This window comes from Paenibacillus sp. JQZ6Y-1, assembly GCF_040719145.1.
Classification (GTDB): Bacteria; Bacillota; Bacilli; order Paenibacillales; family Paenibacillaceae; genus Saccharibacillus; species Saccharibacillus kandeliae.
Map to the genome: position 1 here is coordinate 1557129 of NZ_JBFDUZ010000001.1, position 57671 is coordinate 1614799.

Sequence of the window (57671 nt, forward strand, 5' to 3'; positions counted from 1 at the left end):
AGATGGGCGAGAACTTCAATCGGATGATCGATCTGCTGGAAGCTAACTATGATAAGCAAAAGCAATTCGTTTCCAACGCTTCACACGAACTGCGTACCCCGTTAACGATTATCGAAAGCTATGCTAGTCTGTTGAAGCGGAGAGGCTTGGATCGACCAGAGCTGTTTTTGGAGTCGGTCGAGGCGATTCATTCGGAAGCGGTACGCATGAAGGAAATGACCGAGCAGTTATTGCTGCTTGCGCGTCATGAGGAGCAGTGGAATCTGACATTGGAGCCAGTTCATCTGCGTCAACAGGCGGAGCAGTTGGCACGCGAATTTCAGCAGGCGTATAATCGTCAGCTGAATATTGCGGTTGATAAGCAATTGGAGCATGATGAGGCACTGCTCGTTATTCAGACCGATGCAGGTAAGCTGCGCCAGCTGCTATTTATTTTGCTGGATAATGCGCGCAAATATAGTAGTGATTCTATTACGCTCCACCTTTCGCTGGATCATGTTACAGATACAGAACTGCCCAAGTCAAATGAGGCGTCAGCACGTGTGTCCCAGCGTAATCGCTGTATTCGTATTACCGACCGCGGTATCGGTATTCCGCAGCAAGAATTGCCCAAAGTGTTTGATCGCTTTTACCGAGTGGATCAGGCGAGAGTGCGACAAGAAACCGGTGGCTCTGGCTTGGGGTTGACACTGGCACAACGGATTGCAGAAGCGCTGGGCGGCTCGGTACGGCTTGAAAGTGTGGAAAACGAAGGGACAACCGCTATCGTTACATTACCTGCAACCGCTGAACATCTTGCTGTTTTCTCAGCGAATTCTAATTAAATGCCTGTATACTGTTTCATAAGAGACGGTATATAGGCGTTTTGGCGTTATGATATAAAATCCGTTCGGTTTCATAATATAATTATTTCGTGATTGCTATACATTTCTTCATAGTATTAGAAGTATCGAATGACAGAGCCAATAGATCAAGGTGCATCAAAGGGGGAAGATTTAGATGAAACAGACCAACAGACGCTGGTGGCTCACAGGGGCGGCTGTGTTGATTATGATAGCTTGTGTAGGCATACTGACATGGAATACGCTTCGTCAAGCACAGCCACAGCTGACCGCGGCTCAGATCAGTGATCGAGTGCAGAAAGAATACCCAGGGCAGATCACACAGATTATTCAGGAAAATGGGATCTATCAGGTACAATTGAAATCGCAGCAGGGCATGTATCTGCTGACGATGGACGGACGCAGTGGAGAGATGCAAACGATCAAACAAATGGAAGCAACTTCGCCCCTCACTGCTGCCGATTCCAATTCCAACGGAAATGCAAGTGCCGATACAGAGCCATCTGGCAATTCATCGTCCAGTGCATCTTCTAATACGAATAGCAATGAACCCAATGGGAGTACAACGAACCATACTCATTCGTCGGATTCCCAGTCGACAGATAGCCAGAGTTCTCCTTCAGCTGAGGCGGCAACAGAATCAAATGCAAAGCCATCCGAAGCTTCCCATTCGTCCAATAGCGAGCAGACGAACGATACAGATTCAAGTGGTTCATCCAAACCATCTAGCTCAAAGTCACCAACTGCCGTTTCCGTAACTGGCGCACAAGCGGAGCAAATCGCCCGTAGTCAAGTCAAAGGCGAAGTGGATGATGTCAAATATGAACACAATTCCAAAAACGGTCAGCAATACTATCTGGTCGAAATTGATACCCCTGATGATCGCGAAGCTGTCGTGCAGATCAATTCCATTACAGGCGCTGTCATGTCAGTGACTTGGGATGATGAAGAGGACGAGGACGATAAATAACAGACTAGGATGCTCAACAGGATATACTGATGATCGTCACAAAGAGAATCAGAGACTTACTATAAAAACCAACCTATATGACATCATGTCAACAGGTTGGTTTTTTTAGATGAAAGCTTCAATGATGTAATATGATCCATCATTCACCACGTATGTAATCTTTCTCATCAATTTCTAATCTGATTATCAGAGTCATCTCATTTGTGGACGTTATATTTATAGCATAGCCCGGCAGGCACAACCGGAATACACATCCCTTCGGTTGCAGCCAGGCAGGTACAGGCAACAGCTTGCAGCATAAAATGCAGCACAGAAATCGTCCCTTCCGGTTAGCAGAACATATCGGGTTCCATCTCCGGCACAGAAGGACGATCTAACACAGAATGAACTGCCTGGTACAGCCATCAGACCGGCTGGAAACTCAAATCAATCCGAATATTCAGAGGAGGAAACACACAATGATGAACAAATGGATGAACCGCAAAGCAGGAATCGGCGTACTTACCGCAGCGATTACACTTGGTACAGCAGGTACTGTAGTAGCTGCAACAAGCAATAACAATACATCAGGTACTACACCTACGAATAACAGCGTGTCCAGTAACGTGATCGGTATGCAACGTGCCGAATCTATCGCTCTACAACGTGTACCGGGTGGAGTGGTAGATAGTATCGAACTGGAACGCAAAAACGGCAAACTGTATTATGAAGTCGATGTAGATCGTACGAATGCTTCCGACGTGGACGTGCATATTGACGCAGTAACTGGTAGCGTAATCCGTTCGGTCAATGATGATAACGACGATGATGACGCGTATGATCGTAGCAACAATCAATCGTCTTCTGCTACAACCAACAATAGCAATCTGAAGATCAAAACTGCGGAGCAAGCTATCGCTGTAGCGAAAACAGCTGTGAACGGTACTGTAACTGATGTAGAGCGTGATCGTGAAGATGGACGCATTCAGTATGAAGTGGAACTGAAATTCACGGGTGGTGAAGCTACCGTTGAAGTCGATGCTGCTACTGGCAAAGTAGTAACGGTCGATAAAGATTATGATGATCATGACGACGACGATTATGATAATGATTAAGAAAAGGTAAGCGAAATGGAATAAAAGCGAATGAGAGCTACATCTAGCGACTCATCAAGCTAACCCATCAGAGCCGTTAGGGGTAACGGCTCTGATGTGCTGCAAGCAGAACAATACTACAGGGTACACCGAATAAGCAAAAAGCCAACATGTCGCTGGCAATAAAGCAATAAACCCTCGATCCGACTTAGGATGGAGGGTTCTTTTAATATAACATCAACAGATGATTATCGAAGCGAATGGTGTTCCAGCAAATCATAACGATTGCGCAATTCAAGGTGGAAACGAATGCTTTCCAGCAGTACAGGATTGTGTTCCTCCTCTGCTTCAGCCAAACGTTCTTCCTTAATGGAATCGGGGCTGCACAAAAATTGCGTCATCCACAGGGATAAATCAGTATCCTTTCTCATGATGGAGCCCTCCTCGTGATCAAAGTCGCTGCCGAAGACCGGTAAGATAGAAACGACCGGAACGGCTTGTATACAGAGCGGGCATCACCGGTAAGGCTGAGGTGTCTTGCCTGTCTGTATATGTATTGTAGCGCCTGATCTTTAATACAATGTGATGACCTCCTTAAAATTACATTAAAATATACGCATTTCTTTGTAAAAAAGCCTTCTTTTCCATCCTATAGGGTAGAAAAGAAGGCTTTTACTATTAGTAGCTGGTCTTTATTCTAGATATATCCAAAGAGCGTCGATATACAACTAATCTGATTCTTATTAGCAGATGATCTTATTGTTGCGGTGAAGATGACCGCGATTCTGGTGGAGAGTAGATAGAGGATTCGCGCAAAACGAGACGATGCGGCACGATATGACGCTGATACACTGGCTCGATGCTGTCCTTATTCTTGTCCTGAATCGCCTGAATGAGCGCCTGTGAGGCGGTATAGCCGAGATGGTAAATACCGATATCGATACTCGTCAGCGGCGGTGTAGATAGCTCAGACAGCGCGATATTGTTAAAGCTGGCAATTGCAATATCATTCGGTACTTTATAGCCCAGCTCATGCAGTCCGCGCAGAATACCAAAGCTAACCACATCATCGACCACGACAAGCGCTGTCGGACGTTCCGGCAGATTCATGAAAAAGGACATCGCCCGATAACCGCTCTCCTGCAAAAATTCACCTTCCACGATCCAATCCTTGCGGAATTCCAACCCAGCCTCTTGCAATGCTTGCTTGAAGCCCTCCATGCGGTCTAGTGATACAACCAGCTCTGGCGGTCCACTTACAAATCCAATGCGGCGGTGTCCCATTTGTATCAGGTGACGGGTAGCGTCGGCGGCTGCCTGCACATTATCTGTATCAACGGTGATCATATTGCTATGCTGCTCACTGCGTCCAACCAGAACAGCTGGAAATTGATTGCGACTCAGAAAATCGACCACCGGATCGTTTTTACGTGAATAGAGCAAAATCGCGCCATCAATCCGTCCGCCATACACAAGACGCGACACAGCATCCACTTCTTCCTGCTCGCTAGAGCCAGAGCTGAGTACGACATCATAGCCGCTTCGATTCGCTTGCGCAACAATGCCGCGAATCAATTCCATAAAGAATGTATTCAAAAATAACTCTTCTGCTGGCTTGGGCAAAATGACACCTAGGCTATGGGTTGTTTTGGAAACGAGACTCTTAGCCATAATATTGGGGTGATAGCCCATGTCCTCCATGATCGCCTTCACTTTCTCAGACGTGGCATGGCTAATGCGTGGATGATTGGACAGCACGCGCGATACGGTAGAAGGAGATACGCCCGCCCGTTTAGCGACATCTTTGATTGTAACTGACATATGTACCTCCTCGAATGATCATCTATAGTATGTAGAGTATGCAGTAGAGCACAGTCTACATAGACTTCCAATATGCAAAAACAAACATGAGTGTTGCTTTCATTATCTCTATTTGACAGCCATTCTGCAATGAAGAATCAGTCAGACCAATGCAGGATGTGTTTATATGGTAATCGAAGTTCAGCATAGGTGTAAACCTTCCATTCATCATAACCTGAATGTCGTAAAATGAAAATATATTGTATGCGAAGCAGATAGACAGAGCATAATAGGGATTATCTGCCCAAAATGGACATAAATCGCTAGAAATGATTTGTGCAAACGTTTTAACAAAAGTGAATTATGAGTTATGATGAATTTGCTTGATTAAGCGTTTCCAATGCGTCATATACATAATTTAATTGGTGTAAATGGAATTTTGTTGGAGGTCGGAAGAGATTTTTACGCTCAATTGAACAAACGTTTGCGCAAATGCTGACATAAACGGTGCTTATTCTGGTTGTGTTATTTCAGAGTGATACCAGAGTTGGGGCAGACCGCCGTATAGATGTAAGCATAGTGATATACGCGTTGTTTGATGATCGTGATCTTTTTGGGATTGCGAGCATGTACAGGCTTTACGACTGCCTATTTGATACATGTTGCTGCAACATATACCTGCATTCCATCTGCCAATTGGCATCGTGATCGTTGTTCGACTGCATATGTGGAAGCGCTATATTGATTACATAACGGAAGGATGAATGAATATGTTACGTCAAAAGTATGGTGCCCTGTTCAGCGCACTTCTCATTGTGCTGCTGTTATTGTCAGCATGTGGAAATGGAGGGAGTACAGGAAGTACGACAGCTGATCCTGCGGGAACGCCAGCAACTGGTGAAGATATGCAAGAGTTGCTGCCTGAGGATGGAGCCAAGCTGACAGTATGGGATAGCGGCGATCAGAAGTCATTTATCGAAGAAGCGGCAAAAGCATTCAAAGAAAAATACAATGTCGATGTTACCTTCGCCGAGTTGGGTCCAGATAAGTCAATGGGACAAATGGTGACCGACGGTCCGGCAGGTGTAGGTGCTGATGTATTCGCTGGTGTGCATGATCAGATCGGACAGGGAGAAGCGGCAGGGGTTATTTTGCCGAATGACTGGTTTGAGGAAGATACACGTTCTCGCAACAGTGATCTGGCAATTCAAGCGCTAACGTACAACAGTATTCTGTACGGCTATCCAAAGTCGGTTGAGACAACAGCTGTGTTTTATAACAAAGATCTGATCGACAGCGTGCCAGCAGATTGGAATGGTGTGATCCAATTCGCCGACACCTTCAATGATACCAAAGCTAATAAATTTGCGATTATGTGGGAAGTAGGAAACGGATATTATGTCTTCCCATTCCTTGGTGGATACGGTGGTTATGTATTTGGCAGCAACGGTACGGACGCCAATGATATTGGGCTGAACAATGAGCAGGCAGTGGAAGGGGCAACCTTTATCCAAAGTCTGAACAAAATTTTGCCACTCAAAACATCCGACATCAACGCTGACATCAAAAAGTCGCTGTTCACATCGAACAAGCTGGCTATGAATATTAGCGGACCATGGGATACTGGCTCACTCAAGGAAGGCGTGAAAAATCTCGGTGTTGGCATGTATCCGAATCTGCCAAATGGTAAGCCTATGACGCCATTCTCTGGTATTAAAGCGTATTTTGTGAACGCATATACCAAATATCCAAACGCATCCAAACTGTTTGCTGATTTTATTACATCTGAAGAATGGCAGTTGAAAAACTTTGAAATGAACGGCGCACTACCTTCCAACAAGGCAGCCGCTGCCAGCAAAACAGTACAAAGCGATCCGATCGCATCCGTATTCTTGAAGCAATTCGAGAATTCCGTACCGATGCCGTCCATTCCAGCGATGGCGCAATTCTGGTCACCGATGGAAGCAGCCATGTCGTCGATCTGGAATGATAACAAAGATCCGAAGCAGGCATTGGACAATCTCGTCAGTCAGATGAAGAGTAACATTTCGACAGGGCAATAATGATGAACAAGGCAGCCATTCATCCAAAACGAACTGCTGGAATGGGGAGCGCAGCGACAGCCGCTGTGCTCTCCGCTGTCATTATGGGTGCCGGGCAGATGTACAACCGCCAGTGGGTCAAGGGCGGACTGTTTCTGCTCGCTGGTCTGGTCAGTCTATACCTGATTCTGAACGGGCTTGCTACCAATCTGTGGGGGCTGGTTACATTGGGTGAACAGCCTGCCCATTTAGAAAAGGTCGGTCGACTGTATCGTAATGTGCCGGGCGACCATTCGATCTTTATGATGATTTACGGTCTGGTGGCGCTGCTGTATATTGTGCTGCTGGCGTGCTTTTACATTGCCAACATTAAGGACGCTTACCGAATCGGTAAGAAGCATGAGCGCGGGATGCAGGTGAACGGTTTCCGTCAAACATGGCGTCTGTTGGGCGATCAGGGCTTTCCGTATGTACTGCTGGCGCTGCCAACCATCGGGGTGCTTGTATTTACGATTTTGCCGATTATCTTTATGGTATTGATGGCATTTACGAACTATTCGGCACCAGATCATATTCCGCCGAAAAGTCTGGTCGATTGGGTAGGATTCCGCACATTTACCAATCTGGTAACACTAGAGGCGTGGAGCCATACATTTATAGGTGTATTGACATGGACAGTCATCTGGGCTGTTGTAGCGACGATCACGACGTATTTTGGCGGAATTCTGGTAGCGCTGCTGATTGAGCAGCAGGGGATTCGGTTCAAGGGCTTCTGGCGCACACTATTCATTTTGCCGTACGCCATTCCGCAGTTTATCTCGCTGCTTATTATGCGCAATCTGCTCAATTACCAGTTCGGTCCGGTCAATCAGTATTTGCGTATGCTTGGATTGGGTGGTGTACCGTGGCTGAACGATCCGTTCTGGGCAAAGGTAACCGTCATTCTCGTCAATATGTGGATTGGGATTCCGGTATCGATGATCCTAGTGCTGGGTGTGCTAACAGCGATTCCGCGCGATCTGTATGAAGCAGCGGAAGTGGATGGAGCGACAGGATTTCAGAAATTCCGCAATATTACGATGCCGTTTGTGCTGTTCCAGACGGCACCGATTCTGATCATGCAGTTTGCGGGCAATATTAATAACTTTAACGTGATCTTCCTGCTGACCAATGGGTTACCAGCGAATGGAGATTATGCGTATGCGGGTAGTACCGATTTGCTGGTCACGTGGCTGTACAAGCTGACGCTGGACAATCAGCGCTATAACTTCGCTTCCGCAATCGGCATTATTATCTTTATCATTATTGCGGCGTTCTCGCTTTACAATTACCGGCGCAGCCGCTCCTTCAAAGAGGAGGATATGATCCAATGAAACAGAAAAAACGCATCAAGCTGGCATTCAGCTATATATTGCTTGGTCTGATCGCTATCGCCTGTGTATATCCGGCGATGTGGATCATTTTATCCTCGTTCAAGGAAGGCGACTCGCTGTACAGTGAAACGTTGATTCCGCAAAACCTGACGCTACAGCATTATGCCGATCTGTTCCGCACCCAGTCTGATAAGGATTTGCCATATGTGAAGTGGTACTGGAATACGCTGAAAGTAGCGGTTAGCAGTATGGTGCTGGGTACGCTGGTACAAATTTTGACCGCGTATGCGATGTCCCGCTTCCGGTTCAAAGGTAGACAGACGATGATGTCGGTCATTTTGATTCTTGGCATGTTTCCAGGCTTTATGAGTATGATTGCTGTGTATGTGATTCTGCTGCAAATGAATCTGCTCAATTCGCCTTGGGCGCTGGTGCTAGTGTATACATCGGGCGCAGCACTGGGGATGTTTGTCGCTAAGGGCTTCTTTGATACGATTCCGCGTGCATTGGAAGAATCTGCACTGCTGGATGGAGCAAGCCATTTTCAGATTTTTCGGCGTATTATTTTGCCACTATCAACGCCGATTATTACGTATATTGCGATTACGACGTTTACGGGCGCATGGGTCGATTTTATTTTTGCTCGACTAATCTTGCGTTCGCGAGAAAATTGGACGCTGGCGGTAGGGTTGTATGAGCTGGTGAACAGCTATTCCAGTACGGAGTTTACGCTGTTCGCCGCAGGCTCGGTGCTGGTGGCATTGCCGATTACAGTACTGTACATGTTCTTGCAGCGGTTCCTTGTGCATGGACTGACAGCTGGCGCAACGAAGGGATAAGTCAAAACAAAAACAAGCCTGCTCTTAGCATCAGGATTCTCATCCTATAGCTGCTGTAGCAGGCTTGTTTGTGTATTCACACCTGTTGCTTGATTGCCTTGATCCGACACCTCAGCATTTGCTGATGATTTTGTCGACTAGACCGTATTCGACGGCTTCTTCGGCACTAAAATAAAAATCGCGATCAGTGTCTTTTTCGATCTTGGCAATCGGTTGACCAGTGCGATCAGACAGCAGTTCATTCAGCTTTTTTCGGCTGCGCAGCAGACGTTCGGCGTAGATCAGCACATCGGACGCTTGACCCTTGGCGCCGCCGAGCGGCTGGTGAATCATAATCTCACTATTTGGCAATGCTAACCGTTTGCCCTTGGTACCACCGACAAGCAGAATCGTGCCGAAGCTAGCCGCCATCCCGGTGCAAATGGTGGAGATGTCTGGTTTAACGAACTGCATTGTATCGTAAATGGCAAAGCCTGCGCTGACGGAGCCACCCGGACTATTGATGTACATATGAATATCTTTTTTGTCATCCTCGGCTGCTAGATGCAGCAGCTGGGCGACGATCAGATTCGCCATCTGGTCTTCAATTTCGCCATTGATCATAATGATCCGGTCTTTCAGTAGTCGAGAATAAATATCGTAACTGCGTTCACCGCGATCGGTTTGTTCAATCACATAAGGGATAGTTGCCATAGGTTTCAGCTCCTAGTCTGCCTGTAAGTAGGCATGAAATGGGAAATCGACCATCAGGCAGATCAGGCACATTCTTGTCTGTAGCCTTACATATCATCGCGAAGGACGGTGCAGGTTTCTCCTATAAAAGGAAGCATGGTTATAGTACAGTGCATGATCGATATAGTATCCACATAGCATAGGACAGTCTCATCGCATGAACAAGTCTATGCAGAGTATCGATATTGCGAATAAGCATATCGCATCGACTCGAATCTACTCTTCATCGCTTGGGTGCGCATAGACGGAGTGACATTCGCACGCTTGTCAGACGGTGTACGTGTTAGTTGTCCAATCACAACGGGTGCTAATGCTGTTGGATCGGCAGCTGTGTTAAGAATAAGCTGGATCAGCTCATCCGTCTGTCCATTGCGAAAAGCAGCAAGATAATCGCGCAGCAATGAACTGTTTTGCGGATCGGTCTGTATATTTGCAGCAGAGAAGGCAGGTTTTTTGGAAGAGTGCTTGACCGCATCACTAGGATTATACTTCGCTGCATCAGTCGTAGGATGGAGCGCATTGTCTGTTTGCATTTCGGCGTTTTGTCGACACCGATCCAATGCGATACGCGCACGCTTGAGCGCGGATTTGACGGCTCCTTCGCTTGTATGCAGCCGGTGTGCCGTTTCCGCTGCTGTATAATTCAACAGCTCACGTAGCACATAGACAACATGCTGTAGCGGCGATAACACATTCAGCAATTGCTGAATAGCCAGTTCAGCTTCAAGCTGCTGCTGTGCGAGATTCCCCGTTTCCGTCTGCTCTAACGTTCCGCCTAGCCATTGCAATTTATGCTGCAATACCGTCTGCCGACGCCGATTATCCGTCCATAGGTTGCGTGCCATCCGAATGAGATACGCCTCCTGATACTGCGAAATATCGATACCTTCAGACGTTTGACGCTGCCAAGCGCGTAGTAAGGTATCCTGCACTAGATCCTGCGCATCCCATTCGGAACGCGTCAGACTCAGACAATAGCGATATAGCGGCTTGAGAGTACCGATCAGCGCATCATTTGTAGAGAACGATACGCTGGAAGGTATCGCTGCTGTGCTACTTTGATCATCCTTCGTATCGGACAGGCAAGAATGTGTATTCTGCTGATGGTTATAAGGTGAAACATGCTGATCGTGAGTCAAATGGGTGTGCTTCATCATCGAATGATGTTCAAAATCGGAATGTTCATAACATGAAGAAGATGGAAGCTGCTCTTGCGCATGTTGCTGATGCGCCCATCTATCACTGCGATCAATGACTACGGAGTTCACAAAGGCCATATAGGGGGCCCTCCTTTGTTGATTCCGGTTACGGAATAATGAGTTAGTTGCATCATAGCACGTTCAGCCGGCTGATATCCTGTAAACGAATGAACATTAAAAAAGGATACGCCTATTTACCGATTCATACGAAATATTTTCAGCTCGTCTATTTGTAAACCCATTGTTGATCAATTATCGTTCTTCGCGCATATTTCCCTCTCCATACTGGTTCTGGTAGTATGATAACAGATGCGATGACGATCTGTTGATCGTATGTAAGCGGCGAGCTGTTGCATGCTTGCTTCGGACGGGTTAATGATAGAATAAGAACTTTTATTGCAGCACACATATAACTACTACACATGCCTATATCTACCACGATTCGATATGGTGCAGGCGCTACGGACAAACGCGCTGAATGAGGAGGTCGTCGTCATGCCATCGCCCAAAAGAATACATATTGTCGGCGCACCTGGAAGCGGCAAAACGGAGCTGGCGATTCGTTTATCGGATAAGCTGGGAATTCCATTTTACTCGCTGGAATCACTGTTATGGACACGGGACGGCAGGCGTAGACGCCGCAATACCCCAGCAGTGCGTCAGCGGCTATTAATGGACATCATGGCACAGGAAGCATGGATTGTGGAAGGGAATTTGATGGAATGGCTTATTCCGAGCTTTGCTTTGGCAGACCAGATCATTTTCCTCACACCATCTCCATTTGTGCGTGATGGTCGCATGCTGCAACGCTTTTTGAGACAAAAGATTGGAACCGATCCAGATCGGGAACGAATCAATGTGTTGGAATTGATGGATCGGTTGTACTGGAATCATCGATTTGAACGCGAATCCAAGCCAGCTATTTTAAAAGTAGCGGAGCCGTACAAGCATAAGCTGGTCGTTACCCGACAGGTGGATTGATTGCAACCAACTGATATTATCTATCAACTCCATACTATGTATACCTGCAAAAACAAGCGTAACGGTATGAATGGATTCATACCGTCTTTCGCCATGTCTATAGAATTATTGCTCAAATTTTTTGAGCACAATAACAGCATTATGACCGCCAAAGCCGAACGAATTGGATAGTCCAATCTTCAGATCCGCTTGTCTTGCTGTATTCGGCACATAATCAAGATCACATTGTTCATCTGGGTGTTCCAGATTGATGGTTGGCGTAATCAGTCCATGCTGTAGCATCTGCACAAGCGCGATCGCTTCGGCGCCGCCTGCTGCACCGAGCATATGCCCAGTAATCGACTTGTTAGCAGTAACCGGAATAGTATGAGCGCGCTCGCCGAACAGCTCCTTGATCGCCTTTGTTTCCGAAATATCGCCAACAGATGTGCTGGTCGCATGCGCACTAATTACATCCACATCGTCGGTAGTGATACCGGCATTTTTCAATGCTTGCCGCATCGCTTGTACAGCGCCCCGACCTTCTGGATGAGTCGCTACCATATGGTACGCATCCGAGCTAGCACCGTAACCGATCACCTCGGCATAGATATTCGCTTGCCGTGCCTGTGCATGACGAAGCGATTCCAGCACGACAATACCAGCGCCCTCTGCCATGACAAAGCCATCTCGCTCTGCATCAAACGGTCGACTAGCGGCGGCTGGATCATCGTTTCGCTGTGATAAAGCTGTCGCATTGCTAAAGCCAGCAAGCGATACTTCGTTGATCGCTGCTTCCGCGCCACCGGCGATCACCACATCTGCATCACCAGAACGGATCAGTCGCAATCCTTCGCCGATTGCTGTATTGCCGATAGAGCAGGCAGTGACAGGACAGAGCGTTGGTCCCCAGCTGCCTAGCCGAATGCTGATCGTGGCGGCAGCGCTGTTGGCGATCATCACTGGTACAAGCAGCGGACTAATACGCTCCGGTCCACGCTTCAACAGCGTCGTCTGCTGCTCAATCAGCGTATCAATACCGCCGATGCCAGAGCCGACATACACGGCTACCCGCTCACGGTCCACCTGTTCCATATCTAGCCCTGCATCCTGAACAGCCTGTTCAGCTGCTGCGACTGCAAATTTGGCAAACCGATCCATCCGACGTGCTTCCTTACGCCCGAATAATGCCTCTGCGTCAAAGTCCCGTACAATACCTGCAAACTTCGTTTTAAACCGCTCAGTATCAAACGCATCAATGGCAGAGATACCAGATTGTCCGTTACTTAGCGCCTGCCAGAATGTATCTACATCGTTTCCAATCGGAGAAATAACCCCCATGCCTGTAATAACTACCCGTTCCATCCTGCTTCCTCCTTATATATCTGTACATATTGTTGAAAAGTAATAGCGTTAGCTCAACTGCTGCGTTTCTTGCATAGGTATAGCGTGATGAAATGGTAGTGTGTACTGCGTAAGCCGCTTCATTTCATCCTAAACTTGTTCTGTTTATGATATAATCATGCCATCTAACATATCCTAGTACAAGTTATCGTTTATACGGGTATAATTTGTAACAGGCTAACAGGCTAACAGGCTAACAGGCTAACAGGCTAATGGCTGGAAAGGGAGTAGCTATGAATCAGCAGGCAAGACTACATGCGTTATCCGATTTTCTAAAGGCAAGGCGTGCACGAATCACCCCGCAGTCAGTTGGGCTGAATGCGGGCTTACGGCGGCGTACACCCGGATTGCGCAGGGAAGAAGTGGCACAGCTCGCTGGAGTGAGTACAACGTGGTATACATGGCTAGAGCAGGGCAGAGACATTCAGGCATCTGCTTCGGTGCTGGAAAATATAGCGGCGGCACTGCAATTGACCAACGATGAACGCAAATATTTATTTTCACTCGCCATGGATAAAAGCACTAGTATCGTGCCTGCATTGGAAGAGATTCCGCAGATCAGTCCGTCGCTAGCGAAGATTCTAGAGCAGCTGCGATATTGTCCAGCGATCATCTCCGATCGGCATTGCAATATCGTTGGCTGGAACGAAGCGGCACGGCATGTCTTTCTTGATTTTGAACAGGTGCCGGAGGCGCAGCGGAATATGATCAGTCTGTTGTTTGAACGTAAGGAATTTCGCCGTTTGGCGGTCAATTGGAAGGATTTTGCTGGTGATTTTCTGTCCATTTTCCGAGCGTATTATGGGCAGTATGTGGATGATGAATGGTATGAACGCTTTTTGGAAACGATGAAGGAAACGTATCCCGATTTCAATCCACTGTGGGAGGAGAGTAAGGTGAGTTCCGCACCGCAGGTAGTGCTGGAATTTCGTCATGCCCGTGGTGGCAAAATGCTGTTTGAGCTAAGCTCGTTCATCGTGCAGGGCGATAGCGATCTGCGTTGCAGCATCTATACGCCGGTACAAGATTCAGCAACCGAGGTCAAGCTCATGGCGCTAATGGAGCGGGCGAGAGAGTAGATCATCCAGTAGATCATTCGCGATGTAGAAGTGACGTTTGGGTCATCGCTGATCCGTGTAGTACAATAGAGAGATGCAAATGAACATCTTCATGATGGATATGCACGACTATCACAAGCAAGGTGAAGAAATCATGACCGTGTAATCGCTGGTCGATACTCACCGGAACAGGAGCTACAACGTATGCAGATTATGCAGCATCTATCCTCGCATATTCATTATCTTACCCCATATCAGGAAACGGATCGTCCCATTTTGGCGGCGATTACAGGTACCAAATCAACACTGCTGGTGGATGCAGGCAATTCGTCTGCCCATATTCAATATTTTATTGATCAGCTGGTGAAAATGGATGTTTCCCCGCGTTGTCTAGTGCTGACCCACTGGCACTGGGATCATGTCTTTGGCATGAATCAGGCGAATACAACAATCATTGCCCAGACGATGACCACCGCAGAAATTAAAAAGATGCAGCGATTGAAATGGAATGACGAAGCGCTGGATCAGCGGGTAGCAGAGGGAAGCGAGATTGCGTTTTGCGCCGATGCGATCAAGAAGGAACATGTAGAGACGCGTGATATTCTGCTGCCTACACCAGATATTACATTTGAACGCAGACTAGAGATGGATCTCGGTCGTGTGCATTGTATCATTGAGCATGTTGGCGGCGATCATTCCGCTGATTCGACCACCGTTTATGTAAAAGAAGATAAAGTACTATTCCTCGGCGATTGTATCTATCCGAATATTCATGTAACGCCGAACGAATATACAGCAGAACATACCTTGCCGCTCATTCAGGCATTACGTCAGTTTGACGTGGATACTGCGATTCGTTCGCATCACGCTGAAACATGGGATGGCGAGACGTTCCACCAGCAGCTGGATTTGTTAGAAACGATTGCTTTACTCGTGCGAGATGATGATAACGATGAAGCCTTTATTATTCAGCAGCTGCAATCCAAGCTAGAGCGAGAGCTGAATGAAGAAGAATTGGAGACGATTGAGCTATTTATCAACGGACGAAACCGTCAGCAGCAAAACGGCTGATTACGTGCGGCTCATTTGCCTTTTTGCCGCAGAATCTGCCGTCGTACTGCTTCGGCTTCACTATCGCGGAACAGATGCAGCTTGCCATTCTCGACCATGCGCATGCGTGGACCGGTAAAGCCTCGTTTGATCAGCTGCTTGCGCATATACAGCATAAGCGCCCAGTGGCTGACGATTAGAATATGCTCTGCGTTAGAAGCCAGAATCACATCTAGTGCGCGGTCAATACGTGCATTGGCTTCCGCGACCATACGCTTGTACCGTCTGCTCAGTAGCGGCGCAATGCGGGCGAAGGCAGCCCAGCCGATAAAGGGAAAGCGTAGCTCCGTATTAAAGGTGGGTGGGGTAATCTCGCGCAGCTCCGGCATAATCACAATCTCACCGCCATAAATAAACTGCGCCGTCTTGATCGCGCGCGGCAAATCGCTGGCAAAGCAGATTTCCCAGTTTAATCCGCGTAGATCAGTGGTGCCCATTTCGATCTCGGCTACATCATATTCCTCGAGCCATGTTACCAGCTCGCTGACGGTAACCATCTGGCGGATCGGAAACTCCTTATTCACTTTAAAATGTCGGACAAGTCCAATAGTCTTCATCAGGGGTCGTGTGTAACTCCTTATTCGTAATGTGCTACAATAATGATTATACCCATTTCCGATGGGAACCGTATAATTGCTTCAGAAAGGAAGATCATAACATGAGTCAGTGGGAATACAAAACGATAAAATTAGAACCAGGTGGTTTTCTCGGCGGCAAAGTCGATATGGACGAGCTGCAAGGAACGCTGAACGATCTCGGCTTTGACGGCTGGGAGCTGGTATCGTCCTTTGATACCACCATATCGCAGGGCAGTTCGCGCGAGGTCATTCTGATCTTCAAGCGCAGTGCACTGCTAGATTAACTCTCGATAACGGTTACATAACCATATGCAACCTATTGAAACGTTTACGATTGAACTTGAGAACCGCGTTTGGCAATGACAAACGCCATACAGAGGAGGCAATCGCATGATCGGAACATGGATGGAAGAGATCAAGTCCATTTTACGTACCGAATTAAGCAGCCTGGAAGACTTTCTGCTGCCACCTGCCGGTGATGTGGAAATTGCTCAAGTGGAGCAGGCTATGAATCTCTCATTTCCAGAAGAGTTGAAGCAGCTATATCATACCCATAACGGTGAGTCTCGCAACGGTCCGGGCTTGTTTTTTGGACTGCAATTTCTGAGTTTGGACGAGATGCTCAGCGAGTGGAAAATCTGGTCTGATTTGCAGGAAGAATATGCAGATCTGGGCGATCATTACTCTATTCCGTCGGGCTGGGTGAAGGAGCAGTATATTAACCGGAATTGGATTCCTTTTTGTCATGATGGTGGAGGGAATCATCTGGGGATCGATCTGGACCCTGATGAAAATGGAGTTATCGGTCAGGTGATTAACTTCGGACGCGATGAGGAAACGAAGTTTGTCATTGCTCGTCACCTTGGTGAATTTATCCATTTCATGCGGGATACGGTGCGGGAAGGCAATTACACAGTAGAGCAAGAGGAAGGCATGGGCTACTGGATGTACGGTCGTAACGATCAGGCACGATTGCTACGGGACGCCCAGCAGTTTGCGCTCGGTGATGTGTTGTCAGCGTCAAAGATTCCGGCGTCAAACACTGATTTTGCGGCCTGGATGGGACGTCTATCCCAGCCATGGCAAGAATTGATTCGGCAGCAAAATGCTACGCCTGAGGAATTTGTTCGCCAATACCAGATTTTTCTGATCAACGAGAATCTAAGCGATCTAAGCGGCTTGGAACGTTGCAGCGAGGTGCGCGAACTGAGCCTGTCACGCAACCAGATTATGGATGTACAGCCGCTTGTAAATTGTAGCGAATTGAAAAAGCTGTATTTGCTAAACAATCCGATTCACGATCTGACGCCATTATCCAATCTGAAGTATTTGCATAGCTTGAACATTGCGGGCACATCAGTAACCGATCTAACGCCACTTGCCACTCTGTCAAGGCTGACAAAGCTATCTTGTAATGATACGCCGATAGAGGATTATCGTCCGCTATTGAAGATAAAGACATTAACTACGTTGACAATTTCAGCACCTTCACATAAGGCGGCTCAGGTGATTAGCGATATGCAGCAATTGCGTCATCTGACAATTCATGATGCACATACATGGCAGCCTCAGGATTGGGAGATGATTGGCACACTGCCTTTATTATCGTTAACCGTTAATGGCGGAACATGGGACAATGCCGATCATTTACGTGCATTCGAGCAATTGCAGGAATTAACCTTTCAACATTTGTATTTGCAGGATGCTTCTGCACTTGCAGACCTTCGCTCTTTGCAAAAGTTAAGTCTGCTGGATAATAGCGATATTTCTCAGTTAGAATCGATTACGCGGTCAACGACGTTGCGTAGCTTTACAGGCAGCTTTGCACAATTCGATCAGATTAAGGACGGTTTTAGTCAGCTGGTTGACTTCTCTAGTCTGACAGGCGATCTCACCAATGAACAGTTTGAAATCTGGTCCAACTATAATCGGCGCTAATTGCCAATATACCTACCGGAGCGCATGGTGCTCCGGTTTTTTGATATGCAGACCGATAGATCATAGTATATAGATAGGCATCCAATCGATATTGAAAATAATGACATATCTTTTTTCAGTCAGTTGCGAAAACATTGCGTGGCACAATGAAACAAAATGTAAAAAGTGAGTAAATGGGAGTAAAGCAGAGAAAAAAGTAGCTTGCGACAGGTAGCAATTTACTAAACTTTTAAAAATCAAACTTGTGGTCAAAAAGGGCTTTTTTTGCCTTTTTGATCTGCTTTACTCTTTCGCGCGACAGGCGTAATATACATTTCAGGATTTAGAGATTCACCGGTAACGGGAATCATTTTTGTTCAGAATGAACCATAGCATCACAATGTTTCTTGTTCTTTATTGCTGAGTTTCCGGTTATGCCGGAAAACGGGGGAACCAATTGTCAGGATGATCGGAGGTGTGAGAGCCGCCGACAGACTGCATGGGGTGAATCGCTTAGCACCGGTAACCATGGGACCGGCGCTGGGCGTAGGGCGACTCTCACCGCCCGAATCCGACAGCTAACCTCGTAAGCGGAAGTCGAGAGAGGAGTGTGGAACTTGTGCCGACACGACACAGGGTAAACAAAGCTCTGTGTTTTATTGTGCGCTTTTTGGGAATATTCTGAACCTTGTACAATCAATTACGCTTAATTTCCGATATGTGGACAGCCATTCATCAACTGTCCGCCGGAAAGCGGGGGAACCAATCGTCACGCTGTACAAAAGCTGATACTGCTTAGGCAACGGCTTTGCACAGCATGGACATGGGGTGAATTCCGGGATGACCGGAACGGGCAATCTTCCAGCCCGAACCCGACAGCTAACCTCGTCAGCGAATCAGGGAGAACTTATATCCGGCTTGAACCGGCGAAGGGATTGCAGGCATCCGATGATGTCTGTACGAGTTTCGTGCGGTCAATAGGGGAAGCCCGGTGAAAAGTTCCATTTTACCGAGGCTTCTTTTTTTATGCCCAAATTCGGGATAACACCATTTGACATGTAATTAATTTGGATTGAAGGAGTTACGTATCATGCTGGATTTGATCATGATTGTGTTGGTATTACTCATTGCATTCGCGCTTGGAGGACTGGGAGAATGGTCGTCCAGAGTGATCGGGGAAAGAGGGAAGGAACAATGACCTGGTTATTATGGATTATCATTGCAGGCGTACTGTTATATCTATGTTATGCCCTGATCTATCCCGAGAAATTCTAAACCGAAACCAACAGAAGAGAGTGGAGTGAGTATGTTAGCATACATCGGAGTTGCCGTTACCTTATTAATCGCGCTGTTACTGGCTCGTCCTATGGGCTTGTATATGGCTCGTGTATTTGATTATAAAACAGGGCGTCTGGATCGCTGGTTCGGACCACTGGAAAAACTGATTTTCAAAATCGGCGGTATTCGTCAGAGCAATCAAACGTGGAAGCAATACGCCGCAGCGCTCTTGGTCAGCAATACTATCATGCTGCTAATCGTGTATATCATTTTCCGATTACAGGATAAGCTACCGCTGAATCCTGCTGGTATCGCGGCGATGAGCCCGGATCTAGCATTTAATACAGCGATCAGCTTTATGACCAATACAAATTTACAGCATTATAGCGGTGAAAGCGGTTTGTCGCTGTTCTCGCAAATGACATCCATTATCTTCATGATGTTCGTCTCACCAGCTACTGGTATTGCTGTAGCCATCGCCTTTATTCGCGGTCTGGCAGGCAAGCCACTCGGTAACTTTTTCGTCGATCTGACACGGGCGATTACACGCATTTTGCTGCCACTAGCAATTGTGGCTGCACTGGTGTTTATCAGTCTGGGTGTACCGCAAACGATGCATACTTCCGTGACAGCAACGACCATACAGGGCGCACAGCAGGAGATTGGCATGGGACCGATCGGTAGTTTCCTAGCGATCAAGGAGTTAGGTAATAACGGCGGCGGTTTCTTCGGAGCCAACTCAGCGCATCCTTTTGAGAATCCGAATGGACTGAGTAATATGCTGCAAATGCTGCTGATGCTGCTTGTACCAACGTCATTGCCATTTACGTATGGACGCATGGTAAACAATCTGAAGCAGGGTCGCGTATTATTCGTATCCATGGCGATGATGTTTGTTGTTATGCTGAGCGTATCGCTGTATGCGGAGCATCAAGGCAATCCGCTGATCAATCAACTGGGATTGCAGCAAAGTGCAGGCTCCATGGAAGGAAAAGAAGTACGATTTGGCGTAGAGCAATCCTCGCTCTATTCTGTCGTAACGACCGCTTCTGAAACGGGAGCAATCAATACGATGCACGATACACTGACACCGATTGGTGGAATGATAACAATCAGCAATATGATGCTGAATACCGTGTTTGGTGGTTCTGGGGTCGGTATGATGAACGTGCTGATGTATGCGATCATCTCGGTCTTCCTATCCGGTCTGATGGTAGGACGTACACCGGAATTCCTCGGTCGTAAGATTGAAGGAAAAGAGATGAAGCTGATTGCGGTCACATTGCTCATTCAGCCGCTGCTTATTTTGGCACCGACAGCATTGGCATTGACCTACTATCCAGATACAATCTCCAATCCGGGTTTCCACGGACTGACCCAAGCCCTGTACGAATTCACATCCTCTGCGGCTAACAACGGATCAGGGTTCGAGGGATTGGGCGATAATACACTATTCTGGAATATTTCAACCGGTGCGGTCATGTTTATTGCGCGCTTCTTCTCTATGGTAACGCTGCTTGCTGTTGCTGGTTCGTTGCTCGCCAAAACACCAGTTCCCGAAAGCAGTGGTACGCTGCGCACCGATCAGGCATTGTTTGGTGGCGTGTTCATCGTAATCGTAGTACTGGTTGGCGCATTGACGTTCTTCCCAGCCCTCGTACTGGGACCGATTGCGGAACAGTTAACGTTGTAACCTATCGTAGGTTTACCATGATGCCACATCGAACAAGCGATCATGTAAAATCGCTAATGGCGTAGGCACACGCATTGATATAATGATACGTCCATATTCAAGCACGTCCATATAATAGAAATAAGTGACAATCAGGTGGAGGAATCAGCAATGAAAAATCAAGCTTCCGTGATGAACCGGGAACTGATAACCAAAGCATTACAGCAGTCGTTTGTGAAATTAAACCCACTGCTTATGATTAAAAATCCGGTCATGTTCGTCGTTGAAGTCGGGCTGGTGATCAGCATTTTGCTGATCTTCGCTCCAAACGCATTTGGCGAATCGGTATCGACCGGTTTCAATATTACCGTTTCTCTGATTCTGCTGCTGACCATATTGTTCGCCAACTTTGCCGAAGCACTGGCAGAAGGACGGGGTAAGGCACAAGCCGATTCACTCAAAAAAACAAAAAAAGAAATCACTGCCCATAAAGTAGACGGTGACCGCATCATCGAAGTTCCGTCCACCGAGCTGCGCAAAGGCGATATTGTCAAAGTCACACAGGGCGAAATGATTCCCGGCGACGGGGAAGTAATCAAAGGTCTAGCATCGGTCGATGAATCTGCTATTACAGGTGAATCTGCGCCAGTAATCAAGGAAGCCGGCGGCGACTTTAGCGCTGTTACTGGTGGTACGATGGTTATCAGTGACGAAATTATTGTTCGCATCAGCAGTGATCCGGGTGAATCGTTTATGGATCGTATGATTAGTCTGGTCGAAGGCGCGGAACGTCAGAAAACGCCGAATGAGATTGCGCTCAATACTGTACTGATCAGTCTCACCATTATCTTCATGATGGTTGTTGTTACATTGCCTTTCATGGGCAAATATCTTGGTATCAATCTAGCTGTACCTGTATTGATCTCCTTGCTGGTCTGTCTGATTCCAACCACCATCGGTGGTCTGCTCTCCGCCATCGGGATTGCCGGAATGGACAGGGTTACTCGCTTCAACGTATTGGCAATGTCCGGTAAAGCCGTAGAAGCATCCGGTGACATCAATACCATTATTCTTGATAAAACCGGTACAATTACTTACGGGAACCGCATGGCGAGTGAATTCGTTCCAACCGACGGTCATACTGCCGAGGAAGTTGGACAATGGGCAGCGATCAGCTCTGCCTACGATGAGACACCAGAAGGACGTTCCGTACTGGAATTGATGAAAAAGCAAGGCTGGACATTTGATCAGGATGCACCGATTGGTGCTGAGGTGATTGAGTTCAGAGCCGAAACTCGTATGAGTGGTCTGGATTTGAAAAATGGACATAAAGTACGTAAAGGTGCTGTCGATGCGGTGCGCAACTGGGTAACGGCACAGGGCGGAACCATTCCACCATCGCTGCAAGCGAGCAATGACAAAATCGCGTCTGCTGGTGGTACGCCGCTCGCTGTTGCGGTCGATAACGAAATTTACGGATTGATTTATTTAAAAGATACCGTCAAAGCGGGCATGCGCGAGCGTTTTGAGCAGATGCGCAGCATGGGGATCAAAACGATCATGTGTACCGGGGATAACCCACTGACCGCAGCAACTATCGCTCGCGAAGCAGGGGTTGACGATTATATCGCTGAAAGTACACCGGAAGATAAAATCGCTGTTATTCGCCGTGAACAAGCGCTAGGCAAGCTAGTCGCCATGACTGGTGATGGTACGAACGATGCGCCAGCACTGGCACAAGCAGACGTAGGGATTGCCATGAACAGTGGTACAGTGGCAGCGAAAGAAGCAGCGAATATGATTGACCTTGACTCTGATCCATCGAAGATTATCGAAGTGGTTGCGATTGGGAAACAGCTGCTTATGACTCGTGGTAGTCTGACGACCTTCAGTATCGCCAATGACGTTGCCAAATATTTTGCCATTATTCCAGCGATGTTCATGGTCGCTATTCCACAAATGCAGCTGTTGAACGTGATGAATCTACATTCACCAGCTTCGGCGATCTTGTCGGCGCTGATCTTCAATGCGATCATTATTCCGATTCTGATTCCGCTGGCGATGAAAGGGGTCGCTTATAAACCGATGAGTTCTACCCGACTGCTACGTCGCAATCTATTAATGTACGGAGTGGGCGGGGTTATCGTACCGTTTATCGGGATCAAGCTGATCGACCTTATTGTTCAGTGGTTCGTCTAACTCTGATCCTATCCAGCTAACCCCAATTCGAGAGGAAGAATATATCGTGAAAAATGTATGGATAAGTCTGAGAACAACGGCGGTCTTTTTCCTAATCTGCTGTGTCGGTTACCAATTGATCGTGACTGGAATTGCCAGTGTCGCTCTGCCCAAGCAGGCGGCAGGCAGTCTCATATACAACAAAGAGAATCAGGTGGTCGGTTCGGAATTGATCGGACAGTCGTTTACCGATCCACAATATTTCCAAGGGCGTGTGTCTAGTGTGGAATACAATGCTAACGGTTCCGGTTCATCCAACCTTGCGCCCTCTAACCCGGATCTGATCAAACGGATGCAGGAGTCTATCACCACTTGGAAGCAGCAAAATCCGAATGTACCTGTTTCCCAGCTGCCAATGGATCTGATTACTAACTCTGGCTCCGGTCTGGACCCAGATATTACACCACAAGCGGCACAGGCGCAGATTCCGCGCATTAGCAAGCTAACTGGTGTATCCGAGCAACAGCTGCAAAGTTTGATTGCCCAAAACACGACTTCGCCGCAACTGGGCATCTTCGGTGAACCTGCTGTTAATGTACTGAAGATGAATATGGCACTGCAACAATTACGAGCAGGTTCAGGGTCATGAGTACCTTCCGGCGCAAAACGCCTGAAGAATTGCTACACATGATCTCCAAGCTCAAACAAGGAAAATTAAAAATCTATATCGGAGCCGTTAGCGGCTCCGGTAAAACCTATCATATGCTGCGTGAAGGCCAACTGCTCAAACAGGAAGGTCTTGACGTGGCATTATGTGCTGTCTCGACCTTACAGCGTCCAGAAACCGTGCAGCAGCTAGGCGATCTGAAGCGCATTCCAAGTATTCACTGGATGAAGACGGACAAATCTGGACATCCCATCGAGCAAAAGGATTTGAATCTGGATGCGATTATTGAGCGCAATCCTGAAGTGCTGCTGGTCGATCATCTGGCACATCGCAATCGTCCTGATGCGCAGCATGAAACCCGCTGGGAGGATATCCAGTTTTTGTTGCAGCGCGGAATTAGCGTGATGGTAACAGTCAATGTCTACGAGCTGGAGGGAGCAGCACAGCTGGCACGTCATTATATCGGACGCGAGGTCGATTGTACGGTGCCAGAGGATGTATTGGTTCAGGCGGATGAAGTGCGTCTGATCGATGTGACGCCTGAGGTTATTTTACAGCGCTATTCTGCCGGGCATCTGTTAGGTAGCACGGATAGTGATTATTTTGAAAAGGGAAATCTATCGGTGCTGCGCGAGTTAGCACTGCGTACCGTAGCCGAGGGCGTCGGCGGTACATTGGAAAAGCATCGTGCAGAGCAGGGTTTGAGTGGACCGACCGGTACGACCGAGCGTATTATGGTGCTAGTGCAGTATCATTGGAACGGGTCTATCTATATACGGCGTGGACAGCAGATTGCCCGACGTCTGAGCGGTGATCTGCTGGTCGTTTCCTTTCGCAATCGCGGTGTAAAGCCGACCAATGAAGAGCGTACATTTCGGCGTGCCTTCCGCGATCTGACGGATCAGGTAGGTGGCGTATTTGAAGAGATTCTGATCGGCTCACGCTTTGATCTATCTCGGCAAATGGTGCAATTTGCCCGTCAGCATCAGGTTACACGTATTGTACTTGGTCATTCTCGGCAAAAGCGCTGGCAGGAGCTGATCAACAGTTCGGTCGTCAACGGATTGCTGCTGCATACGCGGCATATTGATATTTTCCTGATGGCAGATCGCGCGGAGCAGGAGGGAGAGCGTATATTGCCTGCACGTACCGCTGCTGTCAAAAAGCCGGAAAATTATCGGCGTCTGCCCTCTGAGGAGATCAAGCGTCAGATTGAGCATATTCAGCGCGGTACATTCAAAGTGTATGTGGGCGCGGCGCCGGGTGTAGGCAAGACGTATACAATGCTGCGCGAGGGCAAGGAGCTGATGCGTCAGGGAATCGACGTGGTGATTGGTCTACTAGAAACGCATGGACGCAAGGAAACCGCCGAACAGGCAGAGACGCTTCCCTTACTGCCGCGTCAGCAGATTCCATATGGTGAGCGGATGCTAGAGGAAATGGATGTGGATGGCATCATTCGCCGCAATCCAGAGGTAGTGCTAGTCGACGAACTAGCACATAGTAACGTACCCGGCAGTCGTAATAGTAAGCGCTATGAGGATATTCGCGAATTGCTAGATGCAGGCATTGCTGTCATTTCCACTGTTAACATTCAGCATCTAGAAAGTTTGAATGATGCAGTAGAGCAGATTACTGGTATTCGCGTACGGGAAACGGTGCCGGATTATATTTTGCATCTGGCAGATGAAGTGGAGTTGATTGATGTTACGCCGCAAACGTTACGTCAACGACTGAGTGAGGGCAAAATCTATGCCGCTACTAAGGTGGAACAATCGCTAAACAACTTTTTCAAGCTGGGTAATCTGATTGCGCTGCGCGAGCTGGCGTTACGCGAAGTGGCGGATGATGTGGACGAGCGGTTGGAATCATGGGAGCGAAGTGCATCGCTACGTGGACCGTGGCGACGGGAAGAAGTGATCTTTGTCGGGGTAAAACTGGATCATGAAGCGGAACGATTGATCCGACGCGGATTCCGCACTGCCTATCGGTTAAAAGCAAAACTGATCGTCACCTATATCCATACTGGCACAGAGCAGTCCATGACCGAGGAACAGCAGATCAAAGCCGATAAATTCGATAAATTGACTCGGCGACTAGGCGGGCAATTTGAAGTACAATATCGTCCGCAATGTTCAAGCATGAAGCAGCTGGCACGCTATATCAATGAAGAAGCAGTACGACATGAAGCGACCCAGATGCTACTTGGACAGTCCAGCACACCACGCTGGAAGCGCTGGGGACGCGAATCCATTTTGAAAAAGGTATTGCGCGAATCGCGAAATATGGATGTATTGGTCGTAGCCGACAGGGAGTAATGCTCCTATACGGCTACGACTTTTTCTTTTATCTAGTTACCTATGCTATCTAGCTATTGTTTTATCTGTATAAGGATTTCCTGCTGTTTAGATCTATTGTCTACAAGATTCCCACTTAGTTGGCTTAGGAGCCAACAGCAATATTTCCTGATGTGGAGCGAAGCTGTATGGAGCTATTGCTGCTTCGATTGGGCTGTGGCACAGTAACAGTGCCGGATTCTGATTGTGCATCATATCCATTGGAGGTAGCCGGAGGGTCGACAAGTTGAATATCACCGGAATCGGTTGTAATCTCTAACGGATGACTGGTAGGCTGCTTGTTCCGATTGTCTGAGAGATTGGTCTGATGAATCACAATATCGCCAGATTCTGATTGAAGACGAGCAGAACCATTCAACTGCTGTATATCGAGTTTGCCTGATCCAGCGGTAGATGTTAGCTGACCTTGTACAGAACCAAGCTTCATATCGCCCGAACCGGATTGTATATCCAGCGATGAGCCTTTCCATTCCTGAATGATCATATCGCCAGACGATGTTTTTAATGTCGCATTGCCATTCAGTTGCTCCGCTTTGATTCGTCCCGATACGGATTGCACGGTGATCTGTTTTGCTTGTATATGATTCAGATTCGTCTGTGCAGAAATGAGATGAAAGTCGGCGCTGTCTAGACTATCTGGGTTGGCGAGCTGTACGGTAATATGCTGTACATGCGGCGACAGCTTAGGTGTAGTCAGCTGCCACGGCTTGCGCTGCATATTCATCTCGATCTGTAGGGAGCCGTGTTGTACATTGGTTTGTTGCAATGTATCACGAATGGCTGCGGTGACTTCGCCTTCCAGCACGATATGATCCTGCTGGTCAGGGCTATCGGTAAACTGCACAGCAATCTCATAACCAGATTGAATCGTCAAATGCTTGATTGCGCCGCTATTGGCTTGCCATTGTCGAGTATACTGTTGGTTTGCTGGTGGACCGCCCAGCTGCAAAGCATTCACGACCCATACGCCTGCTATAATAAGCAGCAGTACAGGTGCAAGTATGTAAATCCATATCTTTCGCATTTTGACCTCCTGCAGTGTATATGGGTTAGATCATCGTAACATTCTCATTTTGCGAAAGCAAAAGAGCCAAACAAAAAAAACGATCCATGCCTGATATGCAGACATGGATCGTTTGAGTAAAGCAGCGGGTATGAAGCATTCCTGTTCCTGTCTCTGTTTATCAGGAAAGGATCATTTATAGTAGCACAGAATTGATATTAGTAGTTCAGACGTGTGCCGATGTTGTTGAGCATTGCTTCAGTGAATTCACCAGTTGCTACATAGTTTACAGTCGTGATACTCGATTGTGTACTGTGCAGACCGTTGTAAATTTGAATGGAGGCATCATTAGTCAAACCTGCGCTCAGAGCTGGGACAATCGTTTGTTTGGTATCGGCAGTATCACCAGCTTGCGCTTGGCTGATTACGCCGTCTTTGCTGTATACCCAGTCAATATTGCGACCCAGCTGTTGGTAATCAGCAACGGGAGTGATGAAGTTTACGGAAGAGCTATAAGCCGCTACATTTGGAGTGGTACCATCTGTGTTGCTTACATTGCTGTATACGCCAACTGTCAGATCTGGTTTGATGGTTTTGATGTCTGTGCTTACTTCTTTGATGTAATTAGCCAGTTGATCGGATTTCCATTGCGTCCATTGAGCAATTTTGGAGTTGCTGGAGCTTTTCGTGAAATCGATTTTTTTCGGATCAACATTGTTGGTGCTACGGAACTGGTTGATAGTTGTTGTATTCATATCCACACGGTTTGTATCAAAATCCAGACCGCTCAGTACAACGCCATCTACGTTATAGTTGGTAACAACTTCTTTCACGATAGAACGCTCGTAGTTTTGCACATCGGTATCAAACGGATTCACATAGTAGCTGCTACCGTTTTTACCAGTATAAGTGGAGATATTGCCTTTATCGTCAACCGTGCGCATTTGCCAAGAGGAGTTCACGCCGATGGCTGCTTTGTCTTGGAATTGTGGAACCCAAGCTTGTACTTTGATGCCATATTCATGCGCTTTTTCGATCATCGCTGCCAGAGCGTCGAATTCTGTATAACCCTCAGCTTCTGGAGCGATTTTGCTATCGTAGAAGGCATAACCGGAAGAGCCATTCACATCGCTATCCTGTTTCACACTCATATTGATGACAGATACGTGATTGCGTGCTGCTCGTATAACAAATGAGTTCACATCATCAGCATTTTTGAAATTAGCTTCGGTTTGAACAGTAACTTCCGTCGCAAGTGGAGTCGTTGTCGCAACGGCATCCGCAGCATGAACGGTAGACGCTTGCCATGGCATAATAGTCAGAGCCAGTAAAGCGGCAGATAGGGAATAAGCTAGTTTTTTCATAATTAATCTCGGTCCTTTCGTTATGGAAACATGATGTATAAGGGTGCAAAGCCTAAAAAAATATACGTTCTTACTTTTTACAACTGTATCATTATAATATGAATAGATAATGAACGGTAGCGACAGCAGAGCGTGTAACATGAAGCTAACAGAAGCAAAACGGACGAAAGGTTGGATACCTTACATATTTGCTAGCAATCAACTTAATTTTAAAGGATTTTGCACTGTTATATTAGGTATACTATATATTACGTAAGCTAAGCAAAAAAAGTTGCATTTATTTTTAGGATTTTGTGAAAAAAGTGAATTTATTTTGAGAATTGACGTCGTAGAAGCGAAAGACAATCATTGGTTTACAAAAATAGTGGTCCTATCACCGCTTTATTGCGTATAAAAAGAAAAGAGAGGCGGGCGGAATTTTAACTTGCCAACTTTTCGTGGTAAGGTAGAGAAGTCTCTTTGTGTGGAGAAATCTCTTTATATAGATATTACCCGTTTTATAGGTAATGTATAAAAGAATGAAGAGATCGCAACAACTTTTTATGCTGGTTTGCGTTTAACCACATAGAGACCGAATGATAACGGGATGAGTAAGCATCTTTGGCTTGAGCTAAGCGACTGTCTGTTTACGATCAAAAGGACAGTCCATCATCGCTGCATACATAAAGACAGACAGTGATATACCGGAATTTCACCTGTTATTGGGCAACTATCATTTCTTAATCTTAATTTGACGAACAGAAAGGAACGACATCATGAAGACATTCAAAACACTACTCTCTCTCGGACTGCTCGTGACTTCATTTACACCGACACTGGCAGCACATGCGGAAGCAACAACCACACCACAGGCAAACGTTCAGACAACACAGGCAGCAACGAACTCCACTAATAATGCTTCCACATCGCAATCGGCAGGGCAGGAGCAGCCGTCCATCAATTCACAATTTTTTGCCAAACAAAAAGCGGCAGTACTGCGTGATCTGGCTGGCAGCGAGCCAGTGACGACAGCGGGAACCGATGATCAAAGCGCAACCACGACAAGCGCTCAATTGAAAAAAGCCGATTATACGTATATGACCGTAACAGGAGAAGTCTACAGCTCTCAGCGTGGTTATCTTGGTTCAGCGAAAAAAGATGACGAGGTAGATAATACGCGCAGTGCTACTCAATTCGATCCGAACAACCCTATTTCCGTTAAAGAAGTAAATGGTGGTACAACGGGCGCTTTTGAGCGTCGCCAGTTGGATTTTGAAGGATTTGATAGCATCAACTCCGATATTACACTGCCAACTGTAAGCGGATTGGGTGAAGGGGAGCAGCCGTGGGTGTATTATGGTTTTGATTCGCAAAGCGGAAATGCGATTGAAGCAGGATACTCCTATCAAACGGGTACGCATCGCTGGTTACCTTATATCCGTTCCAATGGATTTTACTACGGGGATTCTACCGTACAGAAGTACGATACGAATCAGATCAAAAATGTGAAATTCTATCTGGCGAAAACAGTCAGCTCGGATACGTATTATAGCGCTTATTTTGTCGTTGATAATACACAGATTCTGATTGCACCTACCAAATGGACAGATAGCGATACGAACTCGACGTCAGTTAAACGCGTAACTTCCATCGCAAAAAAAGCCTTTGATGGCAACAATATTCAAGGTCGCACCATGAATCAGCGTTATGAGAATGTACAGGTATCCCGCTTTAATGAGGAGCAGGCTTACCCATGGAGCCAATATACCGAATATACCGAAAATCGCAATGGGCGCTGGTATGGGACACTTGATAACTCGCCTAAATATGTACATCGCGACTGGATTAATTCTTCCATTTACAGCGATAATTAAAATTGCTAACTGTTAACATAAAAAAACACCGTTTCCTTCTATATAAATAAGGAAACGGTGTTTTTTGTATGAGAGTGAGAGGAATAGAGGATTGCTATATTGACTTTAAATAGGTGTTGTATATCGAATTGACGCTTCTACTCTCAAAATAGACTTTGTATCTCTGAATAGACTGTATACCTTCAAATAAACGCCATGAACAATTTAAATTTTTACACTTAGCGCTACTTGAAGTAATTCCAGATGCACGTCCACGGTATCTTCTTCATTCTCAAGCTTCGGTACTGAGGTGAAATAGCTGTGTACGGTCGCCTGAAACTCTAATTGTTTGCCAGGTACTTGCACATTCACAACAGATTCATACAGCGCTGAAGTAATATCGTGATACTCTTGCTGACCAGTAATCACAAAATCGAAAATGATCAGCGTGCGACCTGTACCGCCGTCTGAATCATGTAACTGATCTTCCCTGTAGTTCAAGCCTTCAATTTGCAAATCCGAGATCTGGATCAAAGTTGATGATTCGGAAGTTGACATGGAATATCATCCTTTCTCATGGTGAGGATAGCGAGGAGAGGTTTCTACATATAGAGAAGACTCTATATATAGAAGGAAAGCAGTCAGCAATCTATGCAATCATCATTCACAACGATTCACCGCTGCTTGCCGAACCGGATAGTGTGGTTACCCTCTCATCGCAATAACTGTTTGTATCTCCCGTTAACCTAATTGTACGCTATTCAATCAGCACTCATCCAATCTTCAGACGATGGAGAGGGTGATTTGAAGATCATGGCTGAACATAATGGTATAGTAAGTGTAGGAATAACATAGAGCAGAAGAGACTATTTCTTCTCTTGAATCTCTTGCTGTACAGCGGCAATCCATTCATTGACACCCACTGGCTGCTGCTCAGTTTCATTATATCGACGCACATTCACTTGACCGGATTGCTGTTCTTTTTCGCCAACGACAAGAATGTAGGGAATCTTTTCTTGCTGTGCCTGACGCATTTTGTAGCCTAACTTGTTGCTGGACAAGTCAGCTTGTACACGAATGCCAGCCGCCGATAGCATCTGTTTTACCTCATGCGCATAGTCTGCATAATGAGGGGAGACTGGCAATACTTTTGCCTGAATCGGAGCAAGCCACAATGGAAATGCACCTGCATAATGCTCAGTCAGAATGCCGAGAAAGCGGTCAATGGATCCGTATACCGCACGATGAATAACGACCGGACGATGCTTCATGCTATCTTCACCGATATAAGAGAGGTCGAATTTCTCCGGCATTTGAAAATCCAGTTGAATGGTACCGCATTGCCAGCTCCGTTTTAGCGCATCTAGCACATGGAAGTCGATCTTCGGTCCATAAAAGGCACCGTCCCCTTCATTCAGTCGATACGCTACTCCGCGCCGCTCCAGCACATTACGCAGCGCCTGCTCTGCCTGTTGCCACAATTCCTCCGAACCCATAGAGTCTTCGGGACGAGTGGACAATTCCACCTCATAATCAAAGCCAAATACCGCATACATCTCGTCGATCAGATCCATGGCACGTCCGATCTCATCCTCAATCTGTTCTGGCAATACATACAAATGCGCATCGTCCTGACAAAATGTCCGCACCCGCATCAGCCCATTCAATGCCCCGGAAAATTCATGCCGATGCACCTGACCAAACTCCATCATCCGCATCGGAAGATCGCGGTACGAACGTAATTCATTTTTATAAATCAACATATGCCCCGGGCAGTTCATCGGCTTGAGTGCGAAGCTTTCCTGATCGACTTCGGAAAAATACATATTGTCCTTGTAATGATCCCAGTGACCGGATTGCTCCCACAGCTCCCGATTCATCATAAACGGAGTACGCACTTCCTCATATCCACGGCGAAGCTGAATATCGCGTGAGAACGATTCTAGCTGTGTACGCAGCGCCATACCTGCTGGCAAATAAAAGGGCATGCCCGGTGCTTCTTCCGAAAACATAAACAATTTTAGCTCTCGACCCAGCTTACGATGATCCCGCCGACGTGCTTCTTGCAGCCATTGTAGATGCTCATCCAACTGCGCCTTGTGCGGAAACACAACGCCATATATCCGCTGTAACACAGTATTGTTAGCATCGCCACGCCAGTATGCTCCAGCGACGCTCATTAATTGAAAATGCTGCAATTTGCCTGTCGATGGTAAATGTGGTCCGCGATCCAAATCGCTGAATGCACCCTGCTCGTAGATGGCAAAATCATCATCCTGCTGATTATCCTCAATCATTTGCAGTTTATAGGATTCGCCACGTTCACGGAAAAAGTGAAGTGCCTCCTCACGGTTCAGTACACGGCGGCGGATAGGAAGCTGCTGTGCTGCAATACGTCGCATTTGCTTTTCGATAGCGGCAAAATCATGCTCAGACAAGGGCTGTTCCAATTCAAAATCATAATAAAATCCTTGCTCTACCGATAGCCCAATCCCCAGCTTAACTTGCTGCTCACCATACAACTGCTTGACCGCTTGAGCGAGGATATGAGCAGCACTCACTTGATAAATTGGCAATGCAGCTTCATCGTCATCTGTAACAATTTCCAATCTGCTGTCTTCCAGCACTGGTGTTTGCAGATCGACGAGCTGTCCATTCAGCCAGCCTGCAATAGCGCTTTTTCCTAAGGAAGATTGGATCGCAGCGGCAATGTCGTGTATCGAAGCACCACGTTCCACCTGACGTACCGATCCGTTTGGCAATTCTACTTTGATTGGATATAACATAGTGAAAACCTCCCAATGATTTCAATGATGAAAGCGCAAAAAAGCACTCAATCCCAGCAGGGACGAGTGCGCTTAGCTCGTGGTTCCACCCTTGTTCGATCTGTTTCTGTCATGACATGGACAATGATATAGCTATTGCATTCATGTGTGCATGAAATCAGATCCTCATTGGCATCCGTTAACGAGGATGAATCGGTAACACCTAGACATATGCAGCGGACAGCGACAGGTGATGTGGCTCGATTAAACCGTCCGGCACATGTTCGGCATTACAGCTACAGAGTGGTAATTCCTCAACCGTCGACTGGAGAAGCTCTCAGCAATCGCTTCTCTCTCTGGACAGCGCATGAAGGGAATCCTGTCTCCGGTCATCGCCAAAATGTGTTATTGGTTCTCGATTATAGGAGTCGTTTGGAAAAAGGTCAAGAGGGGAAGTGGAATTTATTTTTTGCGAGTGATGTAGATGGGAAGAGAAAAGCCTTGAAATATATGACGTAAAAAAGACGGAATTGGAATGTCCATATAGTTACATAGGTGAGAAAATATATGCATTCATAGTAAAGACAGAAAGCAAACCAACAGTTACAATAAATTACAACATCAATCCATTCGATTCAAAAAGATGCAGGACGGCAGATGAGTATTTGATTATGATATAGATTATATTAATGAAACGCTAACAGAAACGAATGGATATGGTCCTGCTGCTACAGAATAATACATTCGCATGCTCGACATAATCAGAATAGGAGAGGAAGCTGAATGACACTTCATTGCGCTATTTTAGATGACTATCAAAATGTTGCTTTTTCGCTCGCAGATTGGTCGGTGCTGGATGAGCAGGTGGAAGTCCGAAACTACACACATTATTTTCAATCAGAGGATGAACTGGTTCAAGCGGTAGAGGATTGCGAGATTCTGGTCATCATGCGTGAACGAACCAAATTTCCAGCAGAAGTATTAAAGCGTCTACCTTCTCTCAAGCTTCTAGTGACAACAGGGATGCGCAATGCGTCTGTTGATGTGCAGGCAGCACAAAAGCTAGGCATAACCGTTTGCGGCACAGGTGGCAAAGGGGCAGCACCAACCGAGTTAACATGGGCGCTCATTCTCGGCATTACCCGCCATCTGGTAGAGGAAAATCACGCATTCCGTCAGGGTGGTGCATGGCAGAGTACCATCGGCATCGGTCTTCAAGGCAAAATGCTTGGTCTGATCGGACTGGGCAAAATCGGTAAAGGGATGGCTGCCATTGCACAAGCGATGGGCATGTCTGTACTGTCATGGAGTCCCAACCTGACTGCTGAGCGTGCTCAAGAGGCTGGCGTAACACTCGCCAATTCGCTGCATGAATTGCTACGCCAAAGTGATATTGTGTCTGTTCATATGGTGCTGAGTGAGAAGACTCAACATCTCATCGGCAAACCAGAGCTGGAACAGATGAAGTCAACCGCTTATCTGATCAATACCTCACGTGCAGGGCTGGTTGACCAGCAAGCGATGATCGAAGCATTGCAGCAGCAAACCATTGCTGGCGCGGGATTGGATGTGTTTGACGAGGAACCTTTGCCGCTGGATCATGTGCTTCGTACATTGCCCAATGTATTGGCAACACCGCATATCGGTTATGTATCGGATGATAATTACAAGGCATTTTATGGGGATGCGCTAGAGGATATTGTCCAGTTTCTACAAGGATCGCCAATCCGTGAACTGAAGTGATCAAATAATACCTCTGATAATTAAAGTGAACAAGAATATAGGAAATACAAAGCATAAATATATTGTGCATCTGCATATCCATATATCCGCGTGGGGGTATGGGACTTTATGAATACATCTCATGAGAATTCAATCTATTAAAATTAAAAAAACACTACATGAAAAATTCATAATAGTAATAGAAAAATGAATAAATCTTGCTGCTACGAAGTATTACATCCTTTTGATTGTATCTATCTACGATCCAAGGTACAAAACGTAAATCATAAAGCTCGGTTTAAAAACACTAGTTTCAAAGTATAAAAAAACGAGTTCTAATGTAAAACTACTACTCGATAAGGAAAACTATCATTTCATTAGTAAAAATCAAATTTCGGCACCACAAAAAGGAGCAGCTTTGTATCTAATTCAGATACAAAGCTGCTTTTTTACGGCTTGTTTTGTTGTACGAACGACTACGCGTTCAGTATAAGCACTGTCTTTCTATATATTAACTCTTCGCAATACGCTGCTTGATAAACAATGCTGCCCGATCAAGCGCCTCATCTGCTTCATCCAGTTTACCTGTAAATGCCTGAAATACATGCGGCACATCCGCCGTTATATCCAACATAACATCTACATCTGCTTCCTGCGCACGCTCAGCAAGCATAATGGAATCATCCAGCAGTAATTCATTGGTGCCGACCTGAAGCAGCAATGGCGGGAAGCCTTGCAGATTGCCGTACGTGGCAGGGCTTATCCACTCGTGACGTGGGTCCTGCCCAGCAAGGAACATGACATCAGTATGATCAAAGTTTTCTTGTGCAAAAATGGGATCGACGTCTGCCTTGCTAACCCTACTTTTGCCAGCATGAGTTTTATCTAGCCCTGCCGAAAAGGTCACAACTGCCGCTGGAACTGGCAATCCAGCATCTCGTGCCATCATACATACCGCTACTGCAAGACCACCGCCAGTAGAGTCGCCAACCAGCACGATGCTGGATGCCGATGTGCCATTGTCGAGTAATTCCCGATATGCTGCCAGCCCGTCCTCCATCGCTGCCGGAAAAGGATGCTCCGGTGCTAGTCGATAATCTAGCGATAGCGCGCGAATACCAGTGCGGCTTACTAGGCTTGCGGTTATTGACATGGCAGTGGCAGGTGAGCCAACGACATAAGAACCGCCGTGAAAATACAACATACTGCCGGGAGCATTAGCTTGCTCATGCTCCACCTGTACAGCAGGACGATTCCCCAATGTAATCGGAGTTTGTATGACATTGGTCGGAACGTGCATCGTACCCATAAATGCAGCAAAGCCTTTTCGCAGCTGCTCTGGCGTATGCGGGGTAAAAGCGGGGCGTTGCAATTTTTGACGTAAAGCTATGCGTTGTTGTCGGGACATGAATGATACCTCCATAATATGGTTTGATGAATAGATGGTTTTTCACAACACGGTATTGCTTGTGTTCTGTATTGATTGTAGATCATAATAGTGACAATAATTGTCGTAGATTATGTATTAAGAAACGTAAATGCTAGTATAAAGAAATGAGATGAGTATTATGGCAAAATCCGATATGCCCAAAGCAAAAAGACTGATGGAACTTATGATGGCGGTCAATCGAAAGCGTCAATTCAAGGTAAGAGAGCTTGCCGATGAATTCGGCGTATCTACACGCACCATTTTGCGTGATTTGCAGGAGTTGAGCGAGCTGGGGGTGCCGCTGTATTCTGAAGTAGGTCCGCATGGAGGATATCGAATCCTGCGAGAGCGTGTATTGCCGCCTATCGCTTTTACAGAGGTAGAGGCAGTAGCGATGTTTTTTGCATCCCATGCACTGCGTCACTATTCATCATTGCCATTTGAAGTGGAGTCGGTCTCCGCGCTGCGCAAGTTTTATTTGCATTTACCGGGGGATGTTAGAGATAGCATTGACCGGATGAAGCATCGGCTCGATTTTACTGCGCCGACTCGGCGGCAACATGCTCCCTATTTGCCCATCTTGCTGGAAGCTGCCGTTTCACAGCAGATTCTGCATATTACGTATGAGCCAGAAGGCAAAAGCAGAAGCACTCGCCCGATCCAGCCCGTATTTATTTATACCAATCAAGGTTTCTGGTATTGTTCGGCATATTGCTTCTTACGAAACGAATACCGCTTGTTTCGCTGCGACCGCATCGTATTAGCCGATTATGATACGACTGGCTTGCAACCGTTGGAGCTAGAGCCTTATCAAAGTACGGGCTGGTATGAAGAGCATTTACCACAGCATCCATTACGAATTCGAGCACATCTTAGTCATCGGGCGGTACAGCGTTGTGAAGGGGAAATTTGGATTTCGCTGGATGTGCAGGATGATGGAAGTGGGTATTTGGAAAAAGTGATACCGGAAGAGGAATTGAGCTTTTACGCCGAGTTTTGTATTGGACTGGGCAAAGAGGTGGCAGTAGAAGGACCAGAGGAGCTAAAAGAAGAAATTCGCAAGCAGCTGGCACACTTGACTTCGCATTATGCAAAATAACAGAGAAATCAAAAATCCCCTCCTATTCGGTGTGGATCTCATTCTTATCATGAGTTCCTATCACTGCGAAGCGGAGGGGATATGATCGGTAGACCTCATTCCACGATGAGATCTTTTTTATAAGTTTCGATCGGTATAAATGCAGACTGTCTACGCGAACTTACAAAATCGGAGACAACAATCGGGCAAATGATTCGACCACTTTACGATACCATGGACGATTCTCGTACGCTTCCAATGTCAGCACATCGCTATCGCGAATATCTTGCAAGAACAAGGCTTCCAGCTGCTGCGCCGTTTCAGAGTCATACAGTACGGCATTGATCTCAAAGTTCAGCTTGTAGCTGCGAATATCCATATTAGCAGTACCGACCGAAGCGATTTTGCCGTCGATAACCATCGTTTTGGCATGTAAGAATCCTTTGTTGTACAAATAGCAGTGGGCATTTAGCTCCAGCAGCTCTTGCAAGTACGAGTAGGAAGCCCAGTAAACCATCAGATGATCGGGGCGCTTCGGAATCATGAGATACACTTCGACGCCAGATAGGATTGCCGATTTGATGGCGGTAATCATACTTTCATCTGGAATAAAATACGGCGTCTGAATCATAACGCTGCGCTTGGCTTCATAGATCATTTTGATGTAGGAGTATTTGATCGTTTCCAGACTGCTATCCGGTCCACTGGAAATGATCTGCATACCGATATTGCCGGAAAATGGCTTAGACACTGCAAATAGCGAGTAATCCTGAGTCATATGTGTATTGAGCGCCAGATGCCAGTCACGCAGGAAATGCGCCTGCATTTGCAAAATGGCGGAGCCTTCGACGCGCAAATGTGTATCACGCCAGTAGCCGAATTTTTTTACATGACCAAGATATTCGTCGCCTACATTGAAGCCGCCGATATACGCACATTCGCCATCAATAATAACGACCTTGCGGTGATTGCGGTAATTCATTTTGAAGTTAATCATAGGAATACTCGGCGGGAAAAAGGCAGCAGCATGACCGCCAGCATCTACAAACTCCTTGAGAAACTTTTTGTTCACCTTGGAGCTGCCCCAAGCATCATAGATCAGGCGAACGGTAACGCCCTGTTTGGCTTTCTCGGTTAATGCTGACAAGAGCTGGCGACCGAGATCATCGCGCTGGATGATGTAATACTGGATATGGATATATTCTTTGGCACGCGCAATATCGCGGAATAGCGCATCGAACTTTTTCAATCCATCTGAAAAAATCTGTACACTATTATCCTGTGTGTACAGTGAGTAATTGCTGATCAGGTGCATATGCACCAGCTCATGGTACTTATTAATTGACTTGTCATTGAAGCTGAATGTGTAACTATCAAATTCAGCCAGCTGATCATTGACTGCCGATTCAATAATCGAACGGAATTCCTTGCGCAGCCGGAAGCGCTTGACCCGGCTCAAATTCTGACCGAGGAACAGATACACGATAAAGCCGACGATCGGGATAAACAGCAGCACCATCAACCATGCCCATGTCGCTCCGATATTGCGGCGTTCCAAGAAGACGATAAATAGAGCCAGAAATAAGTTGATGACAAGTAATATCCACGAAAAATGCGAGTAAAAGGTCAACATTCCCAGCTTCCCACCTTAATTAAATTGTCCATGATAAAAATGCACTTTACCAACAGCATACCAAAAAATGCGGAACTACACACTATATGTTTCATCTTCACCTCTCAGAATCTGGAAATGTCTAAAAAGCAAACGTGACAAATCTCCTTTTTTCGTTGCATAAGCATCTTTCTTAAACTATAATGATAATCATTATCAATTATGATTGAAATTCACCCTTCATCCTTACACAGCAACACCAATTTCATAAACAAGCTGCTTAGGCAGTGATGTATACAGGGGGAGCTACATATGACACAGCAAGGACAGCTGGAGCTTTATGATGTAACGATTATCGGCGGTGGACCTGCAGGATTGTACAGCGCGTTTTATAGTGGCATGCGTGACATGAAAACAAAGATTATCGAATTTAACCCGACATTAGGCGGTAAAATACTGCTGTATCCTGAGAAAATGATCTGGGATGTAGGTGGTGTGCCACCGATCAGTGGAGCAGGTCTGATTCAGAATCTGACAGAGCAGGCGATGGTGTTTGATCCAACCGTTGTACTCAATCAGCAAATTACGGGTCTGGAACGGTTAGAGGACAATACGATCCTACTCACATCGAACACGGGTGAACAGCATCATACTCGTACCGTCATTCTGGCACTAGGACATGGCATTCCCAAAATGCGCAAGCTAGAGATTGAAGGCGCAGATCGTTATGAAGTGACCAATCTGCACTACACCGTACAGGAGCTAGCGATTTTCAAAGACAAGCATATTGTTATCTCTGGTGGCGGGGATTCAGCAGTAGATTGGGCGAATGCATTGCATCCACTAGCTGCCAGTGTAACCGTTGTACACCGCAGAGAGGAATTTGGCGGTCATGAGCGTAACGTGATTAGTATGAAGCAGAATTGCAAAGAAGTGATTACCTCTTACGAGCTGACTGGTTTGCAAGGTCAGGGTAGTCTGGTAGAGGAGATCACCATTTGCCATGTAGAATCCAAAGAAACGCGTACACTGAAAGTCGATGCGCTTATCGTCAATCACGGCATGACTAGCGACTTATCGCCGTTGCTGGATTGGGGCATGGAACTGGGCGAGTATAACAAGCCCATTATAGACGAACGCCGTCAAACGAGTATTTCGGGCGTATTCGCAGCAGGTGATCTGGTACAATACGACGGCAAGCTGTACCTGATCAGCGGCGCATTGGTAGACGGAGCAACCGCGGTCAACAGTGCCAAGCAATATCTGGAACCAGAAGCGTACTCCCAAGCCTACGTATCCTCGCACAACAAGAAATTTGAAGATAAAAACAAGCAGTTGGAACAGCAAACTGTACGTGTATAACGATATGGGTATCATAGATTCTTTGAAGTAAGCATATGGAAGTGGATACTTGTAAATGGATCATGGATCGTTTGCGAATGAATCGTAGTTACATGGATAGTGCTTCAACTGACCTTGCAGAAGCCCTGTAGTTAGTCATTGAACAGGTTCATGATGAGAAAAGTCCAACCAAAAGATGAGTGTAAAAGACTAATTATAAAAGATCAGTATGAAGGATCAGTACGAAAGACCAGTATGGTAAAGGATAAACCTTGCCGTACTGGTCTTTTTTATTTTTGTTTTTTTATTTTCAGCCTTTTATAGGTATCTTTTATATGTAAATCTACTCAACATACAGCATGAGATTTAGAACATACACTTCACATCCAAATACAATAACCAAGTGAATAGATATGAATAATTGGCAAAAGATAGCTACACTGGTATGATACATCATAGCGATCAAAACAACGATCAAAATGTTCTTCTTCATGCAAGTAATATATCCACACAAGCAAACACATGATTCATATGTACAACTATCATCCAAGTGAAGGCAGGGAATCCATGATGACCTATAGTTATGTATCTCATTTGCAATGCCCCGTTTGCAACACAACCTACGATACCGAGCATATTCATCAATTATGTGAATGCGGTTCGCCATTGCTCGTTGCATACGATTTAGAGCGGCTGAAAGGGGAAGTGCAGCGAGACGAGATTCAGGCACGCAATCCCGATCTGTGGCGTTACCATGAATTGCTACCCGTTAGCAGTCAGGAGCATGTCGTAACGCTGGGCGAAGGCATGACACCGCTGCTGCATTTGCCAACATTGGGTCAGCGCTATGGGATGAACCATCTATATATGAAGGATGAGAGCTTGGTTCCGAGTGGCAGCTTCAAAGCACGCGGAGCCGCTGTAGGTGTATCCAAGGCGCTGGAGCTGGGGGTAGAAGAGCTAGCGATGCCGACCAATGGCAATGCAGGTGCTGCTTGGGCGCTATATGCAGCGCGTGCTGGTATTCGTGCTACGATTGTTATGCCGCAAGATGCACCACAGATTACACGCAGCGAAGTAGCATTGGCAGGGGCATCCCTGTTTCTTGTAGATGGATTGATCAGCGATGCTGGGAAAATGGTTGCCGAAAAGGTTCAACAGGATGGTATATATGATGCGTCGACGTTGAAAGAGCCATACCGGATCGAGGGAAAGAAAACGATGGGATTGGAAATTGCTGAGCAATTGGGCTGGAAGATGCCGGATGTGATTCTGTATCCGACTGGCGGTGGTGTCGGTCTGATCGGTATTCATAAAGCATTGAAGGAGCTGCAACAGCTTGGCTGGATTGAAGGCAAATTGCCACGTCTCGTTGCTGTACAGGCAGAGGGCTGTGCACCAATCGTTAAGGCATGGGAGAATCGGCAGGAGCGTTCGGAGTTCTGGGAGCAGTCGACGACCATTGCATTTGGTATCAATGTACCAAAAGCATTGGGCGATTTTCTCGTGTTACGTGCATTGTACGAAACCGATGGCGTAGGCATATCTATATCGGATGCCGAGCTGCTGGAAGTCCAGCGTGAAGTGGCTTCATTGGAAGGTTCTTTTGTCTGCCCAGAAGGAGCGGCTACCTTTGCTGCTGCGCGTAGACTCGCTGCTGACGGCTGGATTCAGCCAGAGGAAACGGTTGTGGTGCTGAATACAGGCGCAGGCATCAAATACCCTGATGCTGTACAAACAGAAGCTCCATTGCTGCAAATTGGAGACTCTATCGTCGGTCGTTAATAGGTCGGATTGGGATTAGCAGCAACTGGACTAGCTGGATAAGATACGCTGCTTCTTTATAAACATTCTGTACACTCTGTTTTTCATTGCCTGCACATGGTACTCTAAAAGGACGAGAGCAGATACTGAATACGGTGTAGCCCTAACTTATAGTAGATTTCAAGTCACCAGTGTATTCAGATTTTCAAGCTGCAAGATCGGCTGTTGTAAAGAACCCCAGTCGGTTAGAAGAACATAGGAGGATTCATGTCCTGGAGCAAATTGAAGCAACAGCTGGAAGGCTTTTTAAGCCCAGCGCTGGTCGGTAAAGTCGAATATCGGGCGACCAGTTATCGGTACTCGCCAGACAAGGCGGGAAACTGTTACATTTCCGTTTATAAAAAGAATGTATTGCAGATGAATGACACGGCTGGTCCGATTCGTTGGTATCAATCGGAGCAAGAGATCAAAAGCGATTCCAGCATCGACCTTCCGGTTACTGCGGATGAGATTCAAGCTGTAAAAGCAAGCACTGGTGGTAGTGTGCCTGAGGATCGCTTGCAGGTGATCGCACGCAATCGCAAATTGACCGAATATGCGAAGGAAATGATACTGGTGCAAACGGCACTGAGTAAATCCAATTTTACCGTTGTCGCGACTCGCTTTTTAGCTACATCCATTGAGGATAGTCTGGAAAGCAATGATATTTTGCTGAATATATTGGCACTCATAGATCGCAGAGTAGGCAAAAAGCGGATTCAGAATATGAGCCAAAGTATCAAGCTGAAGCATCCGGCAGTCCAATATTTCTATGAATTGCGTCGCAACGAAGGATAGAATAAGAGATAAAGAATAGTATAAATAGCGATGGAGCAGAGCTTGCGGAGAATCCACAAGTTCTGCTCCATCGCTATTTTTTATGGTATCCACTCATCTCCATGCTTGACCTTCACGTTACGTCAATGTATATGCTTGCTTCCTATGCAGCGGATGTAGATATATTCCGGGCATCATCAACAGAAACATGAGGAGGCTTTTTTATTATGAAATTATGGATTCGAAATGCGATGATCGTAACGATGGAGGATGGAGATACGCCATTTACTGGGGATGTGACCGTTGCAGGCGATACCATTACAGGAATATATCCAAAGGAAGCAGTAGCTGAGCAGCAGCTATCTATACAGTCGTTTGATCGTATCATAGATGCCAAAGGCATGATCCTGATGCCAGGTTTTATTAATGCACATCAGCACAGCCCGATGAATCTGTTAAAAGGATTTTCCGATGATCTGAAGCTGATGGATTGGTTGGAGCAAAAGATATTTCCAGCAGAAGCCCGCATGACGGCGGAGGATATATACTGGGGCAGCAAGCTGTCGATGGCAGAAATGATTCGTAGTGGTACAACTACCTTTGCAGATATGTATATCCATATGAATGATATTGCGAATGCGGTACAGGAGACAGGAATGCGGGCATCATTGACACGCGGGTTGGTCTTTATCGATGATCAGGCACAGCAGCGTCTAACGGAAGCGGTAGATCTTGTGGAGACATGGCAAGGTGCAGCAGAGGGGCGCATTACGACGATGTTTGGTCCGCACTCGCCGTATCTGTGTGCACCAGAGCCATTGCGTCATGTGATGGAGCTGGCGAAACAATACAATCGACCGATTCACATTCACCTTGCGGAAACGAAGGAAGAAATGGCGATCATGAGTGAGCGCTACAATCAAACACCGACCCAATATCTATATGAGTTAGGTTTGTTTGACCATTCTCATGTGCTGCTGGCGCATGGTGTGCATGTGGATCGTGAAGACATTCATCTGCTTCATGGAATGCGCGGTGGCGTGTCGCATAATCCGATTAGCAATCTGAAGCTCGGCTGTGGTATCGCACCCGTGACGGAGCTGCAACAGCGTGATATTACGGTCGGTCTGGGTACCGACGGCGCAGGCAGTGCCACTACACTAGATATGTTCGCCAGCGTCCGAGCAGCAACATGGCTACAAAAGCTACATTATGGTGACCCAACGGCTTTGCCAGCTTACCAAGCGCTTCAAATGGCAACAATCAACAGTGCGAAGCTACTCCAGATTGATCATGAGACCGGATCACTACAAGTGGGCAAAAAGGCAGACATGATTCTGATTGATCTGGACAAGCCGCATTTACAGCCGGTTCATGAACCAATCTCTTTGCTGACGTATGCGGCGCAGGGCAGCGATGTGCATACAACGATTGTGAACGGACATATTCTGATGGATAACCGTGAGTTGGTCACAATAGATGAGCAACGGGTGCTGCAAGAGGGCAGAGAGCGAGCACATCGTATCGTTCAAGGTCTATGATCAAGGCATGTGTGATGATAAAACACGCATGACATTTTACATCAAATTTACACTGGTTTTACACAGAGTTGATATATGTCATGAACTGTTTTACAATTTTACAGGAAATCACACACGACAATACATAGGCTGGTTGCTTGATCAGCGGAGGGGAGTACATCATTGAATATTGAGCACTTGGACGAATGGTTGTTTTTGTGGATCAATGGCGGTGCAGAGAAGTTAGCATTTTTGAATCCATTCATGATTTTTTTATCCAAATACGCGGTTCTGTTCTTTATGATCGGAGCGCTAGTATACTGGTTTACAAGAGCACGGGATAATCGGCGCATGATTACGGAGGCGCTGCTGTCTGGATTGATAGGGGTAACTGTAAACTGGATTATTGGAGAGATCATTTATAGGGACAGGCCATTTGTGACGCTGCACGCCATTCAACTGGTTGGTCATGAAGCAAATGCTTCCTTTCCGAGTACCCATTCACTGGGCGCCTTCGTTATTGCGATGACCATCTGGCAGTTCCGCCGCCGCGCAGGCTGGGTATGGCTGATTCTTGCTGCGGGTATTGCACTTGGACGCGTTTGGACAGGGGTACACTATCCAGGAGACGTATTGGCAGGGGCATTGATCGGGATTCTGATCTCGGTGCTCGTGCATCGCTTGTTTACACGTATTTCACTGGCAAGCAGTCTTATGGAGCTAGGCATTTATTGGTATGAACGGATGGAAAACAAAGTGTGGCCGCGTGCCAGTTATCGTAATCGGTGAGCGAATAGCACACTAACAAGTGAAAAGCATACAAAAAAACGCGTATCCGTGTATTGACTCGGATGCGCGTTTTTTATGTTGTTGAACCGTATGCTGTTACAGCTGAATCACTCATTGCTTTGGGCATTAGAGTCATCCGGCAATTTAGGCGTTTGCGGAGCCTAGTGTAACAAGAGGGAAGATCGCAATTAGCGTGCTTCCTGTGTATTTTTGACCATTTTCACCAGCATATGTGCCAGCTTGTGACGTTGATCGTCATCGCCGACCTTCCACAGTTCATACAGCAATTTTTCTTCGCTGTTTTGTGGCTGTTCATGCTTGGCGAGATAATCGGCAATTTTTTGCGTAACTTTTGCCAGGCTTTCTTCGCTCAGTCCAATCGTTTCTGCCATTTGAATTCGCTTGCCCAGATACGAGCGGAACGATTCAAAATCATCCAAAATCTGTTTCTTTTGCTCATCACTGATGCGGTTCAATACCGATTCCACTTTATCTGTTTCGACCTGACCCGATTTGTTCACAATATGATCTTGCTCTGACATGATGTAATCCTCCTCGATGTCTGTTATTGGCGTTGCTTCTACGTATTTAACCGAAAAAAAATAAATCAATCCTCTATTCCTATTTTAAATGTATATAAAGTTGATACACGTTGTTATCTGAATTGTAAAAGGAATAAAAAGTGCTTTGTGTAGCTACTAGGGCTAGATTTTAGAACCAGGTATTAATTTTGTAAAGGAGTATTAACATTATTGCAACCAATTCAGTGAAAACAGGGTGTATAGTAAAGGAACAAAGCAAGCAAAACCACATCATATTCCGACTCCAAATCGCTGAAATGTATATCTAAATATACGGATTCAGCGTGTGTGATGAGAGAAGCGAAATCATACGCAGAAGACATACGTACATGCGAATTGGAAAAATTTTGAATGGTTCTTGTCTAATGCTTTTTGGTTAATAACTGCTATACAGCAATCGACAATTGTACGGCATATGCAGATGCACTTCTGTAGCCAACATCACAGAATATTGTCGGACTTTGCAACAATTTGAAGCGATGGGTCGTCATTAATATGAACGACAATCATCGGTACAGACAATGTCAACACAAGCACATTGCAAATGGTAAGCGAGTTTCCTGACGAATCGTCAGACCAACCGGCCATTTAGAGAAGGGGAGATGCAGCGATGATGAAAACAATGATGGGAATACTAGGGGCAGGTGCTGCTTCTTTAATCTTTTTGACTTCGGGAAGTCTGTCAACAGGAACAAGCATGAATGCCAATACCAATGTTGCTCAAGCGGCGACAGTAACTACAAGCGTTTATCAAGATACGTATAGCAGTACAACACCTACAGACGGTACGTACACTGTATTCATCAATGAGATCAAGCGTGATTCCAATGGACAATATAACCTGACGATTGATCCGATCAACTGGTACACTGGCGATGAAGCGAACAAGATTTTTGCTAAAGAAAATCCAGACAGTGGTCTGGAAGGTGCACCAGATGGATACTACATTACCAATACAGATACAACCACATATCAATATAAAGCTCCAATCAGTGCCAAAGTGTTGATGCAAATTTATGATCACACAGGAAACTGGGAAGATATCGATATTAACTGGAATGAATCGATCAGCATGTCGAAGCTGAATGCTATTTTCCAAAAACCGGACCTGCTGGACCCAACCGTTTTCCCTTACCACATCACAGTGAAAAACGGTGAAATCGTCAAAGTCGTACAGCAATACATTCCTTAATTTATACGCATGACTGTACCGGGCACTATGCTATATTCAATAAATATAAGTTGATCAAGGGATCGCTGTTCCGGTGCACATTGCAATACCGGTATAGCGGTCCCTTTTTTGTCTACTATAGGTCTGGGAGTAGGACAATAAGCGCGATATTTTATTCGTCGCTGATTATCTGGTATGATGCTAAGGGATGTTGTTTTGCCTGGTTGCTGAATTCAGAGCAACTTTTGGTGATGTGATGCGTTACACTATTGAGGAGGTGCATTTACGATGCAACGAAACAATCAATCATGGATGAAACGGAGTCCACTGGCGATTCTGCTGCTGCTCGGGCTGATTCTGCTGCTCGCGGCTTGTGGCAATAACCAATCCCAGCAACCTGCGGCGGCGCCTGCTGAGACGGGCAGTACGACGACAGACCCGGAAGCGACTCAGCCACAGGATAACACGGAAACGACTCCTGCTGACAACAGTTCGACTGGAGAAGACAATATGGCATCTCCTGAAACGGATGACGGCACAACGAGTGAAGGCACAACCGAAGGTACAACAGATACCGCAACTGGAGATGATCAAATGGCAACTGAAGTTGCAACTGGTACGTTCTCCGGTCTGGCTGACGAGCATTCCGCCGAAGTTATGGTAGATGGTACACCGGTCGTTTACCAGCTCGATGACAGCGTACGCGATGCTGCCAGCAAGCTGAAAGAAGGCTCTGAGATTACGTTCAAGTATACCGAAAAAGCGATCCCTGGCGATGCAACAACCAAGCTGAGAACGATCGTTGAACTGGAAAGTAAATAATCAAAGCACAACAAAAGCCCGACTACGGATCTTGATGATTCGCAGTCGGGCTTTTTAAATTAGGACGTATAACTATCAGTTAAATGGTATGCTCGGTCTTGCCTGGCTTGCGGGATACGAGGCGTACCAGATCAATAGTCAGGAATGGCAGCTGCATACCTGCTGGATAAGCGAGATAGCGTGCTTCCCATTCTGGTGAAAACTTCTCCTTATATCGACGTAGACCTTCAAAGCCATACCAGTGTCCACCGTATTGGAAGACGAGACGAGCGAGTTTTTCCTCGCGATGTGCATTCACATTTTCGCCCACGCTCGACAAGGGGGACATGCCCAGATTGAAGTAGGAGTAGCCAGATTCTTTTGCCCATTCGATCAGACGAACAAACAGTACATCCATTGTGCCATTAGGTGTTTCATTCAGATGGCGCATTAGATCGATGGACACGGTTCGATTATTATCATAGGCTGGTGCGAGTGTGGCGAAGGCGAGAATGCGACCATTGGCTTCACGCAGCAGTGCAATCGGCGCACGCTGTAGATAGGCTTCATGGAACCAGCCGAGAGAATAAGCTTTCTCTTTACGATCGCCTAGCCACTCATTGGAAATCAATTGCAATTCGCTAATCAATTCAGCCGAGAATGGCGGTTGCAGAACCTCAAACAATTGCCCTTCACGTTCCGATTTGTTTTTAGCGGTGCGCAATCCTTGATTGCTCTTGCCGGATAAGGTGAATGTATCCAATGGTACCAGAGCTTCCTCACCAAGCTTAAAGAAGTTATAGCCATTTTCATGATAGATGGACAGATATTCGGGAGCTGCTTGGTAAAAGACCACAGTAAGCGCGAAATGATCGGCATAACGCTGGAATTCCTGAATAGCAGCGCCAGCCAATGCCTTGTCGCCAATTGGATCACCGAGTACCACTAACTTATCGCGTACACGAGAATACGGAATCAGAATTTTACCTTCTTGCGCCCAATATAACGTTTTGTCACCGAGATACAGCAGATGGCTGAGCAGATTGCCTTGTTGATTTTGTAAAAATTCGCTTAATTTATCCAACTGCTCGGCATCTGGCAAATCCTCTACGTGACGGTTCGGACGTAACGCGAAAATCGCAGCTAGTACGATTAATGCACTGATAAAGGCGATTACTGCGGTAACTGCATATTCATGTGGGTTCAGGAACCATTGCTGTGCTCGTGAAGGCAGGTGACGCAGCAGCGATGGGTGAATCTGCGAACCGACCAGATAGTAGCATAAGGATGAAATGAAGGCGAGTACGACCCAGACACCGATACTACGCGGCGACAGGCTGGCACTTTCGCGATTGAATTTGGCGCGCGATACCCATAGGATGATCGCGACGATGACTAGAATGATCGCTTCTTCATAATCAAAGCCCTTGGCAAAGGTAAATACCGCACCAGCAATCAGTAAGCCTGCCGTCCATACAAAGGCACGGCGGATACGCAGCGAAATACCGCGTGAAACGATAATCAGCATAATACCAATGACAACCGACAACTGCTCCGAAAAGCGCATAATCGGCAGGGATAGAATATTTTCCATAAACCGCATTCGTTCTATCAAGCCCGGTGTAGCTGCGGACAGCAGCAGGATGATTCCGCTCGCTAGTACAAGCTTACCGAGTGCCCATGCACCTAGATCGCCAAGCAAGCCGAATTGTGAAGGCCAGCCCCAGAATTTGGTCCATGCATTGCGCGAGGAATCGAATCCGTTTGTAACCATGTCCTTCATCTGTCTGCGACTTGGCGTAATCTCGAAAGCCGCTAGTACAAGACCAATCAACCACGGAATAAGGAAATAGAACAGGCGGAACAAGACAAGCGCTGTAATCGCGCGAGTAGAATCGACCCCAATCGTTTGCAGGCCAAGCAATGCAGTCAGGTCAAATGCTCCGATGCCGCCCGGTGCCATACTGATAATACCAGCAATAGCCGCCACGACATAGATTCCGATCGCTGTTGCAAAAGGCAGATGATCCAGATCGTGATACAGGATCAACCAAAATAAGACAGCCGCACATGCCCATTCCAGAAAGGATGCACCAACCGAAGCGATGACGATACTCCACGGCAACTTGCCTTCGCCTTCTTTGTGAAACCATTTGGCGAATAGAGAGGAGCGCTGCATCAGTAGGAAGAACGGTAAGTACAGCGATACACCCCAAACGGCAAAGCGTAGCCACGGATGTGCATCGAACATAGGCTCGACAGGGAAGATGCCGATAATCGTCAGCCAGCCCAGCAGCGACAGACCAACCAGAATGATCGGTGACAGAAACAGAATCGCCGAACCCATCGTTTTGATTGGAACACCGCTCTTTTTGTATAAAATCGCGCGTAGTCCAACACCCGTCAGACCCGCAAAGCCGATCATGTTATTGAAGGTGTTGGCGATCCACGCATAGCGGAAGGCTGCTTTCCATTCCACATCCATTTTGAAATGTTTGCGCAATAAATAATCGTAAGTACTCATCGCCGATACGGCAATAAACGAAGCCAGCGAGATTTGAATAATCGCTGACACTGGCATCCGGTGCAACTCAAATAACACGCGACCCAGATTGATATGTTGAATTTCCTTGCGTCCCTGAATAATAATAATCACCAGTATAATAACCGGGATTAGAATTTTAATAATACGTGCCCTGAACAGGGCTGTGATCAATTGAAGTATTTTAAGCTTGCGCAGCGATTCTCTCATGAGATTATGAACTCCACCTTTGTCGATATAATGGGCGATTGCTGGATGATTCCATGACAGGAATTGCGGTCTCTGCGTTGCCGAAATTCACATTTGTCGATATCTGCTCAGATACTACATCGGTATAATGTGGAGCATCCATAAATGCTTTCCAAATAAAGCCTGTTACTATTGTATAACACCATTCCGATAAAGTTAAATGCGTTTACAGCAAAAAGACGCCGCCATAGATAGAAATGCACATGCTCTATCATAAGGGAGGACGTCTTTGTATTGGATACAGGAATGTCATAAATCAGTAATGTTCGTCTAACGAGCGGAGAAGTTATGTTATTCCGAAATATTATCGATGCTCTGATCGGGTTGATAGGGAGATTGAAAGTCTTCATAATTGAAGTCGATCATCATGCCCATTGAAGCATGATGAAGCTCATGACAATGAAGCATCCAGTTGCCCGGGTTGTTGGCACGGACGGCGATTTCGTACGTTTCACCCGGACGTACATTGAGCGTGTCTTTCCAGACAGGAGAGCCAGTTGCCGTCTTACCATTACGCGATAACACCTGAAAGACGTGTCCATGCAAATGCATCGGATGATCTTCATTGCCAGAAGGAGCAGATAAAGTGATTTTGACTGTATCGCCGGTTCGTACGGTGAGTGCCTTGAGGTCGGCATAGGCTTCATCATTGATCGTATATGCCATTTTGCCATTGCTGACACCCATGCTCAGCTTCAGATCATATTGACGATCATAGTTCTGATTCAAGGTAAAGGTAGATGCAGACGGTTGTCCATACGTCATCAGATCCAACACCTGCCAGCCAGATACATCTGTAGTGGTAAGATGCTGCTGTTGACGTGATACTTCCTCATTCACCTGCTGTACATTCGGTTTCTGTCCTTGAGCGGATACAACGACTGGCAAACGCATCGAACGAGCAAAATCAGAATCACCTACTGCTCCAATCGTCGTAATTCCTTGGTCGATAGCGGTAAATACAAGATCATACCGTTCCCCGGGAGCGATACGGAGTAGACCATTACTCAGCTTCTGAGGCTTATAAATATCTTCTCCATCTGTCGAGACGATTTGATAAGAGGAGAGCGGAAGATATAGCAGATGTGTCATATTGCCTGCATTTACGAAGCGAAGGCGTACCTGCTGACCGGTATTTACGTACAGTGGATCTATCCGATTGCCACTGCGTCCATTGATCGTATACAGATTGTAAGCACCCATATTGCTGTTTAGTGCCGTTGTATTCTCTGCTGTATCCGCAGGATGGGTATGGGGATCATTCCATTCAGCCAGTACAAAGGTACGATCAAGATCATCAGTCTGCGTCTTCTTCGGATGAACGACAAATGTACCGTATAATCCGCGACCGATCTGGTTTAGGCTATCCTGATGCGAGTGATACCAGTATGTTCCAGCATGCAGCGCTTGAAAGGTATACGTAAATGTTTTGCCGGGTTGAACAGCATCCTGCGTGACACCGGGGACACCATCCATTGCGTTGGGCAGAACGACACCATGAAAATGAATCGTTACTGGCACATCGAGCTTATTTTTCAAATGAACGGTAACAGTGTCACCTTCCGTCACTTGAATTTGTGGACCGGGTACAGAGTTGTTGAATGTCCATACCGGTACATATTTCCCTTTTTCTACTTCTAAATTAGAGGCTTGAGCAGTCAATGTGACTTCCTTGCCATTGACGATCTGCGGATCGGTAGTCACTTGATCTGGAGTAGTAGAGCTACTGCCTTCCGGTGCAGCCATGCTGCTCATATCGCCATGACTCATACGATGACCGGATGTAGTATCTGTCTGTGAAGCAGTAGAGGATGCAGCAGGTGAGGGCTGTTGATGTTGGGTATGCTGGTCTGCGGCAGAATCCGATGAGGCGGAGCTACATGCGCTCAATAGAACGAGCATGCAGACACACAGAATCATACCTAACCATAAAAAATAACGGCTTGTATGCCGATTGGATCGAATAGGCAATAATGTCAACGATCATCTCTCCCAAATTTAAAATAATCAACAAAAAGGGACATCTAGTCTTATCTTATTATGCCGCAACATCATCATTTGTAGGTCTAATGGAATTGTCGGTTTGTTGACGATTGCATCTTCTCGTCTATCTGCAATTGATGACAAAAATGTTATAATTTGAGCTTGGTAAGTGTTTTATTTGTAACATTGCGGTTTAATAATGATGCACATGGCTCAAAAGTGAACAGATTCACACAAGAGTGAACCGTTTCCAAACCGTAATAATGATTGATGAAAGGAGGGACGTGCAACATCCACACATAGAGTTCTGAGCCGAATACTTAACAGCACGATTCCGCATACAGAAACCCATACTTCATACTCATACAAACGGAGGTAGATGATAATGATGAACATGTCTAAAAAAGCTTCAGCTATTCTAGCTGCATCCATTCTAGCAACTGGAGGTAGCTTCTTTGCTGCGCCAAGTGCGCATGCTGCTATTCAATCCAATGTGGTAGCCAACGATATTGCTTGGAATAACACATCTGCACCAGCAGCACCAGCCAATGTAGCTGCACGTGCAGGCTCCAATCAAGTGGTATTGACTTGGTCACCAGTTGATAACGCTAGTAGCTACGAAGTGCGCCGTTACGATGTGATCAACAACACCTACAATAGTGTACAATCCAATACGTATACCGTGCTCACAACAGGTGTGACAGATGCGGTGTACGCAGATACATCGGTTACCAATGGTCAAGTATACGGTTATGTGGTGAATGCAGTACTGGCTGACGGTCAAGTGACGCAGATGTCTGCACCGGTTGTAGCAGCACCAGTGAATCGTTCTGCCAATGTGAGCCAATCGCTTGTATTGCAGTACAAAGCGAATGGAAGTGGTTCCGGTTCGATTCGTCCAACTATCAATATTATGAATACTGGTACAGAGGATGTGAATCTGAGCGATATTCGTGTTCGTTACTACTTCACTGGCGGTAACGGTTTGACTGCACGCGATGTCTCCATGAACAGCGTGCCATTTAGCACGAATAATGTAGAAGCTCATATCGTTAATATGGAGCAGCCGCAATCCGGTGCAGATAGTTATGTAGAGCTGATCTTTAACGCGGAAGCGGGAATTATTCCTGCTGGCGGAGATAGCGGAGACATTAGCTTTACGGTACAAAGAACATCTGGCGGTAACTCGTCCTCCGACTATTCCTATAGCGATAACACCTCCATGGCAGACAACAACAAAATCGTTGTCTACTATCAAGGTGGTCCAGTTTGGGGGACTGATCCGGGTGTAACGGAAGAATAATCATCATGTAACGCATGAGCATGAACAGAACTATACACTAAATCACATAGCGGACATTTGTCTTCATTGTAGCGGCAATGAAGACAAATGTCCGCTTTTATCGTTGGATTTCTTCACCGATCGGCCGCTATTTTACCGCTTGCATAGTTGCTTACAAAATGTTATTATAGTTACAAATAATAACTTGATTAACGAAAGGAACTTACCTTATGAATACTTCCACTATTCATCCCGCACTTGAAATCGGACTTGTCAAAATCAAAGTGAGCCAGCTAGAGCGTTCGGTTACTTATTATTCGGATATCATCGGGCTAAGCGTACTGAGCCAAACGGAAACGACTGCTGAAATGACAGCAGACGGTCATACACCACTGCTTATTATCGAAGAAGTCCCCAATGCCACGATTCCACGTCGTCAATCGGTAGCAGGCTTGTATCATTTTGCGATTCTACTGCCTGATCGCACAAGCCTTGGACTGGCATTACGTAATCTTGCAGAGCATCGCCAGCCGATTGGACAGGGCGACCACCTTGTCAGCGAAGCGCTATATCTGTATGATCCAGACAACAACGGGATTGAAGTATATGCTGATCGCCCACGTTCTACATGGCAAAAAGACGAGCATGGTTACTACATCATGGGCACGGAGCCAGTGGATGTGGACGGCTTGTTGGAACTGGCAGAAGGCAAGCCATGGACTGGGCTGCCTGCTGGTACGAAGATTGGACATGTGCATTTCCACGTTTCTAATTTGGAGGAAGTGCGCAAATTTTATGTCGATGTACTTGGGTTTGAGATTGTGTTAACTGACAATCGTTCGGTACTATTTATTGCTGCTGGCGGCTATCATCATCATATGGGGCTGAATACATGGGCTGGCGTAGGCGCACCCAAAGCACCCGCCAATTCTACAGGTATCGACTATTACACTTTGCAATTGCCAGATCATGCTGCTTTGCAGGAGGTAGCAGATCGTATCACAGCAGCGGGCTTGCCATTTGAACAGGGGCAGGATGAATTGTGGATCACTGATCCGTCCAATATCCGTGTGCGTCTGTATGTACCAACTGCGTAATTGAAGATTGATCATTACTATACAAAATCATCACACAAAAAGGGTAGAGCCATATGCGGCTCTACCCTTTTGACGATCTTATGAACTGGCTAAACAATTGCTATGCTGAATATGAGTATTGTACCCATTGGAATCAGCGATCTGCTAACCTCGCGAAAGAGGAATATCCTGTTTCATGTATCTAATGGAGCTCGATATTTGCTTGGTTTAGTAGAAATCAGATGTTCCATCCTGTTGGAATGTAGGCGACCAGTAATCTGTACCGGTATCCGTCGACTCCCCAATGGACATAATGATTGCAAATACAACAAATGCAATCAAGGCGACGTGCATCAGAAAACCGATAATGGCACAAATCAGCCCACTGATTGCCATGCCTCTGCCGCCTTCCATACGTCGCGAAATTTCCTTAAGTGCTAGAATACCAAAAATGACACCTAGTATCCCGAGAATGATACCAATCCCCGGTAAAAAGAAAATCGTCACAATTGATGAGATACCAAGCACGAGCGCAGCGATGGCTTTGCCGTTGTTTGGGCGTGGTCCATAAGGATAGTATGGATCATAGTTACCGTAAGGGGGTTGAGAATCGTACGGTGGCGGTGATTGATAGGGTGGGCGGTTCGGGTCCATAGTTGTTCCTCCTTCATCTATATGTATATGCGGAATTCCGTCTGTGGTGATTCGGCTATATACTATGTATTCAACCATCTTTTCTATCATAGCAACATTTTTCTAGAAAAGCATACCCATACATACTATTTATTTATAAAAAGGTTTCAAGATTGTGCGCAATCGCTAGAATTTGCCGTACGTCGCTAATGAGTGGACATAAAAATAGGACCTTTCGCAAAGGGAAAGGTCCTGATCGTGAACGGCTACGCGATACAAGATGCGTTTGCCGGTGTAATCATTACATAGAGCTGGATACGGAGCTTGGCAACGGACGAGTCATGTTCAGATAAGCAGCAGTTAATTCTTCAAACCATTGTTTGTCTTTGACTACCAATGCGAGATCAATCATCGCTTTGAGTTGTTCGGCTTCCAGTGCAACATGATCTTGGAAGGAAATCTCAGCTGTTGCATATACTTCGCCATGTGCATCTTGTTTCATGAATACGCGGATCGTGCTGTCCATATATTCTTGACGCAGGAAGTAGATGACTTCGCTCATCAGAATCGGGCGGGAGTGTGTAGGATATACGCAGTCCATAACTTTAACCCAGTAATGCTTGTTGGACAATTCTACTTCGCCTTCGGTATTGATCAGGCGGCTGTCTGCTTCAATATGATAGTTGAGTTCCATGGATTGTACAGGGAAGTTGCGGTTCAATTGTTTATGGAGGACAGCATAAATTTGCTTTTCGTTTAATGTAATCATGCCAATCATTCCTTTGCTATATTCTCGGATTGTTAAGTTATGGTGCCTGACGATTCGTCGCATGAGGCAGTGTCGGTCGCTGTCTGTCCATAAGTCTCATTCAGCGTTTAAGTGTTAAGTGAAAGTGTGTTTTACCTGTCGTTGAATAAATATATCGGTCAATAGTCACGGATATTGTATAGTATTTATGTCGAAAAAGATAAAAAAATGCTGAAAATGTTAAATTTTATAGCAAAAGCAAACGGAGGAACCATCGTGCCAACTATTCCTGATCATGTACAATCCCAACTAGATATCCTGTTTATCGGCTTCAATCCTAGTCTTCGTTCTGGTGAAGTAGGTCATCATTATGCGAACCCGCGCAATCGGTTTTGGCAGATTTTGTATCGTTCTGGCTTGACACCTCGTCTATATCTGCCCGACGAGGATAGTGATCTGCTGGAGCTGGGGTATGGATTTACCAATATTGTGTCGCGTCCTACCCGCGGTATAGATGATATTTTGCCAGAAGAATATGCTCAGGGACGATTGGAGTTGAGAGCCAAGCTAACGGAATATCGTCCGCATATCGCTTGTTTTGTCGGAAAGGGTGTATATACGCAGTACAGTAAAAAAGCAAAAGCGCCTTGGGGATTTCAGAATGAGTCGATTACGGAAGGTGTGCGTGAATTTGTTGCGCCATCCTCTAGTGGGTTAGTTCGCATGCCGCTGGATGATATTGTCGATATTTATCGCGAATTAAAGGAAGAACTGGATGTGTGGAAAGAAGGACAAGCATAGATTATTGTTCAAGTGATGCTTGCTGATGAAGTTTCATAGGATGTAGAAGTTTACATGGATTTGATTGAAGTTAACGATGAGATCATGATTATTTGGTATAAGTTATGTATCGGTTTACATGCAAGCATTTTAAATTGCAAATGAATTGACTTTTAAAATATTTTACGCTTTAATTATATAGACCAATCGTTATAATTGGACGGGCGATGAAAAAGGATGTGATGAGATTGGGCGAAAAGTCCAATGCGAAGGAACAAATTATCGATACGGCAGCCCGGCTGTTCTTTTCACAGGGATACCATGCGACAGGGCTCAGCCAGATTATTAAGGAAAGCGAAACTCCAAAAGGATCGCTGTATCATTATTTTCCGAATGGTAAGGAGCAACTGGCCCTCGTGTGTATACAGGAGGCCAATAAGCATGTCACGGCAAAGTTCCAGCACACCTTTGGCAAGCATGAGCGAACAGGTGACGCTGTTTATCATTTTGTACATGATATGGCGCTGGAAACGGAAGCGTCGGGATATACTGGCTTTATTCCGTTTAGTTTCTGGGCGGCGGTGGAAACGTCTTGCATTAGTGATGCGCTACGGACGGCGTGCAAGCAGGTGTTTGCCGATTGGCAGCAAATTATTGCGGAGCGTCTGCTACTAGAGGGTGCAAGTCCAGAGGAGGCACAGGATGGCGGTTTACTAACGCTGTCCATGATGGAAGGCGCAC

The 57671-nt window shown here is 46.3% G+C and carries 47 protein-coding genes and 2 riboswitches (2 of these 49 cut by a window edge); of the genes, 30 read left to right on the forward strand and 17 right to left on the reverse strand.

The window, feature by feature from the left end; translation table 11 throughout:
- From ABXR35_RS06820 to ABXR35_RS06830, 3 genes are all read left to right on the forward strand, one after another.
- On the forward strand, positions 1–824 hold the 3' portion of the coding sequence (locus ABXR35_RS06820; RefSeq protein WP_367057279.1) for a sensor histidine kinase. 640 nt of this gene lie to the left of the window's left edge; the window shows 824 of its 1464 coding nt (coding positions 641–1464); its start codon lies off the left edge, out of view; it ends in the stop codon at positions 822–824.
- Between the two features lie 175 nt (positions 825–999).
- The gene (locus tag ABXR35_RS06825; RefSeq protein WP_367057282.1) at positions 1000–1812 is read left to right on the forward strand and encodes a PepSY domain-containing protein; all 813 of its coding nucleotides are present in this window, start codon (positions 1000–1002) and stop codon (positions 1810–1812) included.
- Positions 1813–2270: 458 nt separating this feature from the next.
- Positions 2271–2906: a PepSY domain-containing protein gene (locus tag ABXR35_RS06830; protein WP_367057285.1), complete on the forward strand. Its 636-nt coding sequence runs from the start codon at positions 2271–2273 to the stop codon at positions 2904–2906.
- A gap of 227 nt (positions 2907–3133) precedes the next feature.
- On the opposite strand, the gene ABXR35_RS06835 is transcribed toward ABXR35_RS06830, so the two are convergent.
- Complete coding sequence (locus ABXR35_RS06835) at positions 3134–3316, reverse strand: hypothetical protein (protein ID WP_367057288.1); 183 nt, start codon at positions 3314–3316, stop codon at positions 3134–3136.
- Positions 3317–3641: 325 nt separating this feature from the next.
- Entirely contained in the window at positions 3642–4706 is a 1065-nt protein-coding gene (locus ABXR35_RS06840) for a LacI family DNA-binding transcriptional regulator (protein WP_367057291.1), read from the reverse strand.
- Between the two features lie 749 nt (positions 4707–5455).
- Between ABXR35_RS06840 and ABXR35_RS06845 the strand changes: the two genes are divergently transcribed.
- Genes ABXR35_RS06845 through ABXR35_RS06855 form a run of 3 tightly spaced genes read left to right on the forward strand, consistent with a single transcriptional unit; the run spans position 5456 to position 8939 of the window.
- Complete coding sequence (locus ABXR35_RS06845; protein WP_367057294.1) at positions 5456–6748, forward strand: sugar ABC transporter substrate-binding protein; 1293 nt, start codon at positions 5456–5458, stop codon at positions 6746–6748.
- On the forward strand, positions 6748–8100 hold the full coding sequence (locus ABXR35_RS06850) for a carbohydrate ABC transporter permease (protein WP_436669324.1): 1353 nt from the start codon (positions 6748–6750) through the stop codon (positions 8098–8100). Before ABXR35_RS06845 ends, ABXR35_RS06850 begins: the two co-directional genes overlap by 1 nt.
- On the forward strand, positions 8097–8939 hold the full coding sequence (locus ABXR35_RS06855; RefSeq protein WP_367057297.1) for a sugar ABC transporter permease: 843 nt from the start codon (positions 8097–8099) through the stop codon (positions 8937–8939). The genes ABXR35_RS06850 and ABXR35_RS06855 overlap by 4 nt, the downstream gene beginning before the upstream one ends.
- A 111-nt stretch (positions 8940–9050) precedes the next feature.
- Here the strand turns inward: ABXR35_RS06855 and clpP are convergent, their stop codons facing one another.
- Both clpP and ABXR35_RS06865 read right to left on the reverse strand, forming a co-directional pair.
- On the reverse strand, positions 9051–9632 hold the full coding sequence (clpP, locus tag ABXR35_RS06860; RefSeq protein WP_367057300.1) for an ATP-dependent Clp endopeptidase proteolytic subunit ClpP: 582 nt from the start codon (positions 9630–9632) through the stop codon (positions 9051–9053).
- Between the two features lie 206 nt (positions 9633–9838).
- Positions 9839–10948, reverse strand: coding sequence for an RNA polymerase sigma factor (locus ABXR35_RS06865; RefSeq protein ID WP_367057303.1), 1110 nt, complete (start codon positions 10946–10948; stop codon positions 9839–9841).
- Between the two features lie 417 nt (positions 10949–11365).
- Between ABXR35_RS06865 and ABXR35_RS06870 the strand changes: the two genes are divergently transcribed.
- Positions 11366–11851 (forward strand): P-loop NTPase family protein, encoded by a 486-nt coding sequence (locus ABXR35_RS06870; protein ID WP_367057306.1) that lies wholly within the window; start codon positions 11366–11368, stop codon positions 11849–11851.
- 105 nt (positions 11852–11956) lie between these two features.
- Here the strand turns inward: ABXR35_RS06870 and fabF are convergent, their stop codons facing one another.
- The gene (gene fabF / locus ABXR35_RS06875) at positions 11957–13195 is read right to left on the reverse strand and encodes a beta-ketoacyl-ACP synthase II (protein WP_367057309.1); all 1239 of its coding nucleotides are present in this window, start codon (positions 13193–13195) and stop codon (positions 11957–11959) included.
- Positions 13196–13467: 272 nt separating this feature from the next.
- On the opposite strand from fabF, the gene ABXR35_RS06880 reads away from it, so the two are divergent.
- Together ABXR35_RS06880 and ABXR35_RS06885 are read left to right on the forward strand one after the other, a co-directional pair.
- Positions 13468–14313 (forward strand): helix-turn-helix transcriptional regulator, encoded by an 846-nt coding sequence (locus ABXR35_RS06880; RefSeq protein ID WP_367057312.1) that lies wholly within the window; start codon positions 13468–13470, stop codon positions 14311–14313.
- A gap of 183 nt (positions 14314–14496) precedes the next feature.
- Entirely contained in the window at positions 14497–15363 is an 867-nt protein-coding gene (locus ABXR35_RS06885) for an MBL fold metallo-hydrolase (protein ID WP_367057315.1), read from the forward strand.
- 11 nt (positions 15364–15374) lie between these two features.
- Here ABXR35_RS06885 and ABXR35_RS06890 read toward each other — a convergent pair whose 3' ends face one another.
- Positions 15375–15959 carry a histidine phosphatase family protein gene (locus tag ABXR35_RS06890; protein WP_367057318.1) on the reverse strand — a complete coding sequence of 195 codons (585 nt, stop codon included), beginning with the start codon at positions 15957–15959 and terminating at the stop codon, positions 15375–15377.
- Positions 15960–16060: 101 nt separating this feature from the next.
- On the opposite strand from ABXR35_RS06890, the gene ABXR35_RS06895 reads away from it, so the two are divergent.
- The 7 genes from ABXR35_RS06895 to ABXR35_RS06925 all read left to right on the forward strand — a co-directional run bounded on the left by ABXR35_RS06895 (position 16061) and on the right by ABXR35_RS06925 (position 26010).
- Positions 16061–16264 carry a DUF4177 domain-containing protein gene (locus ABXR35_RS06895; RefSeq protein ID WP_367057321.1) on the forward strand — a complete coding sequence of 68 codons (204 nt, stop codon included), beginning with the start codon at positions 16061–16063 and terminating at the stop codon, positions 16262–16264.
- A gap of 106 nt (positions 16265–16370) precedes the next feature.
- Positions 16371–17918, forward strand: a complete 1548-nt coding sequence (locus ABXR35_RS06900; RefSeq protein ID WP_367057324.1) for an SMI1/KNR4 family protein — start codon at positions 16371–16373, stop codon at positions 17916–17918.
- A gap of 387 nt (positions 17919–18305) precedes the next feature.
- Positions 18306–18506, forward strand: a riboswitch (cyclic di-AMP (ydaO/yuaA leader).
- An 84-nt stretch (positions 18507–18590) separates the two neighbouring features.
- A riboswitch (cyclic di-AMP (ydaO/yuaA leader) is annotated at positions 18591–18806 on the forward strand.
- Positions 18807–19091: 285 nt separating this feature from the next.
- On the forward strand, positions 19092–19172 hold the full coding sequence (gene kdpF, locus ABXR35_RS06905; RefSeq protein WP_367061244.1) for a K(+)-transporting ATPase subunit F: 81 nt from the start codon (positions 19092–19094) through the stop codon (positions 19170–19172).
- 31 nt (positions 19173–19203) lie between these two features.
- Positions 19204–20868, forward strand: a complete 1665-nt coding sequence (gene kdpA / locus ABXR35_RS06910) for a potassium-transporting ATPase subunit KdpA (RefSeq protein ID WP_367061247.1) — start codon at positions 19204–19206, stop codon at positions 20866–20868.
- Positions 20869–21018: 150 nt separating this feature from the next.
- Complete coding sequence (gene kdpB, locus ABXR35_RS06915) at positions 21019–23046, forward strand: potassium-transporting ATPase subunit KdpB (RefSeq protein WP_367057327.1); 2028 nt, start codon at positions 21019–21021, stop codon at positions 23044–23046.
- 46 nt (positions 23047–23092) lie between these two features.
- Positions 23093–23674, forward strand: coding sequence for a potassium-transporting ATPase subunit KdpC (gene kdpC / locus ABXR35_RS06920; protein ID WP_367057330.1), 582 nt, complete (start codon positions 23093–23095; stop codon positions 23672–23674).
- Positions 23671–26010, forward strand: a complete 2340-nt coding sequence (locus tag ABXR35_RS06925; protein ID WP_367057333.1) for a histidine kinase — start codon at positions 23671–23673, stop codon at positions 26008–26010. The genes kdpC and ABXR35_RS06925 overlap by 4 nt, the downstream gene beginning before the upstream one ends.
- Before the next feature lie 124 nt (positions 26011–26134).
- Here the strand turns inward: ABXR35_RS06925 and ABXR35_RS06930 are convergent, their stop codons facing one another.
- Positions 26135–27073 (reverse strand): DUF4097 family beta strand repeat-containing protein, encoded by a 939-nt coding sequence (locus ABXR35_RS06930; RefSeq protein WP_367057336.1) that lies wholly within the window; start codon positions 27071–27073, stop codon positions 26135–26137.
- 197 nt (positions 27074–27270) lie between these two features.
- Positions 27271–28416, reverse strand: a complete 1146-nt coding sequence (locus tag ABXR35_RS06935; RefSeq protein ID WP_367057339.1) for a family 10 glycosylhydrolase — start codon at positions 28414–28416, stop codon at positions 27271–27273.
- A gap of 755 nt (positions 28417–29171) precedes the next feature.
- Here ABXR35_RS06935 and ABXR35_RS06940 point away from each other — a divergent pair.
- Positions 29172–30269 carry a hypothetical protein gene (locus ABXR35_RS06940; protein ID WP_367057342.1) on the forward strand — a complete coding sequence of 366 codons (1098 nt, stop codon included), beginning with the start codon at positions 29172–29174 and terminating at the stop codon, positions 30267–30269.
- A gap of 204 nt (positions 30270–30473) precedes the next feature.
- Here the strand turns inward: ABXR35_RS06940 and ABXR35_RS06945 are convergent, their stop codons facing one another.
- Positions 30474–30806: a DUF3219 family protein gene (locus tag ABXR35_RS06945; protein ID WP_367057345.1), complete on the reverse strand. Its 333-nt coding sequence runs from the start codon at positions 30804–30806 to the stop codon at positions 30474–30476.
- 308 nt (positions 30807–31114) lie between these two features.
- Positions 31115–33034: a threonine--tRNA ligase gene (gene thrS, locus ABXR35_RS06950; RefSeq protein ID WP_367057348.1), complete on the reverse strand. Its 1920-nt coding sequence runs from the start codon at positions 33032–33034 to the stop codon at positions 31115–31117.
- A 762-nt stretch (positions 33035–33796) separates the two neighbouring features.
- Here thrS and ABXR35_RS06955 point away from each other — a divergent pair.
- Positions 33797–34756 (forward strand): D-2-hydroxyacid dehydrogenase family protein, encoded by a 960-nt coding sequence (locus tag ABXR35_RS06955; protein WP_367057351.1) that lies wholly within the window; start codon positions 33797–33799, stop codon positions 34754–34756.
- A 490-nt stretch (positions 34757–35246) separates the two neighbouring features.
- Here the strand turns inward: ABXR35_RS06955 and ABXR35_RS06960 are convergent, their stop codons facing one another.
- Entirely contained in the window at positions 35247–36143 is an 897-nt protein-coding gene (locus tag ABXR35_RS06960) for an alpha/beta hydrolase (protein WP_367057354.1), read from the reverse strand.
- A 175-nt stretch (positions 36144–36318) separates the two neighbouring features.
- Here ABXR35_RS06960 and ABXR35_RS06965 point away from each other — a divergent pair, with 175 nt between their 5' ends.
- Entirely contained in the window at positions 36319–37263 is a 945-nt protein-coding gene (locus ABXR35_RS06965; RefSeq protein WP_367061250.1) for a helix-turn-helix transcriptional regulator, read from the forward strand.
- Positions 37264–37423: 160 nt separating this feature from the next.
- On the opposite strand, the gene cls is transcribed toward ABXR35_RS06965, so the two are convergent.
- Positions 37424–38875, reverse strand: coding sequence for a cardiolipin synthase (cls, locus tag ABXR35_RS06970; protein WP_367057357.1), 1452 nt, complete (start codon positions 38873–38875; stop codon positions 37424–37426).
- A 291-nt stretch (positions 38876–39166) separates the two neighbouring features.
- Between cls and ABXR35_RS06975 the strand changes: the two genes are divergently transcribed.
- From ABXR35_RS06975 to ABXR35_RS06995, 5 genes are all read left to right on the forward strand, one after another.
- Positions 39167–40216 (forward strand): NAD(P)/FAD-dependent oxidoreductase, encoded by a 1050-nt coding sequence (locus ABXR35_RS06975; RefSeq protein ID WP_367057360.1) that lies wholly within the window; start codon positions 39167–39169, stop codon positions 40214–40216.
- 549 nt (positions 40217–40765) lie between these two features.
- Entirely contained in the window at positions 40766–41980 is a 1215-nt protein-coding gene (locus tag ABXR35_RS06980) for a threonine synthase (protein WP_367061252.1), read from the forward strand.
- Positions 41981–42226: 246 nt separating this feature from the next.
- Positions 42227–42796, forward strand: a complete 570-nt coding sequence (locus ABXR35_RS06985; RefSeq protein ID WP_367057363.1) for an SF0329 family protein — start codon at positions 42227–42229, stop codon at positions 42794–42796.
- A 206-nt stretch (positions 42797–43002) separates the two neighbouring features.
- Positions 43003–44316 (forward strand): amidohydrolase, encoded by a 1314-nt coding sequence (locus tag ABXR35_RS06990; RefSeq protein ID WP_367057366.1) that lies wholly within the window; start codon positions 43003–43005, stop codon positions 44314–44316.
- A 162-nt stretch (positions 44317–44478) separates the two neighbouring features.
- Complete coding sequence (locus ABXR35_RS06995) at positions 44479–45084, forward strand: undecaprenyl-diphosphatase (protein ID WP_367057368.1); 606 nt, start codon at positions 44479–44481, stop codon at positions 45082–45084.
- 188 nt (positions 45085–45272) lie between these two features.
- On the opposite strand, the gene ABXR35_RS07000 is transcribed toward ABXR35_RS06995, so the two are convergent.
- A complete protein-coding gene (locus tag ABXR35_RS07000) occupies positions 45273–45626 on the reverse strand; it encodes a DUF3243 domain-containing protein (RefSeq protein WP_367057371.1) in 354 nt (117 codons plus the stop codon).
- Between the two features lie 649 nt (positions 45627–46275).
- On the opposite strand from ABXR35_RS07000, the gene ABXR35_RS07005 reads away from it, so the two are divergent.
- Positions 46276–46857, forward strand: a complete 582-nt coding sequence (locus ABXR35_RS07005; protein ID WP_367057374.1) for a hypothetical protein — start codon at positions 46276–46278, stop codon at positions 46855–46857.
- Between the two features lie 267 nt (positions 46858–47124).
- Positions 47125–47658 (forward strand): LytA/YqiH family protein, encoded by a 534-nt coding sequence (locus tag ABXR35_RS07010; RefSeq protein ID WP_367057377.1) that lies wholly within the window; start codon positions 47125–47127, stop codon positions 47656–47658.
- Positions 47659–47737: 79 nt separating this feature from the next.
- On the opposite strand, the gene mprF is transcribed toward ABXR35_RS07010, so the two are convergent.
- Both mprF and ABXR35_RS07020 read right to left on the reverse strand, forming a co-directional pair.
- Positions 47738–50389 carry a bifunctional lysylphosphatidylglycerol flippase/synthetase MprF gene (mprF, locus tag ABXR35_RS07015; RefSeq protein WP_367057380.1) on the reverse strand — a complete coding sequence of 884 codons (2652 nt, stop codon included), beginning with the start codon at positions 50387–50389 and terminating at the stop codon, positions 47738–47740.
- A 330-nt stretch (positions 50390–50719) separates the two neighbouring features.
- Positions 50720–52408 (reverse strand): multicopper oxidase family protein, encoded by a 1689-nt coding sequence (locus tag ABXR35_RS07020; protein WP_367057383.1) that lies wholly within the window; start codon positions 52406–52408, stop codon positions 50720–50722.
- Between the two features lie 388 nt (positions 52409–52796).
- Here ABXR35_RS07020 and ABXR35_RS07025 point away from each other — a divergent pair, with 388 nt between their 5' ends.
- Together ABXR35_RS07025 and ABXR35_RS07030 are read left to right on the forward strand one after the other, a co-directional pair.
- A complete protein-coding gene (locus tag ABXR35_RS07025; protein WP_367057386.1) occupies positions 52797–53714 on the forward strand; it encodes a cellulose binding domain-containing protein in 918 nt (305 codons plus the stop codon).
- Between the two features lie 209 nt (positions 53715–53923).
- Positions 53924–54790 (forward strand): VOC family protein, encoded by an 867-nt coding sequence (locus ABXR35_RS07030; RefSeq protein WP_367057389.1) that lies wholly within the window; start codon positions 53924–53926, stop codon positions 54788–54790.
- A 207-nt stretch (positions 54791–54997) separates the two neighbouring features.
- Here ABXR35_RS07030 and ABXR35_RS07035 read toward each other — a convergent pair whose 3' ends face one another.
- Together ABXR35_RS07035 and ABXR35_RS07040 are read right to left on the reverse strand one after the other, a co-directional pair.
- On the reverse strand, positions 54998–55423 hold the full coding sequence (locus ABXR35_RS07035) for a DUF4190 domain-containing protein (protein WP_367057392.1): 426 nt from the start codon (positions 55421–55423) through the stop codon (positions 54998–55000).
- A 280-nt stretch (positions 55424–55703) separates the two neighbouring features.
- Positions 55704–56171: an IDEAL domain-containing protein gene (locus ABXR35_RS07040; RefSeq protein WP_367057395.1), complete on the reverse strand. Its 468-nt coding sequence runs from the start codon at positions 56169–56171 to the stop codon at positions 55704–55706.
- Between the two features lie 255 nt (positions 56172–56426).
- Between ABXR35_RS07040 and ABXR35_RS07045 the strand changes: the two genes are divergently transcribed.
- Entirely contained in the window at positions 56427–56951 is a 525-nt protein-coding gene (locus tag ABXR35_RS07045; RefSeq protein WP_367057398.1) for a mismatch-specific DNA-glycosylase, read from the forward strand.
- 227 nt (positions 56952–57178) lie between these two features.
- On the forward strand, positions 57179–57671 hold the 5' portion of the coding sequence (locus tag ABXR35_RS07050; RefSeq protein WP_367057402.1) for a TetR/AcrR family transcriptional regulator. The gene runs 98 nt beyond the window's last position; the window shows 493 of its 591 coding nt (coding positions 1–493); the start codon lies at positions 57179–57181; its stop codon lies beyond the right edge, outside the window.

What these genes read in the sequence shown, in the direction of transcription:
- ABXR35_RS06825 (WP_367057282.1), top strand. Translation starts at nt 1,000, where the DNA reads ATGAAACAGACCAACAGACGCTGGTGGCTCACAGGGGCGGCTGTGTTG.
- ABXR35_RS06830 (WP_367057285.1), top strand. Translation starts at nt 2,271, where the DNA reads ATGATGAACAAATGGATGAACCGCAAAGCAGGAATCGGCGTACTTACC.
- ABXR35_RS06835 (WP_367057288.1), bottom strand. Translation starts at nt 3,316, where the DNA reads ATGAGAAAGGATACTGATTTATCCCTGTGGATGACGCAATTTTTGTGC.
- ABXR35_RS06840 (WP_367057291.1), bottom strand. Translation starts at nt 4,706, where the DNA reads ATGTCAGTTACAATCAAAGATGTCGCTAAACGGGCGGGCGTATCTCCT.
- ABXR35_RS06845 (WP_367057294.1), top strand. Translation starts at nt 5,456, where the DNA reads ATGTTACGTCAAAAGTATGGTGCCCTGTTCAGCGCACTTCTCATTGTG.
- ABXR35_RS06850 (WP_436669324.1), top strand. Translation starts at nt 6,748, where the DNA reads ATGATGAACAAGGCAGCCATTCATCCAAAACGAACTGCTGGAATGGGG.
- ABXR35_RS06855 (WP_367057297.1), top strand. Translation starts at nt 8,097, where the DNA reads ATGAAACAGAAAAAACGCATCAAGCTGGCATTCAGCTATATATTGCTT.
- clpP (WP_367057300.1), bottom strand. Translation starts at nt 9,632, where the DNA reads ATGGCAACTATCCCTTATGTGATTGAACAAACCGATCGCGGTGAACGC.
- ABXR35_RS06865 (WP_367057303.1), bottom strand. Translation starts at nt 10,948, where the DNA reads ATGGCCTTTGTGAACTCCGTAGTCATTGATCGCAGTGATAGATGGGCG.
- ABXR35_RS06870 (WP_367057306.1), top strand. Translation starts at nt 11,366, where the DNA reads ATGCCATCGCCCAAAAGAATACATATTGTCGGCGCACCTGGAAGCGGC.
- fabF (WP_367057309.1), bottom strand. Translation starts at nt 13,195, where the DNA reads ATGGAACGGGTAGTTATTACAGGCATGGGGGTTATTTCTCCGATTGGA.
- ABXR35_RS06880 (WP_367057312.1), top strand. Translation starts at nt 13,468, where the DNA reads ATGAATCAGCAGGCAAGACTACATGCGTTATCCGATTTTCTAAAGGCA.
- ABXR35_RS06885 (WP_367057315.1), top strand. Translation starts at nt 14,497, where the DNA reads ATGCAGATTATGCAGCATCTATCCTCGCATATTCATTATCTTACCCCA.
- ABXR35_RS06890 (WP_367057318.1), bottom strand. Translation starts at nt 15,959, where the DNA reads ATGAAGACTATTGGACTTGTCCGACATTTTAAAGTGAATAAGGAGTTT.
- ABXR35_RS06895 (WP_367057321.1), top strand. Translation starts at nt 16,061, where the DNA reads ATGAGTCAGTGGGAATACAAAACGATAAAATTAGAACCAGGTGGTTTT.
- ABXR35_RS06900 (WP_367057324.1), top strand. Translation starts at nt 16,371, where the DNA reads ATGATCGGAACATGGATGGAAGAGATCAAGTCCATTTTACGTACCGAA.
- kdpF (WP_367061244.1), top strand. Translation starts at nt 19,092, where the DNA reads ATGACCTGGTTATTATGGATTATCATTGCAGGCGTACTGTTATATCTA.
- kdpA (WP_367061247.1), top strand. Translation starts at nt 19,204, where the DNA reads ATGTTAGCATACATCGGAGTTGCCGTTACCTTATTAATCGCGCTGTTA.
- kdpB (WP_367057327.1), top strand. Translation starts at nt 21,019, where the DNA reads ATGAAAAATCAAGCTTCCGTGATGAACCGGGAACTGATAACCAAAGCA.
- ABXR35_RS06925 (WP_367057333.1), top strand. Translation starts at nt 23,671, where the DNA reads ATGAGTACCTTCCGGCGCAAAACGCCTGAAGAATTGCTACACATGATC.
- ABXR35_RS06930 (WP_367057336.1), bottom strand. Translation starts at nt 27,073, where the DNA reads ATGCGAAAGATATGGATTTACATACTTGCACCTGTACTGCTGCTTATT.
- ABXR35_RS06935 (WP_367057339.1), bottom strand. Translation starts at nt 28,416, where the DNA reads ATGAAAAAACTAGCTTATTCCCTATCTGCCGCTTTACTGGCTCTGACT.
- ABXR35_RS06940 (WP_367057342.1), top strand. Translation starts at nt 29,172, where the DNA reads ATGAAGACATTCAAAACACTACTCTCTCTCGGACTGCTCGTGACTTCA.
- ABXR35_RS06945 (WP_367057345.1), bottom strand. Translation starts at nt 30,806, where the DNA reads ATGTCAACTTCCGAATCATCAACTTTGATCCAGATCTCGGATTTGCAA.
- thrS (WP_367057348.1), bottom strand. Translation starts at nt 33,034, where the DNA reads ATGTTATATCCAATCAAAGTAGAATTGCCAAACGGATCGGTACGTCAG.
- ABXR35_RS06955 (WP_367057351.1), top strand. Translation starts at nt 33,797, where the DNA reads ATGACACTTCATTGCGCTATTTTAGATGACTATCAAAATGTTGCTTTT.
- ABXR35_RS06960 (WP_367057354.1), bottom strand. Translation starts at nt 36,143, where the DNA reads ATGTCCCGACAACAACGCATAGCTTTACGTCAAAAATTGCAACGCCCC.
- ABXR35_RS06965 (WP_367061250.1), top strand. Translation starts at nt 36,319, where the DNA reads ATGCCCAAAGCAAAAAGACTGATGGAACTTATGATGGCGGTCAATCGA.
- cls (WP_367057357.1), bottom strand. Translation starts at nt 38,875, where the DNA reads ATGTTGACCTTTTACTCGCATTTTTCGTGGATATTACTTGTCATCAAC.
- ABXR35_RS06975 (WP_367057360.1), top strand. Translation starts at nt 39,167, where the DNA reads ATGACACAGCAAGGACAGCTGGAGCTTTATGATGTAACGATTATCGGC.
- ABXR35_RS06980 (WP_367061252.1), top strand. Translation starts at nt 40,766, where the DNA reads ATGACCTATAGTTATGTATCTCATTTGCAATGCCCCGTTTGCAACACA.
- ABXR35_RS06985 (WP_367057363.1), top strand. Translation starts at nt 42,227, where the DNA reads ATGTCCTGGAGCAAATTGAAGCAACAGCTGGAAGGCTTTTTAAGCCCA.
- ABXR35_RS06990 (WP_367057366.1), top strand. Translation starts at nt 43,003, where the DNA reads ATGAAATTATGGATTCGAAATGCGATGATCGTAACGATGGAGGATGGA.
- ABXR35_RS07000 (WP_367057371.1), bottom strand. Translation starts at nt 45,626, where the DNA reads ATGTCAGAGCAAGATCATATTGTGAACAAATCGGGTCAGGTCGAAACA.
- ABXR35_RS07005 (WP_367057374.1), top strand. Translation starts at nt 46,276, where the DNA reads ATGATGAAAACAATGATGGGAATACTAGGGGCAGGTGCTGCTTCTTTA.
- ABXR35_RS07010 (WP_367057377.1), top strand. Translation starts at nt 47,125, where the DNA reads ATGCAACGAAACAATCAATCATGGATGAAACGGAGTCCACTGGCGATT.
- mprF (WP_367057380.1), bottom strand. Translation starts at nt 50,389, where the DNA reads ATGAGAGAATCGCTGCGCAAGCTTAAAATACTTCAATTGATCACAGCC.
- ABXR35_RS07025 (WP_367057386.1), top strand. Translation starts at nt 52,797, where the DNA reads ATGATGAACATGTCTAAAAAAGCTTCAGCTATTCTAGCTGCATCCATT.
- ABXR35_RS07030 (WP_367057389.1), top strand. Translation starts at nt 53,924, where the DNA reads ATGAATACTTCCACTATTCATCCCGCACTTGAAATCGGACTTGTCAAA.
- ABXR35_RS07035 (WP_367057392.1), bottom strand. Translation starts at nt 55,423, where the DNA reads ATGGACCCGAACCGCCCACCCTATCAATCACCGCCACCGTACGATTCT.
- ABXR35_RS07040 (WP_367057395.1), bottom strand. Translation starts at nt 56,171, where the DNA reads ATGATTACATTAAACGAAAAGCAAATTTATGCTGTCCTCCATAAACAA.